The sequence below is a fragment of the Psychrobacter sp. 5A.1 genome (assembly GCF_030407455.1).
Classification (GTDB): domain Bacteria; phylum Pseudomonadota; class Gammaproteobacteria; order Pseudomonadales; family Moraxellaceae; genus Psychrobacter.
Genome location: NZ_JASDDJ010000021.1, coordinates 1 through 51,348 on the forward strand (window position 1 = coordinate 1; position 51,348 = coordinate 51,348).

The window sequence follows — 51,348 nt, forward strand, 5'->3', positions numbered from 1 at the left end:
TAACCTCAAATATATCATCTTGCTTCGGCTGTCACCCCTCCTTTAATTCCTCAGCATACTTTTTGATACACCACCAAATAATTTATAAGCGTTATCAAGTAAATGCTTATTTGAAAGCTACTCTACTCAATGACTGTTTATAATTTTTCCCGATACTATCTATCGAAATGTAGTAACAATAGGAGATGAATAGTGAATAGCATAAAGTATTAAATAATCAGAAAACAGAAACATTGTTCACCAAAAAACTACGTTACTTTTGCCCATTAATCTCGATTAAAAAATTGCTGAAAATAAATCATAAAAAAACCGTATCTCAATGATGAGATACGGTCGTAAAAACATTAAGTCTTTGTCATCATTCGATAGACTAACTGTCCATCACTTCAAAGCTAAGACCAGAATGCGCTTCTAAACGTGTTATTAGTTTATCGCCCATCGCTGAAGCAGGTGTCCAAAACCCTCCGCCAACGTCTTCTTTATTGATATCTTGCGCTAGACATAATGCTGCCTGCGAAATCATACGAGATGTACTGCCATAACCAGGATCTCTATCTCCTGTTACTTTGATGATGATAGTGTCATTTTTTGCCGTTTGTCCAAAGTGACGAATATCAAAGTAGCCGTTTTCTTGCTCATCCTTAGAGGGGCCTGAACCGGCTTTTGGTAAGACGTGTTTGGCCAGTAACTCACGACTTGGTTTAATCATCATTGCAGTGGCAAAGCCCAATAAGCCTGCGCTCATAGCATAGCTAGACAGTTTTCCTTTGGTACCATCTTTCATCCACATTGCTTCGTCATACTTAAAGTCGCGGCCGTATTCATAGCTGAGCAATTGGTTGGTGCGATGGACGATACGCGTATTGATGGTCGCCATGACAAAAGGTGCTAGCCAGCGCTTATGATTGCTGTCGTATTCTGGTTTTTTGACATTGTCTTGACGTACGTTTGGTGCATCAGCGTCATCATTTAACAAGTAAGGATTGGCCACTTGCTTGCGGCGTGATTTGTCCTCGCCAGCTTCTTCAAAGATAGACGCCATTGACGCAATTGTGCCGCCTGAAATGCCACCTTTCGCTGCTTTTACACGCATATGAATCACATTGCACGTTTCACCAAACTGCTCTTCTGCCTTGGCTTGAGTAAAGTACACACCCAAATCTGAAGGAATCGAGTCAAAACCACAAGAGTTGACGATACGGGCGCCACTTTGTTTGGCGGTGTCTTGGTATTTGTCCATCATGTCTTTGATGAAAATCGCCTCACCAGTCAAATCAACATAATCAGTACCATTTTCCGCACAGGATTTAATCAATGGCTCACCGTATTTGAGATAAGGACCAACGGTTGAGATGATGACTTGCGTTTGCTTGGTCATCTCATCAAGGCTTGCGGCATCATTACTGTTGGCAATAATAATATCTACCTTGCTCCCAAGTTTGGACTGTAGCTTATTCAGTTTTTCCTCATCACGACCTGCAATCGCCCATGTCACAGTAGAGCCATCTTTGTTTTTATTATTCGTCAAAAAATTGGTCAAATAGTGAGCAGTGATTTGTCCAACAAAGCTTGTCGCACCATACAGAACCACTGCATAAGGGCGTTTTTCTTCACTGTTTTTTTGTATAGGGTTTTCGATGTCCGTGTTGGTATCCATACGTATTATCCTTAATAGGTTTGATAATGAGGTGATATTCAACTATAAACCAAGTTGTTTGAATAGGTTAGGGGTTTGTGAAGTCGCTACAGTTTATAGTTTGATGTCTATATCACATGCATTCTATTCTAATGCTGAACTGGTATAAATTTTTCTGGCTTGCTGTACCTGTGCAGACAGAGGCTACAAAAAGTTGATGCCAGTCCCGCGGTATCGTTTTTATACTAAACTCACTATATTAGGGCGTGTCTTCAATTCACTCGATAGTCATCTAAATGGGCTAAAAATGGCTAAATCTTGCCAAACATCGTCAAATAGCGCAGATAATATCCCGATATTATCTGCGCTATTTTTCTTGCTTGACGGCAATTTATCTCATTTTTATCACCATTTTTGAAAGGAAGACACGCCCTAGAAGAATGACGATAAGTAAGAGAACGCAAAATCCAAAAATATACTTCCATATTGAAACTATCATCTATTAAAGAAAAAGAGGTATAAGACACTAATACTTACTACAGAATTTACATAACCTACCGATATCATTACTAAAATGAACGTTTTTTAGAAATGAACATTGCTAATCTATAGGCGTAAATAGGGATAACTGGCATCAGAAAAAAATAAGTTAAATTAATGCCATATAAATTCTAATATTTTTTTATAATTATTTGAGGAGAGGATTATGTTTCGTTGGGCTATTATTTTTGCAGTGGTCGCATTGCTAGCGAGTTTCTTAGGGTTTGGCGGTGTTGCTGGACTGTCTGCTAATTTGGCATACATTTTCTTAGCAGTCGCTGTTATCTTATTTATCGTCGCATTCGTCAGTCGTAAGATGTAAACACAGATTTTTCAGATAAAAAAGACCCTCAATTGAGGGTCTTTTTTTGTCTGTCTCACCGAAGAGGCCTCGGTCATACAGCAGTCATTATAAATATCCTATAAGCGTTTGGGCTGAATGATGTATTCCATGCGTTTAGCCAGACGGATGTCGTGGCTAGTGATACCGCCTGTATCATCAGTGGTAAGACGTACTTCTACTATATTGTACGTGTTGCGCCATTCAGGATGATGCTCGAGCGCTTCTGCATAAAATGCCGCTTGATTCATAAAGCTCATGGCTTCGATAAAATCACTAAAGTGATACGTTTTCACAATAGCATTGCCATCACGCTGCCAGCCAGCCAGCTCTTCTAGCTGCAAATCTACTTGTTCGTCAGATAAACTACTCATATTAATAACCTTTATTGTTATGTTAAATTGGTTTATTAAAAGTGGTGCTTGGATATGTCTCCTATGCTAAATAAATATTCAAACACTTCGTCTTATTAAGGCTTTAACGGATCACAGTCAGCTAAATTAAATCTTGATACTCAGGGTGTCGGCTGATGTATGACGCGACAAATGAGCATTGTGGCACCACTTTTTTGCCTTGCTCACGTGCATAGTTCAATGCATGTTTGACTAACGCTGAACCAACCCCACGTCCACCTAGCTGCTGCGGCACGATCGTGTGATCGTAGACCAGTTTTTCACCACTTTCTTGATAGCTAATATAACCCGTCTGACTGTCGATAGATGTCTCGAATCGTTTGGTTTTTTTATCGTGGATGATGTCTAATTCTTTTACCGTATTGTCTTTTACAGCGTTTTGGTTACTCATAGATATTCTCCATTATTAGCTATTATTAGGGTCTGTTGAACATTCAAATATTAGGGCTGCTGATTGCTAAAATTGCACCAAATTAGGCGCAAGCCGACGATAATGTCGAGACCTTAACTAGGATTTCAACAACGTTTGGGGTGATTTTAGCATCAGCCTTTTAGGGCAGTACTATTTTCTGCCAATATATGGCGAAATTGTTTAACCTAGAATGACTAGGCGTCAAAAATTTCACTGCATATTGTCTAAAAAATAGTGACGGCCAGCACCACATTTGAATGTTCAACAGACCCTAATGATTGAATGGTATTTTATTTTTCTAGTTGTTAGGGCGTGTCCTCAATTCAAACGAGTGTCCTCTAAATGGGCTAAAAACAGCTAAATTTTGCCAAACATCGTCAAATAGTTGGTCAATATCTCGATATTATCTGCGCTATTTTCCTCGTTTGACGGCAATTTATCTCATTTTTATCGCCATTTTTAAAATGAGGACACGCCCTAGTGTTTAAAATAATTAGCGGAATAAAAGGAATGTTCAACACGCCCTAAATAAACGACGTCGCTGATTCGCTATTTATCTATTATGAAGGCATTGCTGTTATATTTATAGTCCTTTACCGTAATAGGTAATGAGGCAAACGTTAATATAGTGAGCCTATAGTCTGCCCGCGATAAAACCGCTACGGCGTCAGACTCGCTCTGTCTACTATCAGTATTACTTTCATCCAAACAGCCCATTTATCCTGCAATCGCCCCGCTATTTCACCTTTTAATCCAACGCGTTAGGTTAAAAGGTGCTAAAGCCATCTACCAGCTTGCAGGGTATGCGCCACAATGCGATAATGGCTTATAATTTGTAACCCTGATTTTGAGGTACAGCACGCTTGGCATCGTTGCGAAGTATGAGTTGCTTGCCTCTTCTATGCAGTCTATCGGAGTGTTAATGGCTCAATATATCTACACGATGAACAACGTGTCAAAACTTGTTCCACCTAAGCGTGAAATATTAAAAAATATCAATCTGTCGTTTTTCCCAGGCGCCAAAATTGGTGTTTTGGGTATCAATGGTTCAGGTAAATCAACCTTGCTACGTATCATGGCAGGCGTTGATACTGAGTTTAGTGGTGAAGCACGCGCGCAAGCGGGCACCAAAGTGGGCTATTTGCCACAGGAGCCACAGCTTGACGACAGCAAAGATGTCCGTGGTAATGTCGAAGACGGTATGCGCGAAGCCTTAGATGCACTAGCCCGTCTAGATGCTATCTATGCTGAATACGCTGAGCCTGATGCTGATTTTGATAAGCTTGCTGAAGAGCAAGGCAAAATGGAAGACATCATCCAAGCGTGGGATGCTCATAACTTAAACAATCAGCTAGAAAAAGCGGCCGATGCGCTACGTCTGCCACCATGGGATGCGGATGTTAGCAAACTGTCTGGTGGTGAAAAACGCCGTGTGGCACTATGCCGTCTGCTATTGTCACGCCCTGATATGCTATTACTTGACGAACCGACCAACCATTTGGACGCCGAGTCTGTCGCATGGCTAGAGCAATTCTTGCAGAACTACAGCGGTACTATCGTTGCCATTACCCATGATCGCTATTTCTTGGATAATGTCGCTCAGTGGATCTTGGAGCTTGACCGTGGCCATGGCTATCCGTATGAAGGTAACTATACCGAGTGGTTAGAGCAAAAGAACACGCGTCTAGAGCAGCAGAACAAGCAAGAAGAATCGTTTGCTAAAGCGCTGAAAAAAGAGCTTGAGTGGATTCGTAAAAATCAAAAAGGCCAACAAGCCAAGTCTAAATCTCGTGTACAGCGTTTTGAAGAGTTGAACTCAACAGAGTTCCAACAGCGTAATGAGACGGCTGAAATTTATATTCCACCTGGTCCACGTTTGGGTAACAAGGTTATTGAGATTAATGACATCTCTAAATCATTTGGCGATCGTTTGCTTTATGAAAACCTAAGTTTTAACGTACCAGCTGGTGCGATCGTTGGTATCATCGGTCCAAATGGTGCGGGTAAAACCACGCTATTTAATATGATTACCGAGCGTGATACGCCAGATACGGGTTCAGTTGACTTGGGTGAAAGTGTCAAAGTTGCCTATGTCGGTCAGGTACGTGATCACTTGGATGATAGCAAAACCGTTTGGGAAGAAGTATCTGACGGCCTTGATATCATCACCGTTGGCGATTACACCACGCCAAGTCGTGCTTATATCGGCCGCTTTAACTTTAAAGGCTCAGATCAGCAAAAACGCGTTGGTCAGCTATCAGGTGGTGAGCGTAACCGTCTGCAACTGGCGAAGACGCTAAAGCAAGGCGCAAACGTACTATTACTCGATGAACCATCAAACGATTTGGATATCGAAACCTTACGTGCACTAGAGGATGCGATTCAAGTATTCCCAGGTACAGTAATGGTCGTATCGCATGATCGCTGGTTCCTTGATCGTATCGCTACCCATATCTTGGCATTCGAAGAAGAAGGCCCAGTTTGGTTCGACGGTAACTACTCTGAGTTTGAGACTTATCGCAAAAAGACAATGGGTGATGATGCCAGTCCTAAGCGTGCGAAGTATAAGAAGATTACGAACTAGAGTGAATTCAATAAAAAACCATAGATAGTCCATTATGGTTGCACAAAAAAGGCATAACTTAGGTTATGCCTTTTTTCATTGTTTAAGAGATAAGTTATGGAAAAAACACTCGAAACACTAAGATTGTTGTCTATATTTGCAACGATAGTGTTACCTATTGTGATGGTCTATAAACATCAGTTTTCAAAAAAATCTCGTCTGGCTTCTTGGCAAATATTTTTTATTGGCATAGTTGTGGTTTGGTTGTTGGTTCAAATAGGTGTTTATTTTACCGATGCTTATCTACAAGCCAAGCTTGATGTTTTTGATTTAGATGGCAATGGTTTCTTTACGTCGGATGAAAGAAGTGAGGCACAGCATCAGGCTATGATGAGAGTGACGTCAGACACAGGTAGGGCATTTGCTCCTATTACTGGTGCCATATTTGCCTTTGGCTACATGTCGATACTTATCATATTTTTTAAGCTGGTAGGTTTTTTCACAAAAAAAGAGCCGAGCTCAAAAGCCTGACTCTTTTATGATAATCGCTAAACCCATTTACAATGCTTAACTGTTGCAGTTACAGCAAAAAAGAAGTGGCAAACAAAAAAGGGACTGAATGCAGTCCCTTACTATTATTAAAACTTCTATTTGATGAATGAGCTTTATCTTGTCATCAAAATCTAACGCTTACGCCCAAATTTACGCTGTTTTTTATTATTGATTTCAGTCATGGCGTGAGTGATTTCTTCTTCATCTAAACTGGCAACTTGCTGCAAAATTTGCATCATATCAGGCGTCAGCACGTATTTAGCATGATGAGCGATGTCATTGATACGATGGTCAAAAGTGAGTATGCCTGTTTCGCTATCTTTTTGTAGGTAGTCAAGACGGGTCAGGGCGCTAATGAAGCTGGTGAATAAGGCGCGATCAAAGAAGTCAGGAATGTCGTCTGCATATAGTACAGACAAGCGCTGGCCAAGTAGATGACACAGATCAACGACTTCATTTTCGGTCAAATTGCCAGACCCTTGCTGAGCAAGTAGGGCAAGCGTCATAAAGTAACGCTCTAAGCTCTGTCCAACGGGAGTTGCTAGCACTTGTAGCTGTTGATAGCATTTGCTGTTAGATTCAGGCACGCTGAGTATGCCATCGCTCAGCTCAACAATCAGCCCGTGAGACAGCAGGCTATCGACTTTTTTGTTGAGGGTATCGGCTAAGCCGTGTGCGGGATAGTATAAGAATAACTCAGTCTGTAAGAACGGATATAATTGCTTGGCAATACTGTCCAAACGACTGCGTTCAATACGGCCATTACGCGCGACCAATGCTGATAGGAAAGACAGTAGAATAAAGACATGCAAGATATTATTGCGGAAATAGCTGAGCAATGCTGCCTGCTTACCTGCAATCTGAATGATATCGCCCAAGATATGCGGCGTACGCTCAATAAGTTTGAGCTTGATGCCATAATCAATGATTTGCTGCGGTGTCATATCCGTGATAACGGTATCATCTGAGTAGACCAGCTGCTGAGCAAGACCTTGGTACAGAGCGATTTGCTCACGGCAGATGTTTTCATCCAACGCCGCTTTCGGTGCTGATAGCAAAACCAATGACAGCAGTGACACAGGTGTGACCACGGCTGCTTTATTGATATGTTGCATGATTTTCACACCGATGTTGTCGACCATGGCGCTGGTTTTATCATCAAGTGGTGTGTCCGTACGGTCGGAAGGTAAGCTGTCTGCTGGCACATCAAACTTTTTCATAAATTCGGTGAGATGCAGCGGCGTACCAAAGCTCAAGTGTACATTACCGAAGATACGCTCGATTTTACGGCCAACTTTGAGCAGTCCGATTAAAGACTCCGACTCTTTTGGCTTGCCTTTTAGCTCACCAACATACGTGCCGCCTTCCATAATACGCTCATAACCAATATAAGTCGGAATGAACACCACAGGCTTATTGGTTTTACGCAATTGACTGTGTACCGTCATCGCCAGCATGCCCATTTTTGGTGGTAGCAGGCGACCTGAGCGTGAACGACCCCCTTCGATAAAGTATTCAATCGGGGTATTCCGCGTGATAAGGGTATGCATATATTCGCGCAGTACGGCAGTATAAAGCGCGTTACCACGGAAGCTGCGACGAATATAAAAAGCGACAGCACCGCGTAATAGTGGACCTAATACCGGCACATCTAAGTTATCACCCGCAGCGATATAAGGAATACTCAAACCGCGTTTGTAAATAACATACGACAGTAATAGATAGTCGACGTGGCTACGATGGCACGGCACATAGATGATTTCGTAGTCGGTTGCTAGCTCTCGTACTCGCTCAAAATGGTGTACTTCTACGCCATCATACAACTGCGTCCACAACCATGTTAAAAAGCGGTCGAATACTCGAATAATAGGATAAGAGTAGTCGTTGACCATCTCATTGGCATAGCCTTTTGCTACGCTTCGGGCCTCACGGGTAGTCGTGCCTTGTCCAGCAGCTTCTGCCTCTATTGCATGCTTGATCGCTGGCGAGTACACCAGTTTGTCTACCAAATTGCGTCTGTCTGACAAATCAGGGCCAAGCATGCTGGCGCGCTGCTTGTCTAAATAAATCGACAATTTCTGCTGTAACATACGAATCAGTTCACGATTGCTATCGGCAGTCGCTACCAACGCGTAACTTGGTGCGTTGTCAGTGTCTTTCACATCACTGTTATCGTCTACGTGGCTATCTTTTGCAGGATTTTCTTCTATAGAAGCACTCTTTATAGAGGTCTCTTTGACAGAGCTATCTTGTAAATCAGTGGCTAGAGATTCAAAAATAGAAGGCCCTTCTACATCGCCCTTGAGGCTATTATCGATAATGGTACGCAAATCTTGTGGTGGGTGGAACTGTACAAAAGTATCGCGGCCCATCACCCCAATATTAAATAACTGCTTAGTGATGCTAGGATCTTGCCAGTTGTCAGCGGTTAATAGCTTAAATAGCGAATCTTCCTTTTCAGGCGCGCGTCCCCACAGAATCGATACTGGTACTAGGCGTACCTTTAGCTCTGGATACTGCAAAACAGCCGAAACCAAGCGTGACAGGCGCGGTGACAATTGACTGTCTTTGGCATGTGGATGGTTCAAAAAGATGATGGCCGCTTTTTCTTTAATATTGTGAGCGGTATCTTGAACCCCAACCAATGCTGGTGGCAAATTGTGCTCTTGCGTCTGCAAGTCAATCAAAATACTGTTGGAGCGTGAGTAATCCTGTAACACATAAAATCTTAGTGTCTGATCATCTTGGTCAAATTCAGGCAATTCACCCAATAGCTTAGGTTTGACAGCGACGTCGAGCAGCTGCCCCGACATCTTACGATACAGCTGATTGATCGGTGCATTAGAGTAAGGCTTGGCAGCGATTGCATTGACGTCAGTTTCAGCAGTGCTATTAGTCACGACTGGCGCTTTAAAAATCCGTTTTTTTAGGAACTTCGGTATCATAATCAGTATCAGAAATAGTCAAATATGTTGCGCTTATGATGCCATAAAAGCCATCAAAGCGATATATAGTGTCTGTATATACTGCCAATATTAATACGGTTTGGTGACGCTATAGAGAGTGACAGATGATATAAAACGTTCAAACAATTGAAAGTTAACAGGTTTAGCGTAATAATATATTGGCATCACAGACGACTAATGAATGTAGCATTCACTTCTCAACTTCATTTTATTAAGCCAAAATCTTATGACTCCAGCTATCGATCTTGCCAAAAAGTGCGGTCTCGATTACCGATTGCACGAATATACTCATGACAGTCAGGCAGCCTCGTTTGGCTTAGAAGCTGCAGAAAAGCTCGGCGTGACTGTGACCCAAGTGTTCAAAACCTTGGTCGTATCGACTGATACAGGTGTGCTCGCTGTAGCGATATTACCAGTAGACAAAACGCTCAATTTTAAAAAAATGGCCAAAGCCTTATCCTCTAATAAGCTGCTATCCTGCAAAAAAGTGCAAATGGCTGACCCCAAACAAGTAGAGCGTAGCACGGGCTATGTGCTGGGCGGTGTCAGTCCATTGGGTCAAAAAAAGCGACTAAAAACCGTGATAGATAGCACAGCTCAAGACCAGTCCACTGTCTATGTGAGTGGTGGTCGCCGTGGTCTAGAGATTGAACTGCCGCCTGTACAATTGGCCACAGCGCTCGATGCTTGCTTTAGTGATATTACAGATGACTAAAAAGTACTGTCACTGATATCAAATAAGTTTGTCTTTTTGAAGGTTCAACAGACCCTAATCGTTTAAATCCTATTTTCACTCATATTTTATAAAGGTATATTTATGCCACATTTAACCATTCAAGTGACCCCTAATGTCAGTATTGCTCACGAAGAGTCATTGCTCAAATCGCTAAACCAAGTATTATGGGATAGCGGTCAGTTCAAGCAGCCTGCTGATATCAAAGCACGTATTGTGCCGATTGAGACGTTTTTGGTAGGGGTGGAAGATGATGAACAGGCGTATGGCTTTATTTACGCCCATCTAAAGCTCATGAGCGGTCGTGATATGGCCGTTCGGAACCAGCTGGCTGAGCTATTGATCGCTACCATTGAAGAGAAAATAGGTGCAGAGCAGTCAGGGCGTGCGGCATTACAGATATGCGTCGAAGTCGAAGAAATCAGTGCGGTCTATCATAAAAAGATGCTCGGTAGTTAGGAATTGGCTATTGGTGAATGGCTTTTAGTTCGAGAGTACAGTTTTCCGTCAGCCACAAAAAAGCGCCTAAAGGATAGGCGCTTTTTCATGAATCATCTCTTAACTTTTTAACCTTAGTCTAGGAACGCGAAGTTATCGATGTCCATTGACGTCATGCTTTCGCTTGGTGCAACCATCGCTTCGGCGTGACCTGAGGTACGTGGTAATAGCTTATCAAAGTAGAATTCAGCCGTTTGAATTTTTGCTTTGTAGAATTCTGGTGATTCAGTACCGCCATTCTCAAGCTTGTCATACGCCACTGCCGCCATACGCGCCCAATGATAACCCATCATGATATAGCCTGAGTACATCAAGAAATCGTCTGATGCGGCAGAGATGATTTCACGATCTTTACGTGCCATTAGCATCAAACGTACGGTCAGTGTGTTCCACTCGGCACATAGTTTGGTGAGTGCCCAAACGAATTTGCGCATGTCTTTGTCAAGCGCATACTCGCCACACCATTTCATGATGCTTGACGTGTAATCGCGGATGATTTTGCCTTTAGATTGCAAGATTACTTTACGACCTAATAAATCCAATGCTTGAATGCCAGTCGTACCTTCGTACATGGTGGCGATACGAGCATCACGAGCGATGAGTTCCATGCCCCATTCTTTGATATAGCCATGACCGCCATAGATTTGCTGACCATGTTTGGCCGCTTCAATACCTAGCTCAGTCAAGAAGCCTTTTAGGATTGGCGTGTAGAATCCGAGCTTATCATCCCATTTTTCAAACTCTTCATCATTACCATTGGCGATGCCTTGTGACATTTTGTCAGCATAGCGGGCTGAGTGATAAATCATCGAGCGACCCCCTTCAGCAAAGGCTTTTTGGGTCAACAGCATACGCCGTACGTCAGCATGATTGATGATGGCGTCGGCGACTTTTTCAGGCTCTTTAGTCCCTGATAGCGTACGCATAGAACGACGATCTTTTGCATACGGAAGCGCGTTTTGGAATGACAGTTCGGTGTGTGCCAACCCTTGGATACCAGTACCGATACGAGCGGTGTTCATAAAGGTGAACATGGCTTTAAGCCCTTTATGCGGTTCGCCGATTAGGTAGCCGACTGCATCATCAAAGTTCAGTACACAAGTTGCTGATGAGTTGATGCCCATTTTGTGCTCAATCGAACCACAAGTCACGCCATTGCGTTCGCCAAGGTCACCTTCCGCATTTGGCAAGAATTTTGGTACGATAAACAATGAGATACCGCGCGTGCCTTCTGGGGCGTTTGGCAGGCGAGCCAACACGATATGCACGATGTTTTCAGTTAAGTCATGCTCACCGCTTGAGATAAAGATTTTGGTACCGCTCAGTTTATAAGAGCCGTCATCTTGAGGAATGGCTTTTGATTTAACTTGACCCAAATCCGTACCACATTGTGGCTCAGTCAAACACATGGTGCCGGCCCAAGAGCCTTCGACCAATTTATGTAGATAGGTTTCTTTTTGCTCATCTGTACCATATTGCAAAATCGTATTGATACAGCCGGTTGATAGACCAGGATACATTGCCCAAGGCCAGTTGGCCGTACCGATGATTTCCGCTTTAATCAGGTTGATGGACATAGGCAGGTTCATACCACCAAACTTCTCAGGGTACGAAATACCTTGCCAGCCGCCTTCGACAAACTGATCGTAAGCTTCTTTAAAACCTTTAGGCGTGGTCACTTCGCCGTTATCAAAATGACAGCCTTCTGCATCCGCTGGCTGATAGAGGGGGGCAAGGACGTTTTCGGCAAAATCTGCCATGCCTTGCAAGATCATATCAATCGTTTCAGAATCGGCGTTTTCGCCATTATCCAAGTCTTTATAATGGGTTTGAAAGTCAAAAACGTCATTTATCAAAAACTTGATATCACGCAAAGGTGCTTTGTAAGTTAACATAGTGGCTCTCTTTATTTATTCGCTATCATAAGTGGTTGGCTCAATATTTGAGCCGCGATTTACGTAAACGGTTGTTTAATTATTTTAGCTCACATCGCTGATTATAGGCAGGGTTTAGGGCATGCGTTAGCAAAGGTAGACCATGTCACTGGTCGTCGTTCAAATGTATCAAAACAGCTCATCCATTTTGATTACCGTTAAGGTGTCCCTGATAAAAAACAGCTGTTGTGGCATTAATGTCAGTATAAATCTTCTATAGCGACAAATATATAACTAATAACTAATATTCATTGTTTTTATGTAAAATAAAAACATTAAGTTATGACTTTGTATGACAGTTTTACCAATATTTGTTATTGAGTGTGTGTTTATTTAACTGTCTATTACACATAGCATCGAAATAGAAAAATGTCATTCAGCACCTTTATGACATAAGGAAAACCCATTATGAGCGCATTGAAGCATGAGGAAAAGCGAGCATCATGGCTGCCAGCGTTGTTTGCTCGTATAAAGATTTTGTTGACTGGTGAATTGGATCATTTGCTGACGATCAATCGCAGTCAGCGACCATGGCACATGCCGATCATTGCGGCGATTGCCATTAGTTTTCCGGTATTTGTTGGGGCTTATTTTGATACGCTATCCTCAGGTATCAAAGCCTCATTGGGCGCGATGATTATTTTAAACTTGCCATTGGCAGGCACGTTGCCTTATCGGTTGGTGACCGTCATGGCTTGGGGGTTTGCGATGGTGCTCAGCTTTTCCTTGGGGCTCATCGCTCAGCAAGTGCCATGGATCAGATTACCAGTATTCGCGCTAATTGCTTTTTGTGTTGTGATATTGGGTCGTTATTATCGGCAGCCGCCACCAGCAGGGCTGTTTGTGATGATGGCAGGAGCGATAGCGTTATTCATACCAGTACCGCTCGCACAAGTGCTGTCTGCGACTGGGCTTGTGATGCTGGGTAGCGGGTTTTCGATGTTGTTAGCGCTGCTGTATACGCTGTTTTTATTAGTGACGCGTCCCGTTGTTCCTGCCCCTGTCTATCGCTATGAGTCAGATACCATTGGCGATAGCTTGATTGTGGCGGGTTTTGTCAGCGTGGCACTGGCCATCGCGGTGTTGCTTGAGATGCCTTATCCCTACTGGGCGGCGATGAGCTGTTTTATTATTATCCAAGGCATGCAGCTGCGGACGATGTGGATTAAGCAGTTGCATCGAATACTAGGGACAGTCGTTGGGATGGCGGTCGCTGGTTGGATGCTGTCATGGGGTCTGTCGATATGGGGCGTGGCGGTTTCTATACTATTAATGATGCTGTTGATTGAGTCGCTGGTCGATAGGCATTATGGCATGGCAGTCATCTTTATCACGCCCTTGACTATATTCATTGCAGAGTATGGCAGCATGACGGTCGTACCGCCCGTTGCCGATGCGATCATACGAGCCCGCATGCTTGATACAGCACTCGGCTGTGCGGTCGGATTGTGCGGCGGACTGGCCATGCATTCGGAGAGAGTGCGTGTCCCGCTGCGCCGTTTAGAAAACTGGCTGCTGTCACGTTTTAGTTAGAAAGACAGCAGTTTACCAGCCGCTGTCTTTTATTCATGAGCCTTGTTGAGTGCTTTTGTCGCTTGTGCTACATCGACAGTATGTCCAGTCCAGCGCTCAAAGCTCAAAGCCGCTTGTCCGATAAGCATGCCATAACCATCAGATGTCTGTGCGCCACGAGTGGCAAAATGCTGCAAAAATGGTAGCGGACGACCATACATCATGTCATAAGCGTAATCGCCGTTTAGGTCGCCATCCAGTGGCAAAGTATCGTCTGATAGCCCGACAGAGGTGGCATTGATAATAATATCAAACTGTCCTGTTAATTGACTGGTCGCGCAGGTTTCGATGCTATGTTTATCGATCGTTTCGCTGGCGGCGCGAAGCTCATCTACTAGATCCGCAGCCTTACTCACTGTACGATTGGCAATAGTCAGCGCCCCGATACCTGCTTCAATCAGCGGTAATATCACACCACGCGCCGCGCCTCCTGCTCCGATAAGCGCCACACGAGCACCTGCCAACGGCCAGCCCATACTTATGATGTGATTGACGAGCCCTTGACCATCGGTATTATCGCCGTATATGGCCTCCATGATGGGCACGCCACTTTCTAATAGTGACTTATCTAGCAATAACGTATTGACCGCACCTGCTGTTTTTGCGTGTTCTGATAGTCCACCACTCGCCGCGCAACAGTCATAGGCGGCTTGTTTAAAGGGAGCCGTTACGTTTGCACCCACACCCCTAACACTACAAAAAAACATCTCAACAATAGCCATAAAACTGGCATCGTCATCAGGGCAGTACTGGCGTTGGTAACTAATATCGATATCCGCTTGCACAGCAAACTGCTCATGAATCTCAGGAGATTTACTGTGGGCAATGGGATTGCCAATAACAATGTAATGTTGGGTCATAAATAGTCCGCTGGCTGTAGGAAATAAGCATTATCAGAAAATTAATAGGTAAGACCCAGTCATCATAAGGGATAATGCTATGATTGACAAACCAAGTGTTATCGTCAATCCACTACAAAAAAATGACAGCGTTGCCCTCGTATGAACCATGGCCTATGCATAAGAACTCGGCTGCCTGAACCTTTTTTTGAATTAAACCAACCATCTTCAAGACGCTTTCTATTAAAGGAAATATTAAAAGGGTTGTCAAAGCCGCTGTCAAAAAGGCTGTCTTAGCAGGATATATCTTTAACAAATCTGTACTCTCTAGGAGTGCTCCGCGTAACGTAAAAGGTAGTCAAGCGCTGAGCAGTTGGGTAAACTATAAAGTACGGAAACCTATATCAATATGCTGTAATGACTGCTAGATTATAATGTTTATTAGGGCGTATGGCGCATTCAAAAATACGTGCTTTATTAAAAACTATTCGTTATCGGCGGCGTTTCTGCCAGCTCGTTAGTACTATTTCGAGATCAATCTAAAAGTGTGAGTAAATTATCCATGTGGAATCCTAACCTACAGACCCTGCTAGTCGGTACGATAATGGCAGTTGGTGTATCGCTCAGTGGCTGTGATAGCACCAAAGACAATGCTCAAAATCCAGATGAAAACGCTGAAACCAGTGAGCAAGCAGTGAAGGATGCACCAGCGCAGGATAGCGCGGAAAACAATCCTGATCTGGAGGGCGCAACGGCTCAGCAAGCCACACCAGTGAGATATGCTGTCGCGGAGTGGGGCACTGGCAAGGTGGAATCACTCAGTGTGGATGAGCTGGATAATATAAAATCGGTGTTTGGCGAAGTGATGAGTACGGACGAAAACAGCTTAGACTATGCCAGTAATCCAGCGGCGAAATATCGCTTTATGAAAACGGATGCGCCTTATTTAGACGTGATTGATTCCGAAAAATACCTTGAGCTTGGTTGGTATTATGCCAATCCTACCGACACAGATAAAGAAAAAGAGCTGAGCCAGAATCATGCCAAAAAAGCCTATCAGCTATCGCGTCAATTGATGGGTGATGACGGCGGTAAAATAGTCGCTGACATGCTAAACAGTCAGATTATCAAAAATAGAATGGTTGGTGGACAAAAAATAGAACTGGCAAAATGTGAGTTTTATAGCTGCATGTTGGTCATTAATAAAGCCGCCGCTCAAACAGACAATAGCTAAATCATGATCGCGATGACGGCAGTGCCGAACCGTTGGGTACGTCTGTATCCACAAGACACTATGGCAAATACCGATGCCGTGACGGTGTCTCCGGACAATCGGGGACTGGCCTATGCTGATGGTTTTTTTACCACCATGGGTGTCATCGATGGGTTGATACTGTGGTCGGATTATCATTATCAGCGGCTCGTGTCTCATGCCGCCGCCTTGCAGCTGAATATAGACAGCGAATCACTATTAGTCATATTGCCACTGTATGCCCAGCAGTTAGAACAAGGTATGCTCAAGCTCGTGGTGACCCGCGCTGCACAAGAGGTGCGTGGTTATGGCTATACGCCAGTGGCAGGTGGAAGTGACTGCGAGGTATGGCTAAAGGCTACGGCAATGAGAGTCTCTACGGGTCTGCAATTGTCTCTGCCTGATGGAAACTTAGTACCCATACAGCCCAATGCCTCTGCAATATGTTTGTCTTCTCAGATTGCCTGTTTGCCGCCACCGCTGGCAGGACTCAAGAGCCTCAGCCGCTTAGACAATGTCCTCGCTAGTGGTGAGCTACAACGCATAAAGATTGAACCATTGGCCTCTGGCATCGCGTCAATACTCAGTGAAGGGCTGTTACGTGATATGAGTGGGCAGTGGGTCGAAGGTACGATGAGCAATGTGTTCTATCAATTAGCAGAAGCCCCATTGTCAAAATCTGAAACCATATCTAGCGCTCATAAAGGTAATGACCAAAAAAATAACGGTTATGAAAATCGTGACTGCGAAGAGGGTGAAAGCTATCTAACCACTGGCCAATGGTACACACCTTCTATGGCTCAATCGGGCGTTGCTGGTGTCATGCGGCAGGTGATTCTCGATGCTCTATCAAGTACGGAATATCCAGTCGTGATAAGACCGTTAACAGATGAGGATCTACCCAAGCTAACGCAGATTTTCTTTTGCAATGCATTACGTGGCATCATGCCAATGAGCCGTTTGACGTTGCTGTCAGGTGAGGTTGTGGGATTTAAATAACACTCACTTATAAGCCAAATAAAATAATCTATTCCTATCCAACAATATTAAATTTAGTGTCGATAAAATCATCTGGATATAAAACAACTTCTTCATTTCGATACATCTCTTGCGCTTTTATCGATGCATCTTGCTTATCTTCAGCAACCACTTCCACGATATTACTCAGCGTTTCAACAATTTCTATTTGAAATTTTTGCGCTGTTTTCTTATCTTTTTTCATCGTATTCACTTTCATTTCTCACAAATAACTTCAGTCATCAATGCCAACTAGATTAGCAAAAGTACTCAAAAGAAGTGATCGTCTTTTGTTACGCAGACTTGTGCTATCAAGCAAATCGATCAATGATCCTTTCTCAGTAGAAATCGTTAAAAGGACAGTATCGTATGCGCTCAGTCTATGAAGAAACTAGAATTCCACTACAAATTCGTCGATTAATGGTTTTTGATGAAATTTGCCAACTGGCTAAAAGTAAGCCTGATGAAATTGTGCATTTATCACCTTATACCCAATTATCATTTGGTGTGATGTATTTACTAGACTTTAAAAGATTTGTCGCCTTCGGTGGTATGTTCGAGTATGCGTACACGCGAGAGGAGGTTATTGAGCAGCGTATTTCTGTCATTCCTAATGATGAGTTAGTGATGTGTGCACTGACAGTCAATTTAAAAGCTTTTACCAAGCCTGCTCGCAATGCAGTTGGGCTTTTATTGCAGTGGAATGATTATGTAAAAAATAGAATGCACGCTTACGTTGATTATCATGAAGAGTATTTTTTCAAAATTAATGATGAGATTGATTGGAACTACCCAGCGCATAAGTTTCATCAGCGCCTTGTTGCTACTGCAAGATTACCGCTATGGGACGATAGAGATGAGTTAATTGCTGATGTGTACCGCGATAGAAAAGGGAAGCCGAGACCTGAGCGCTACAACGAGAAGCGGTTAGTATAATTTTCGATAGTGACCACGGCTTACAAATTCAATAATGCCTTTATCACGTAGTATCTGTAACTGCTGACGGATTTTATCTGGAATATAGTTATTTTCAGGGTGTTTAAGTTTTAACTCGTCAGCAAAAGCATAAACTTGCTTTAGCGAAAAATGAGTATCAAGTCTATCGATACACTGCCAAATATCTAGCGTCCAACCACGCGAAGCAGTAGATTGTTCACGCAAAAACAAGGTTTTTTGAAATTGTTGGGTAACGTTTTCGCGTGATATGACTTGCTGATCTTTGACCAAAAATACTTTGCCTGATTCTGGTACTTGCCGTAAGTCGATGTTGCATCCAACCCAACCCGCGCGTCTGGCAGTCGCTGATAACGGCTTACGCTTGATAATAATATCGGGTTTGAAAAACTGCTTAGGAATAATTAAAAAATTATTAACGGTGCATTCTTTTGAGTAGGTCAAAAAGAAAAAGCTGGGATTGTCTTCACTATTGATACGCTCAATCATGGTCTTATAAGCGCCATCATTGACAATGTTGCTTAGTTTGGCTTTTTTACTTTTTAGCTCATATTGCTCACGACAATGTGCGCAGTAAAAATCCGCAACGGGTTTGCCATTAACAAATTCGGTTAAAGGCTGGGCGCTACAATTGGGGCAGTAACCATTTTCTTTTACCCAAGCTTCACTAAGGACACGTATGATTTGTGCTTTGGAGGTATAATTTTTGGCAAGACTTCGATTGAAATGTAGGTTCATAAGATATTTTCATTATTAATAGATAAGCTGAGAATACTGAAAAAAGCGTCTGAGTATTAAGCCATATAAACTGCTATCAATAGCAAGATAATTCATAAGCTAAGCAAATACCATTGAAAATGGTACGGTTCAGTGCTAAATTCTAGCAAACATCTGCCCTGCGAGTTGCCATGAGCAAGCCTACCCCTGAAACACCTCCTGAACGTCCGAATGAAACGCCATCGAATCAACAAGATAGCAGCGTTGAGGCGCGTGTCGATACCACATTGCCGGATTCACAGCCAGTAGAGGATGGAGTAAAGGAGACGCCTGCGACCAATGTGTCACTGATCAGCGGAGAGAGTAAGCCGCGTCAGTATAAAGTGGACAACCCATCGTTTTTTATGCAGCGTGGCTATCAAGTATTGCTGGTATTGGGACTTATTGCGGCGTTTTTCTTAGTCATGGTCTATCAGACATTATTTGGACGTATCGAGCAGCCAGCCAAGATGGTTACGATTGGGCAGGGTCAGACTTATTATGGCTTACTGCCACAGTGGCAACAGCAGATTCCGCTGTTTTCTGCCAGTGTGGCCAAGCTTTATATCAAATCGCAAGTCGATGCGCCATTACATGCAGGTATTTACCAATTACCAGAAAACCCAACCATTGCTGAAGCGTTGCAAGTGCTAGCACAAGGTGCAAAAGCGGCGATGGTTAAGGTACAAATTATCGAAGGCAAAACGTCCAAAGACCTTTATCAGACACTGCGCGATAATAATGGTATCAAAAAAGAAATCCTGACCGATGCTAATGGCAGTGATAAAGACAATGCCAGTATTGCCCAAGCCTTGGATTTGGCGGGTATATTGCCAGACAGCGTGGTTAATAGTAGCGACCCGATTGTCAATTATAATCTCGAAGGGTGGTTTGCGCCTGATACTTATTATTATGGTGAAGACACCAGTGACAAAAAAGTGCTCACTGATTTGTACAAGCGTCAGCAGCAAGCATTGACCGAAGCATGGGAAAATCGTGCGCCCAACTTGCCTTATGATAGCCCCTATGAAGCGTTGGTGATGGCGTCTATTATCGAAAAAGAAACGAGTGTGGCAGAAGAGCGAGCGTTGGTGTCGGCGGTATTTAGAAACCGTCTGAATAAAGGCATGCGCATGCAAACCGATCCGACCATTATCTATGGTATGGGCAGTCGCTATGATGGCAATATTCGTCGCAAAGACATCAACGAAAAAACGTCTTATAATACGTATCAAATCGATGGCTTACCGCCAACGCCAATCGCACTGCCATCTGCGGCCTCTATCGAAGCGACTTTGCATCCTGCCGACAGTGATGCGCTATACTTTGTCGCGACTGGTACCGGTGGACACAAATTCACCAACAGCTTGGCTGCACACAATCAAGCGGTAAAAGACTATCTAAAAGTCATGCGCGAAAAGAAAGCACAAGCAGCATCACAGTAGCTTAGTATATATAGCAGCAGCACCTCTATATCTTCTTAAAAAACCTATCATTTACTGAGCGTTATGCAACTATCTACATAACGCTCATCAATGACATAAGGTCATATCATGTCAGCACCTATGCACACTGATGAACTATCATCGAATCTATCTGCCTCAAGCCCTATCCATACCGACACGACGCCTACTTTGGGGCGTTTTATCAGCTTTGAGGGAACGGAAGGCGTTGGAAAAACCACCGCGATTGAACAGCTTTGCGTGCGTCTCGAAGACAGCGGCATCCAGTATCTACGTACTCGCGAGCCGGGTGGTAGTCCATTCGCTGAGCGATTGCGCGATATATTATTAGACCCTGCCACTGATATTAATGATGATACAGAGCTGTTGCTGCTATTCGCCGCGCGCTGTGATCATATGCAGCAAGTGATTATACCTGCGCTACAAAGTGGTACATGGGTGATATGCGACAGGTTTACGGACTCTACCATTGCCTATCAAGGGTTTGGTCGTGCACATGGGGATGAGGCAGTACGAGCCAAGATTGATGCGCTGATTGAGCAATTTGTGCCGCAGCTGCCTGAGCTAACCTTATGGTTGGATTTGTCAGTATCAGAAGGCATGACACGTGCCAACAAGCGTAGTGCTGCCGATCGCTTTGAGCAGCAGGCGACCGAGTTTTTTACGTGGGTGCATGAAGGCTTTAGTCAATTGGCGAGCGAGTATCCTGAGCGCATACAGCGTATTGATGCATCAGGCAATGCCGATGAAGTGGGTGCGCGTATATGGTCAACGGTACAGGATAAGCTGGATATTGAATAGCTGGCTTCATAGTGAAGTTCTAGGGCGTGTCCTCATTTTAAAAATGGTGATAAAAATGAGATAAATTGCCGTCAAACGAGGAAAATAGTGCAGATAATATCGAGATATTGACCAACTATTTGACGATGTTTGGCAAAATTTAGCTGTTTTTAGCCCATTTAGAGGACACTCGATTGAATTGAGGGCACGCCCTAATAAGCCAGCATTTGATTGTTTTCCATGTTAGAGAGATTATCAAAATCGTTACCATAAAAAGCCCCAACATTACGTTGGGGCTTTTGTGTTTCTTAAACCATCAATATAGTAGATAAATAGTCACTCAAAGAGTGGGCGTCATTATTTATTTACTGGCTATTTACTAGCTATTTACTATTACTTATCTTTATTATCTACTTCATTATCTACCTTGCTTTCTAAGCTCGTCGGCTTGGTATCCTGAGCAATCTCGATGTCAGCACTTTTGGCATTGTCTTGACCAGAGTCAGGTAAGCGATTTGGATCAAGCGCGCCTTTTTTATTTTTAGGCGCACTGCCATTGCCATTGGTATTACTCGTAGAGGCTTTCGTTTTTGAAGTCGCTGTCGAGTTTGCAGACATGACGCCTTTATTGTCTGTGCTCGTAGCAGTGGGTTTTGATTCTTCTTTTTGCTCAGACTTCGCGACTGGCGATGACTTGGACTCTGCGCTATTGTTTGGGCCGTTTGGTGATTGATGGGCAGTATTTTGCTCATCCTTTTTATCATTATCGGCCGAAGATTCTGGCGCTGCTGTCGAGCTATCCTCAGGGCTAAGCTCCTTCTCTTTGCGTTTTTCAGGCGCTTTTGAGCTAGATTCAAAGTTGGCATCTGCCGCCATGCGAGCTTGTTCTTGCTTGGGCGTCACATCTACTGGCTTTGGTTGTACTTCATCTTCTACTACTAGCGAGATGAGCTTGCGATCACGAGGGACATTACCATCAAAATGATCGGTGATGACATGCAATTTGCCCTCTTTGTCTATGGTATAGAGCGGGACAAATTGTTTGTTATCGGCTTTGTACTGCTCAAAACTATAGCTGTCAGTGATGTTGGTTATTTTGATTCGGGCTTTTTTGGACAGCATACTGGCAAGCTTGGTATACGTCGCATCTTTGCCAAACAACCATTGTGAGTGGAAATTTGATTGCTTGTCGTCACGCTCGCTTCTGGCCTTTTCATCGCTGAATTTTAGGCGGTATAATTTGCGTTCACCAAATTCATGACGATAATGAATCTCGGACAAGGTATTCATTTCCTTGTCCATACTCATGGCAAACAAACGCCCAATACCGATAAGGTCAAGGTGATGATCGGCATGATCAGAGATGGGATTACCAAAATAAGTACGCAGGCCACTCATGCGTGCGCGCGCGATGTTGGTATAGTTATTATGCGCAACGATGACATCAAAGCCTTGATCTTTGAGAGAGGTGGCTATCAGTAGTGCGATGGGGTTTGAACCGACGATAAGAATACCGTTGGTCTCAGGCTCACGGACGCCAAGCAAGTTGCCGACCACTTTTGAGCCTAAGCCCTGAATCATAACCGTACCAATAATGACCATAAATACTAATGGTACGAGCAGCTCAACGCCTTGAATATCATACTCTTGCAAGCGAATAGCAAACAGTGATGAAATAGCTGCCGCGACGATACCACGCGGCCCAATCCAACTAATCATCAGCTTTTCATTGGTCTTGAGGTTTGAGCCGATAGCCGATGCCCAAACAGATAGCGGACGCGCCACAAACATCACGATAGCAAGTAATACGAGCCCTGCAAAGCCAACACTCATTAAGCTTGCCAGTTCTACACGTGCCGCCAAAATAATAAAGAGCACAGAAATCAGTAGAATGGTTAAGGATTCGTTGAACTCTAGAATCGTCTCACGTGGGAATTTTGGCCAGTTCGCCAATGCCACACCCAATACTGTAACGGTCAATAGACCAGACTCGTGCTCTAAATGGTTCGATATTGAGAACAGAACCAAGACAAACGCAAGGGTAAAGACATTGCGTAAAAACTCAGGAATCATATGACGGCGCATAAGGAACGCCAGTACCCAAGCGCCTGCCATACCCATTGCAGTCGCCAACACAACGATTTTAGCAAACAATAAAATACTACTGGCTTCGCCGCCCGAGATAATATATTCATAGACCAATACCACCGCAATAGCGCCGATTGGATCGATGATGATACCTTCCCATTTTAGGATGTTAGATATCGTCTTATTCGGGCGCACACTGCGCAGTAACGGCATAATGACCGTTGGGCCAGTCACGCAAACCAGCGCACCGAATAGTAAGGCGATTAGTGGATCGACATTAAATAATAGATAGGTCGATAACGCGACGATAGCGATGGTGATGAGAACGCCTACCGATACCAGCATTTGTACGACAGTTCCATGCTGCTTAATCTCATCGAACTCTAAGGTCAGCGAGCCTTCAAAGAGAATAATCGCTACACCCAAAGAGATGAAAGGGAACATCAGCTCCCCCAATACCAAGTCGGGATCGAAGATACCCAGTACAGGACCGACGATAATACCAATCAGTAATAAAAATAAAATGGACGGTTGCTTTAAGTACCAAGCCAACCATTGGGCGGCGATGCCAATCCCAACCACGCCAGATAATAATAGGGCGGTATCCATAAATTGATCCTTTTATAATCTTGTCATATTTTATATCTATCAATCAATCGCTCTTTAGCACCTATCTATAGAGGCACATTTTACAAAAGCTGAACGACAACAATGGCCAAGTGACAATAATGGTTAAGTGACAACAATGACAACCATCATGGATCATAACGTGAGCCAGATATGATATATATACTATAAAGTAATAGAGACAAACGCATTCCTAGACAAATAATGCCCATCTCAAGAAATACAATTAGCAGTGTCAACCTTGCTTGTGCTACTGGCTTGGCTTACGAGCGGTAGTACCTGCACTTGTTTTACTGTTATTCAAATTTTTAGAAATGGTATAAGCGTCTCTAGACATGCAAAAGATGAAAAATAAGGGTGATGATAGCCAATTCTATAAATATATAGTCCGTAATAATAATGGCTATTAACCTACATTTTTTATAAAGTTATTAGGCTTGCCATCATAACATGATTTTATTTCATACCTACTAAGGCTGAGCTTACCACGACACAGTTTATCCACTATGACACTGCCACATCGTCAACTATATAAAGGTATTGCTTGTACTCGGCTGTCTTGTATCGATATTATAGTGGGTTGATTATAGTATTGAGCAACCACAACAGGGTATAGAACCATTATGAAATAACCAATCCTTGGGTTATCCTGAATTACTGAAATGATAGCAAAATAACGTGATGGTTTATCATACAGTAGCGGCATTTATCGTGCATGCAGCTTGTATCGTGAATTCACTATGAAAGAGTTGCAGCAACGGTTGCCATGCAAAGGCAATAAAATATAGATATAGATATAGCATGCAGACAAGCTAAAAAATATTAAGATGGCTTAAGCTAAAGTCACATTTTTTACCTGTCTTATAATGGCTCTAGAGAATAACCAGAACCAATTTATTAACATTGACAATAATAACAATCATGATCACTCATATGGAGGATGGTATGCGTACAGATATGTTTACAGCACAATCTAAATTGAATATGCAGCATTGGTTACAGCGTAGTGCGTTGGCGCTTGCTGTCAGTACATCGATGGTCGTTGGTATGACCGCCACGACTATGACCAGTGCTCAAGCTGCAGTCAGCACGGCAGACTTCTCTGACTTGGTGCAACAAGTGACCCCAGCAGTCGCCCGTGTGAACGTCACAAAAACGATTAGTGAAGCTGAGCTTGCCAAGGCGCAGACAGCTGAGCTGCTACGTCAGTTTTTTGGCGATCGTCTAAGTATTCCTGAACAGGCTACCATGCCAGCGATTGAGCATGCTTATGGCACAGCTTTCTTTGTCAGCTCTGATGGCTACATGCTGACCAACCATCATGTGGTGGAAGGTGCGGATAAAATCACGGTCACACTCAATGATAGAACCGAGCTAGATGCAGTTTTAGTCGGTAGTGATGAGCGCTCAGATGTGGCAGTGTTGAAAGTCGTGGGTAATAAATTCCCACCTCTACCTATCGGTGACTCGAATGCGCTGAGAGTAGGAGAGCCTGTACTAGCGATTGGTTCACCATTTGGTTTTGATTACTCGGCATCCGCGGGTATTGTCAGTGCCAAATCGCGCAGTTTTTCGCGTGAGACCAGTGTGCCATTTATTCAAACAGATGTGGCACTGAACCCAGGTAATTCAGGTGGGCCACTCTTTAACCAGCGCGGTGAAGTTATTGGTATTAACTCGCGTATCTTTAGTGGTACCGGTGGTTATATGGGGCTATCATTCTCGATACCGATTGACGCGGCAATGGATATCTATCAGCAGCTAAAAACAGATGGCGAAGTGGTGCGTGCTTATCTAGGTATTTATCCACAAGATATCGATCGTAATCTAGCTGAGGCTTATAAGCTGGCTCGCCCTCAAGGTGCGCTATTGACACGTGTGTCACCAGACTCACCAGCACAAAAGGCTGGTCTAAAACCTGGTGATATTATTTTGCAATATAACAATGTGCAGATTATGCAGGCCTCAGATTTGTTGAATCTGCTAAATCGAGCTAAGCCAAGTGATGCATTCCGTGCGCAGATTCAGCGTAATGGTAAGCAAATGATGGTCAGTGGCCAGCTTGCGTATGCACCTGATGACGTGAGAGCACAAGGCGGTGATCAACAGAATGACGATGTACAGTTGGGCTTACGTCTACGTAATTTGACTGTCGATGAGCAAGCCGAAATCGCCGTAGATCATAAAACAGGCATTTTGGTGACGACAGTTGACCCCACTGGGCTTGCTGCACGTTCGGGTATATTGGCAGGGGATGTCATTACCAATTTCCATCAAAAACCGATTAAGGAAGTAACTGACTTTTCAGATGCGATTTCATCATTACCTGAAAAAGGCGTGGTGACGATGGAAGTTATCCGTCAAGGTATCCCTGCGATTATCGGGTTACGGATTGAGTAGAGGCCATTCTTCGAGCTTTACTAAATGTCATTAAAAGCGTCAAAGCAGTGTGTACATCAATGATTGTGCTTTCGTCAGCTTGGTAATAACATATAATATATTCGTCAGTAGTGGTATTGGGACACGAGGACTGCCCTTTCGACTTTACCGTCCCACTATTGATGTGTTGACGATTCGTTAATATTACAGAAGAGACTTATCAGCGTTTATTTATTCAGCTAAACTGATTTACCGTGATATGAGCATGTAACAGTAAGGTTTTGAGCCAAATTTGATGATTGTCAGTGAATGATAGAACGTATTTTTTGGCATTAAATTTATGGGCGTATGGCCAATTGATTGATAGCGGTTAAACCAAAATATGCTACACTAACCAGCGCTCTTATTATTATAATTCTATCGTTTAGCAAGTGCTTCGTATACATAAGAATCTCTGCTGCAAACGCTATTATAGTAAATAGAGACGCCGAATTAACATCAAGCAAGTCATGCCATCAGCGTCTATCAACGCATATACCGCTTTGGCCACTTGCAAACGACCTATCATGTGACAGCTTTGATAAAAGCTAGGATAATACAGTAAGGCACGGTTATGAGCACAGCATACGACGAGATCAAAACCCGACTACAAGGCTCAATGGTAGCCTTGGTAACGCCCATGCATCCTGACGGCACGGTCGATTATAAACGTCTGGCAGACCTCATAGATTGGCAGATAGAGCAGGGCACGCATTGCCTTGTGGCTGTTGGTACTACTGGTGAATCAGCGACCCTATCTATGCAAGAGCATAGCGATGTCATTCGCTATTTTGTCCAGCATGTCAAAGGTCGTGTACCGGTCATCGCGGGTACTGGTGCCAACAACACGATGGAAGCGATCAAACTGACTCAAGATGCAGCAGATGCAGGCGCAGACTGTGCTTTGCTAGTCGCTCCTTATTATAATAAGCCACCGCAAGAAGGCTTGTTCCAACATTACAAAGCCATTGCCAACGCTGTCAATATACCGCAAATGCTGTATAACGTGCCAGGGCGTACGGTCGTTGATATCGCGCAAGAAACAGTCGAGCGTTTGTGTGATATTGATAATATCGTTGCTATCAAAGATGCCACAGGCTCTGTCGGTCGCGGTGAGCAACTGATTAAAGTCGTTGGTGATAGAATGGTCGTACTATCTGGTGACGATGGTACGGCGCTTGATTTGATGAAAGTAGGTGGCAAAGGCAATATCTCGGTCACTGCGAACGTAGCGCCAAAAGCCATGAGCGAAACTTTTGCTGCTGGCTTACGTGGTGATTTTGATGCGGCTGGTAAAATCCATGACGTGGTCAAGCATCTACATCGTGACTTGTTTATCGAATCAAGCCCTATCCCAGCGAAATATGCACTACATAAAATGGGAATGATAGATAAAGGTATTCGTCTACCCTTGGTTTGGCTGGCTGACGCACATCACGACACTATCGATCAAGCGTTGGTTCGGGCAAATATACTATAAATGGATACTCAGTGATTTAAGGCTTGTGGCCAACTCGATTGTTCACTTTCGAGTTGGCGGTGAGCCAGCTTATAATGATAAGCCAGTCGCCTAAATGAGTCACAACTGCTAACTCAGAGAGACAACATGATGACAGTGACATCAAAGACAGCATCATCAACGACAAAATTATTTCCAGCAATGCTGACCCTAGTTTTGGGTAGCACCTTAGTATTAAGTGGCTGCCAGAGTACCAAAGATTTGCTAGGCAAACGCGACAATGGCAGCTTAGATTATCAACAAAGCAAAAAACTTGCGCCGATAGAGCTACCAGCTGCCCAAGAAACGGCGCCTTTTGTGCCTTTATACCCAACGCCTAATGTAGGCGCGAACACGCTCAAACTAAAGAATGAATCAGGCAATCAGTATCAGCTGCCAAAACCACAGCGCGCTGTCAGTAACGCCTCGAATTAAACCAAATTGACTCCCTTATTTATATCGCTGACTTTGGCGGTTTTTTTATTATAATCGTCTTTAACTTGTAACATATAAGTCAGCGATAGCTGCGCGTTTTTACCACATAAGCTTGAACGAACAGGAACCCCCATAATGCAAAAGCAACAACTGTTGTATAAAGGTAAAGCCAAATCTGTCTATGAAACAGAAGACAATGATCTTCTGATTTTGCACTTCCGTGATGATACCTCAGCGCTTGATGGTAAACGTATCGAACAATTGGCACGTAAAGGCGTGGTGAATAACCGCTTTAATGCTTTTATCATGCAAAAATTGTCTGATGCGGGTATCGAAACGCATTTCGAGAAGCAATTGTCTGATGATGAAGTGTTGGTTAAACGCTTGGACATGATTCCTGTAGAGTGCGTGGTTCGTAACTTTGCAGCTGGTAGCTTGGTACGTCGTTTGGGCTTAGAAGAAGGTCAAGCATTGACGCCGCCTACTTATGAGCTGTTTTATAAAGACGATGCGCTTGGTGATCCAATGGTTAATGAGTCACTCTCTGTCTCTCTTAGCTGGGCGACCAAAGAGCAATTGGCTAAGATGGAAGAGTTGACCTATCAAGTCAACGATGTATTAAAGGCATTGTTTGATGCGGGTGATTTAATCTTAGTTGATTTTAAACTAGAGTTTGGCGTATTCCATGACCGTATCGTGTTAGGTGATGAGTTCTCACCAGATGGCTGCCGTATCTGGGACAAGAACACTAAGAAGAAACTTGATAAAGACCGTTTCCGTCAGTCACTAGGTGATGTGATTGAAGCTTATGAAGAAGTGGCTGACCGTATTGGTGTGCCATTAAAATAAGTATCTGATACTTAGCATAAAATAAAAAACTGAGCCATGTGCTCAGTTTTTTTATGTCATTATATTAATATTGGTTCCCTAGTGAGGACTTGAATACTCGGCTGCGTGCTAATGTTATCAATGGTTTTGCTCAGTGAAATAGTCGCAGTGTACTTCGTGGTGTACCTAACATACATATTCTATCTGTGATCGGTGCGCTATACAGGCATCGAACTGCTAGTATTGGACAGGAACTTAATCACTATCAAACCCACAGCACAGGATTATCGAGCTGTGTGATTAAAATCTCCCAAGTTAATTTCTATCAGATTAACTGCAGGGATCAGTATTTAGATACAAAGTAATCCACTAATCATTAAAATAACTATAGCGAGTGAATATGACGGACGATACTAATTTACCTAGCCCAACCTTGCAAACAATGCTTGAAAAAAGCCGTGTTGAAATGGTGCGAATGATACTAAAAAATAGCAATGGAAAGTTACCTTTAACTGCCAGTAAAGTGGGTGGTATGGGTTATTTGCCGATGGGCGAAACCTATCCCAGTCAGGCGGACGGCAAACCATTGGCGTTACTCGTGCAGATAAATTTTTCAGAGTTAAGTAATGCTGTGGATTTAACGCAACTACCGCAACCATTGCCTGATAATGGTATCTTACAGATATATATTGGCAATACTGACTTATACGGTGCTGATTTTGATAAACCTTATCCCAGTGATACTTATCAAGTGCGTTATTGGGCAGATACAAACTTACCTGTTAATCAAGCCGACTTAGACGAGGCTATGGCTAGTGTCAAAACCATTTTTCTAGAAGAGGATTACGTATTACCTTTTGGTGTGAATGACGAATTTGCCCTAACATTTGAGCAGGCGGTGCAGTCTTCTAATCTCTATGCTTACGACCCTTATGAAGTCACAGGAAAAACACCATCTGAAACGAGCGAACTTTATGATGAAGATGCTATAGAAGCAGAGCTCAAAGCGAAAGGGTTGGATGATGTTGACCCTTACGATGTTATTGACAAATACCTCGAACTGGCAGGCGTTGGTGGTCATCAAATCCTAGGCTATCCTTATTTCACCCAAACTGACCCTCGTGAATATGAGAAATCATTAAGACAATATATTCTGTTATTCCAACTTGATAGCGATGATGACGTGGATATCATGTGGGGTGATATGGGTGTAGCGAATTTCTTTATTACGCCTGAAGCACTTTTAGCACGAGATTTTAACCAGTTAGTATACAACTGGGATTGCGGTTGATTTATTACATATAAGTGTTGTTAAGACAGAGTTAATCAATTGTGATGGTACACCTAATAAAAATTTCTTAAAATTTTGGAGTCTAAAAAAACGGTGGTTTTAGACTCCTTTATTTTGCCTTTTTTATGTATAAATACTTGTCTATTAAACAGCGTATAACGAACCATTTAATTATTCGCTTTAGACAAATAAGCCATATAGAGTAATTTGATTAGATTTTAGGGTATACCCCAAAGGAACCAGTTATTTTGCCCCTCAAACCTATTAACAGACTACTTAAAACAGACTGGCATAATGGAACTACTCAAAACAGACTGCGATTTTTATCTATTTATCAATAACAATTAATGGCGAAACCTTCTTTATCCATAAATATTGATGCTTACCACGCACTATCAATATTAGTCTTTTGGACACAGATATGTAGCCTAACTCGTATAGAAAATCAAACATAGCGTAAACATTGTCCTTAATATCTTATCTTAATTTTGTGCTAATTTACTAGGGCGTGTCCTCATTTTAAAAATGGTGATAAACATGAGATAAATCGCAGTCAAACAAGAAAAATAGCGCAGATAATATCGAGATATTAGTCAGCTATTTGACGCCATTTGGCAAGATTTAGCCATTTTTGACCCATTTAGATAACTATCGATTGAATTGAGGACACGCCCTAATACTTGTTTATTAGTATTTGGTCATGTCAATTAGATGATAAAAATAAGAAAAGGTTTCGCTGATGTCTACTGCTTCCTCAACTGTTTTAGAGCCTAGTTGGTTTACGCGTCCAACCTGTGTAGTTGCTGCTGACTTGGTTGGCAAAGTGCTCTGTAGAAAATTGATAGATACCGATGGTACGGTGAAAGTACTGCGAATGCGTATCTCAGAGACCGAAGCCTATATTGGTCAAGATGATCCTGCCTGCCATTCACATGCAGGTACTCGAACGGCGCGCACAGAGATTATGTATGAGCAAGGTGGTGTGTTCTATGTCTATTTGACCTATGGTGTACATCATATGCTTAACTTAATCAGTGGTGCTGCAGAGTCGCCTGAATCTGTACTGATACGCGCTGGATTTTTGACAGAGGATAGCGATCGTCTAGTTGACGAGCAACTACTTAACTCAGACAAACAGCTTAGCCATCCCAAACAGTTTGCAGGCCCTGGTAAATTGACGAAACGCTTGCAAATTGATCGTGATTTATATGGCAAACCTATCTCGCCATCATCAGAAGTTTGGATAGAAGATGATGGCTGCCATCCACCTGTATCACTACGCCCACGCATTGGTATCGATTATGCAGGCGACGCTAAAGATTGGCTGCTACGTTATATATGGACCGATCATCCTTCCTTGTCTAAGAAATAGCAGATTGATACTTAAATATATTTTATGAGGTAAATCTATGTATAAATTGACCGTTTTTATTCCTGATGAAGCGTTAGACAAAGTAAAGTCAGCTCTGTTTACTGCTGGCGCTGGGAAGATTGGAAACTATGAGCAATGCTGTTGGCAGGTACGAGGAGCTGGTCAGTTTATGCCACTATCAGGCAGTGAGCCGCATATTGGCACACAGGATAGTTTAGAAATGGTCGATGAATGGCGAGTTGAAATGGTGGTAGATGAAGCATTTATCGATGCTACCATTGCCGCATTAAAAGAGGCGCACCCGTATGAAACACCAGCCTATGATGTGATAAAAGTCTTGGATTTTTAATTTTATAAAGCAAGAATCTCAGCTTATAAAGTATAAGATTTCTTATAAAAAAACCAAATAAGCCACTGAATGACTTATTTGGTTCCAAAGGTTAAAAGGCTTCAATTGCCTATAGAAAAAGGGTGTGAACGCCTCAAAAGTAATCAGTGTTTTTTGAGCTTAATCACGTTGTAGCTTGGATAGCCCAGCTCGATTTTATAATCGTCGCGACCACGTTCGGCTTTGACCTTAATTTTACGATCGCCTTTCTTATATTTGACATCTTTGACACGGTATCCCATGCTGCGGACTTTATTGGTGGCTCGCTGCTCGACAGCAGAATCGTAATTGTGTTTATCATGTTTATCGTTTTTGCTGTGCTTGCCTTTGTGTTTTTTATGCTCGTGACTGTCTTTATAAACATCTTCGTAAATATCGTCATATATATTGTAGCCACCAGGCGTAGTGACACAGCCAGTGGTTGCCGCTAGTAAGGCTGCGAACATACCAACAGATGCCACAGTTTTGAATGTTGAAAATGATAAATTTTTCATAAGGTTATCCTAATATGAATACGTTTTTAATATTTCGAGTAGGTGGCTAAAAAGATCAAAACAATCAGTTTTGCTCATTTGAAGACCACTAAATGTATAAATGCGCTAATGGGTGACGCGGCTTTATACAGTCTTCAATATCACCAGTTTTTATGATGCTTACCGTTATGATGTTTGCCATTATTTTTGTTCTTATGTTTATTTTTTTTATAGCGACCATTGTTTTTTTGATGCTTTTGACCTTCCCAATTATTGGACCAAGACTCCTTGCTTGAGCTGATAAGCCTTAGAGAGGGATAGGTATACTTAAGCTCGTAGGCTTGATTGTTCTTCTTAGCATAAGCCGTGATGGCACGATCACCGCGGTAGTTATCAGATTTAATATCCATGACCTGATAGCCTTTACGACGTAGGTCCTGTCTTAACTGCTGGCTGACATGATTAAAACTATTGTTTTGACGACTACGATCACCGCGATAGATGGATTGATTGTCATAGCCTGGACCTACCACTGCACAACCGACAGTCGTACCTAGTAATGCCACCACAAAGCCAGCAGATACTACCGCCTTAAATGAGAATGGCTTTAGAATTTTCATAATGCAGTATCCTATAATGTTTTCAGAGAGATAGAAGGTTGGCGACCCTGATTTTATAGTAACCAACAGCAGGGCTTATTTTTTGATACTTTGGTATGACAACGTTAAAATAGCATTAGACGGGTGAGTTTTTAGCGCTATATTTTTTGAAATATTTTCTTACATTATCTATGATAAAACACAAAACTTGATGTTAAGTGTCATTTGCGTTAATAAGTTGTAATGATTATGACAAGTAAAATAGGCTTTTGTAAGCATATGCTTACAAGCAATGACGTTTACGCGACTTAACATGAGAGTCAGAATTAGGCATTATAGTCACACGGCATTAGGAAATGTGACTCAAGGATTGAGTTGACCGCATTAAGGATAATGATTCAATGACCAGCATCAGGATGATAATGGTCATTGAAGTAAGGACACATAACCTGTGCTGATAGCAGCAGTTAATACTGAAGCTGTAATGTAGTAAAAAGGGCAGGATGCCCAGTATCACAATATACTGAATATTTGTGCAAGGATGCATAGAAAGCAGTCGTGATAGGTAACATGGATAGTTAACAATAAAACCGCATAACAATTGATTGCTATGCGGTTTTATCGTGTCTGGATGATGCTGATTGATATTTCTGAATAAACATATCGATGACCATTGATATAAAAAAACCGCATATATTTTTATGCGGTTTTTTTTGATTTACTCAAAACAAGATTGCTTACCAAAGCTCATTAGTATTTATTTTCGAGACGCCAGCTGTCTACTTCGCGCTCCGCATCTTCTTTGGCGTGGCCATAACGCTCTTGTACACGGCCAACCAACTTATCACGACTACCTTCGATATGGGTGAGATCGTCATCAGTGAGCTCTGCCCATTTCTGTTTGACTGACCCTTTCATCTGGTTCCATTCACCTTTTAGCGTATGTTCGTTCATTGTTATATTCCTTTTTATTATTTGGTTGTTTATCGAGATTATTATTCCATCTGTTTTTATTTCACACTTCACTCAGCTGCTTTGGGTAAAACTTAAGCCAACTGGTGATATTTAATATAAGCGTTCAAAATCCCGTTGTCTGTATACGCAATGTTTAGAGTGTTGCTTCATTATGGGAATCTGCGCATCTGTGTTATGAGTCATCCATTTGTGTAATAAATAGCGTACTTTATCAGTGATATACGTAAAGCTACTCAGTAATTTTGGCCGTAAATTATAAAACTGACAGCATAAATATTTTTAAGTTGATAGATAAAAAACACTAAAAATTGGCAGTCGTTATCAACAGACCCTAGAGAGTGAATGCCGTGTAACATTTAATGATAGACTTCTTGTTAAAATGACTATAGCCTTATAGTTAAGATGAAATCCTATGAATTATTTTTGATAAGCGAGTGTATATTGATAGCGAATGCACCTAACAAAATGAGCGTTGAAAAAGTGCAAACGAAACGTGAGCTGGCGAAAGCCAAGACGCGGCGTGCGTTATTAAAAAGTGCCTTGAGACTGTATAGCTTGGAGGGCGCTCAGGGCATGAGCATGAATAAAGTGGCCAAAGGTGCTGGTATCGCACAGCCAAGCTTTTATAACCATTTTGACAGCCTAGACACGCTGCAAAATGAATTGAGCACCCAGCTAAAAGACAATTATTTATCGCCCATGCGACTGGCGTGGGTCGATATGCTCAAAGATTATGATGTATTAAGTAAAGCGCAGTTTAATGAGCGCTGTCAGCAATGTTTGGTGATGATTTTTGATTCGGCATTTCAAAACATTGCACTGTTTCAACATTTGTTAGAGGATCGCCCACGGTTTACTGCCAATATAGAAAATCAATCTTCGTTAAACAACGGATTGGGCAATTTAGTCACCGAGGTACAAGAAGAGTGGACAGAGATATTTATTCAGGGATTGCAGTTATCTAATCGCACTTGCGAGCGCAGTGCTGTCAATCTATGCGTCGATATGGCGGCGGCACAAGTACATGAGCTCATATTAGGCTGTCATCAGCAGCGTTATTCAAGGCAGCAAGCGATTGCCACGTTGAGTATCAGCTTTGATGCACTGTTTGCCAATTTTTTGCACGGAAGCAATACTAGTCAGTAGTGATAATAAGCAAAAATTATTGTCATGAAATCTAGAACAAAAAAACACAACAGGGAGAGTGACTATGGCCACAACCACGGCTGCACCAACGTTAGGCGAAATGCAAACGCATTTTAGAACTTGTACATTGTGCGAGGCGATGTGCGGTGTCGAAATAAAACATGATGGCGAAAAAGTTTTGTCGATTAAAGGGGACAAAAACGATCCTTTTTCGCAAGGCTATATTTGTCCGAAAGCCACCGCTTTGCAAGATTTGCATGAAGATCCTGACCGTTTGCGTCAGCCGGTAGAAAGAACGGCAGACGGTTGGAAATCTATTAGTTGGCCAGAAGCGTTGGATAAAGTCGCCGCAGGTATTCAATCCATACAGCAAAAGTATGGTCAAAATGCGTTGGGTGTTTATCTAGGTAATCCTAACGTACATAACATGGGTGGTATGTTGACCATCAAACAACTACTTACCAGTTTAAAGACGCGCAGTCGTTTTTCTGCCACTTCTATCGACCAGCTGCCACATCATATTATTAGCATGCATCTATTTGGTCACATGCTGCGTATTCCAGTTCCTGATGTCAATCACACCCAATACATGCTCATCATCGGTGGCAATCCGCTGGCCTCTAACGGCAGTATCATGACCGCACCAAACATGCGCCAAAAGCTAAAAGACATCAAAGCCCGCGCGGGCAAGGTGGTGGTGATTGATCCAAGACGCACAGAAACTGCCGATATCGCTAGTGAGCACCATTTTATTCGCCCCGCGACAGACGTGTTGCTATTACTTGCCATGCTGAATGAAATCTATGCGCAAGGCTATGCTAAGTTAGATGGCAAGGTCGCCGATTTAGCACCAGAGATTGACCGACTTGCTTTGTTTGCTAAAGAATACACGCCTGAATCAGTGGCAGATATTACGGGTATCACTGCACCTGAAATCAAACGTATCGTCAAAGAGTTTTGTGAAGCAGAAAGCTCGGTTTGTTATGGCCGTATGGGCATCTCAGTGCAAGAGTTTGGATTGCTGAGCCAGTACTTATCCATGGTCATTAATATCGTCACGGGTCGTTTAGATGAAGTGGGCGGATTGATGTTCCCGAATCCTGCCGTCGATGTTGTGAACAGTTCGGGTCCAGGCTATCTGGGTAAACGTCATAGCCGCGTGAGCAACTTGCCAGATTTTAATGGTGAGTATCCAGTGGTTGCGATGGCAGATGAGATGTTGGTAGAAGGGGAAGGTCAGTTAAAAGGATTCGTCATGATCGCTGGCAACCCTGTTCTAAGTACCCCAAACGGTGAAAAGTTGGATGAAGCGCTGTCAAAACTAGAGTTTATGGTGTCACTTGATTACTTTGTGACCGAGACCAGTCGCCATTCCAATATTATTTTACCGCCCGTATCACCGTTAGAGCGTGACCATTACGACGTTACATTTAACGGTTTTGCTGTCCATAATGTCGCCAAATACTCGCCTGCTTTGTTTGAGAGATCAGAAGAGACGAGACATGATTGGGAGATTTATTTAGAGCTAGCAGCACGCTTGGATAAAGATGCGCCCGAAGCAACGCAAAAAGAACGTGCAGCGATAAAGGCATTTGGACCGAAATTTCTGTTAGAGCAGGGTTTAAAGTACGGACCTCATAAAGAAGTCACGTTAGAGGCGTTGATGGAAAATCCACACGGCATTGATTTAGGGCCATTGCATAGCATGTTGCCAGACGCTATCAAGCATGCAGACAAGCAGATTCATCTTCATGTAGATTTTTATCAAGCAGATTTGGCACGGGTGAGAGAGATGGTACAGCAGTATAATGATGATGAGATTTTACTCATTGGCCGTCGTCATGTGCGTAGTAACAACTCATGGTTGCACAATAGCCATCGATTGGTAAAAGGCAAATCTCGTTGTACATTAATGCTGCATCCGCAAACGGCAGAGCAGCATGGGATTACCGACGGTCAAGATGTCAGAGTAACTTCTCGCGTAGGGAGCGTGATTATCGTGGCAGAAGTGACCGACGAGCTGATGCCAGGCGTGGTCAGTATCCCGCATGGCTTTGGTCACGGACGCAAAGGGGTGAAGCAGAAAATTGCGCAAGCGCATGCAGGTGTCAGCGTTAATGATTTGACTGATGAGACGTTGATTGATCAGTTGAGTGGTAATGCCGCCGTTAATGGTGTGCCTGTGCAATTAGAAGCATTGGATATGGGTGTAGATAGTTTATTTACTGCTACGGAAACTGTAGCAGAAGGCGCACTAGCATAAAGTTAATTATAGATTTGTAGAAATACAAAAAAGGCGTTCACGTAAAGTGAGCGCCTTTTTTGTTTGTAATCTGCATATATCACTGATCTGATTAAACGCTCATGCCGATAAAATCAAAATCGACGTTGGGCGTTTCACCTTGTATTAACAAACTAAGGGCCTTTGCAGAGCCGCAAGAGTGTGTCCATCCCAATGTGCCATGCCCAGTGTTAAGCCATAAATTATCAAAAGTGGCTGAAGCGTTATGACTACCATGTTTGACTTGACCACAGTGTGCGCGACCCATCAAAGGTACGTTCGATGGGGTCATCGGGCGCAGTCCTGTCCAATATTGTACCGAGTTTGCGATGATGCCTTTTGGAAATAATTGCTGCACGCGCCGAGTAATGGCTTCACAGCGCGTGGCATTTAAGTCTAAGTTATAGCCATTAAATTCAGCGGTACCAGCGACTCGCAATTTGTCACCCAATCGTGAAGTAACCAGTTTAAACTCATCATCAATCAAACTAACAAAAGGCGCTAAATGCGGCGCACGTGGATTCACCGTATAAGTAGCCGAATAACCCTTTGCTGGAAATATTGGCGCGTGTATCCCCAAAGGTTTTAGCAGAGGTACGCTATAGCTGCCAAGCGCGACCACATAAGTATCAGCCGTGAAAGTCTGCGCATTTTCGCCTGTTGGACGGATAGTAATACTGTGCACATGCGGACGAGAAGAGTCAGCATCAGCATTGAGTGCCAAAATCTCGGTATCATATAAAAACTGTACGCCAGCATTGATGCAGCGCTGCGCCAAGCGCTGGGTAAATAGATGCGCATTGCCAGACTCATCACGACTAGTATAGGTCGCCCCAGTCAGCTTATGCGCAATTGGGTAAAGCGCTGGTTCTAAGTTGACAGCATTGTTAATATCAATCACGTAACGCTCACAACCAAGCGCTTGCATGCGTTCAGTTGGTTCTATTGCCGCATCAAACTCAGCCTGATTGGTATAAAAATGCATAATACCGCGTGTCTGTTGCTCGTAGTCAATACTGATATCTGCTCGCAGCTGTTGTAAAGTATCTCTTGAATATAGACCTAAGCGCACCATTTGCACGAGATTGGCATCGGCTCTATCGGCGCGGCACTCTTGCAAAAACTGCATGGCCCATTTGAGCTGCGCTTTATCAGCGCGCAAACGATACAGTAGTGGTGCATCTTCCTTAAACAGCCACTTGAGCGCTTTCATCGGAGTCGCAGGATTGGCCCAAGGCGTGGCATGTGAGACCGATATTTGACCGCCATTGGCAAATGACGTTTGCATGCCTGCTGCTGATTCGCGCTCAATCACAGTCACATCATAGCCTGCCTGACGTAGATACCATGCGGTGGTCACGCCCACCACGCCTGCTCCGAGTACCGCAATATGTGTCATAGGATTCTCTATGCTCATGTTAGTCATGACGGGCGCGCTGTATTAAACTACCGTCACCTTTGCTGCGTCGCTTGCCTGATCCGATTTCTATTTTGGACGCGCAACATCTACTTGTAGTGCAGCTGGCAAGTCCAATATGCTCAAATCACTCTCTGCCAACTGTTCAGGGCGTGCCACGACCAAAGCGGTAAAGCCATCATCATTTTTCATTGCATTGACCACTTGGATTTTACCGATTTTATCACCTGCAGATGGTAGCTCACCAACGCCTTTTACATAGTGCAAAAATGCTTTGGGTGCTGATTTGAAATAAATACGAGCGATGACTTCTTGACCCAGATAGCAGCCTTTGTCGTAATCCATACCGCCGCGCTGATGCAGACGCAGCTCTTGCGGTTGGAATTCACCTTGAGTGGTAGCTACGATCCAATAGTTACCAGTGGCAATACTGCATTGCATCCAAGCTTGTGTATCCTCAGTCGTATTATGGTCATCTTTATGGCTAAAAGTTGGTACATTATCAAGGACACAAGGATAAATTGGCGTCGGCGCGCTGGTTTCAAATTTAGAAAATGCACCATATTTTTTAAGGTGGGCTTGTAGAGCATCCGCACAGTCGCTACTGATGACCACATCATACTGCTTTTCTGCTTGCTTCTTAATCCAAATACCAAATTCAATACGACCTTTTAGGTTACCGATGGCGGCTGCCTGATAGCTAAGCCCAAGTTTGGTGACGTCACAAGTCAACTGTCCTTGCAAGAATTTTTCGGCGTCCTCGCCTTGGATAGTTAATTGCGAAAACTGCGGTACGACTGATAGATTTGAAGACTGAGTCATTGTTATCATCCTTCTGATGAGAGCTTACTTATTAGGGCATGTCCCTAATTCAAATGTTTATGACTAAATGGGCTAAAAATGGATATATCTTTAGCAAACGGCGTCAAATAGCTGGCCAATAGCTCGATATTACCTACGCTATTTTCCTTGTTTACCTGCGATTTATCTCATTTTTATCGCCATTTTTAAAATAGGGACACGCCCTAATATAGAGGGTAAATCGAAGTGATAAAAAATTATATGGGCGCTTTTATCATTGACAGTGTTTGTGCATATAAATTTAAATGAGGCTAAGAAGAGTACCACAAAAAACCCTGTCATAAAAAACGTCATCAGTAAGCGATGAGTTAAGTGTTAAATTGGGCATAGCGTTTGATTTTCAAGCGTACAAATTGGTGAAAGATGACGAGTTACGATACAATATCAGCTCTACAATTAACCTAATGTACGATGGCTGTCGAGGAAATAATGAGCTTACCAAATTGCCCGAAATGTGATGCTGAATATACGTATGAAGATGGTGCGTTACTGGTATGTCCAATGTGTGCTCATGAGTGGACGGCGGCTGAGACTGATGCTGCGCAAGCTGAAGAGCAAGATGCAGTGATTCGTGATGCTGTCGGCAACGAGCTACAAGACGGTGATGCGGTGACTGTGATCAAAGACCTAAAAGTCAAAGGCTCTTCAATCGTGATTAAAGTCGGGACGAAAGCGAAAAGCATTCGCCTGTTGCCAGATGCTACTGACGGTCATGATATCGACTGCAAACTTGATGGCTACGGGCCAATGAAGCTTAAGTCATCTGTCGTGAAAAAAGCCTAGCGCTCCAAACGTGCTTGAAAAATTGGATAATAAACAAATATAAAATAGACGTTTAGTCAAAAAATACAGAAGTTATAAAACATAGAACCTATGAGTAGAGAATAACTATGAGTACTAAAAACGAACAGCTCTTTGCACAAGCTAGCAAACATATCCCAGGTGGCGTTAACTCGCCAGTCCGCGCCTTTGCTGGAGTCGGTGGTACGCCTATCTTTATGCACCGTGCCAATGGTAGCAAAATTTATGACACCGAAGACAATGCTTATATCGATTATGTTGGCTCTTGGGGCCCAATGATTTTGGGTCATGCGCATCCAAAAGTCATCGATGCGGTTAAAAAAGCCGCTGATGATGGTCTAAGCTTTGGTACACCAACGCCGTTTGAAACCACGGTCGCTGACAAGATTTGTGATATCGTGCCTAGCGTTGAAATGATTCGTATGACCAGCTCTGGTACAGAAGCGACCATGAGTGCCATTCGCTTGGCACGTGGTTATACCCAGCGTGACAAAATCGTGAAGTTTGAGGGCTGCTACCATGGGCATTCAGATAGCCTGTTAGTAAAAGCAGGTTCTGGCATGCTTGATATTGGTGAGCCAACCTCTAAAGGCGTGCCTGCTGATTTTGCTAAGCATACGATTACGATTCCTTATAATGATCCGCAAGCGATTAAAGATTGTTTTGAGAAATGGGGCGAAGAAATCGCCTGCGTAATCTTGGAGCCTATCGCTGGTAACATGAACATGATCATTCCGACACAAGAATTCCATGACACGTTGCGTGCAGAGTGTACAGCCAATGGCGCGGTATTAATCTTTGATGAAGTCATGACGGGCTTTCGCGTCGGACTTGGCGGTGCGCAAGCACATTTCGGTATTGACCCTGATCTGACTTGCTTTGGCAAAATCATCGGTGCAGGTTTACCTGTTGGTGCTTTCGGCGGTAAAAAAGAAGTCATGTCTTGCATCGCGCCACTTGGCGGTGTCTATCAAGCTGGCACGTTATCAGGCAACCCGCTAGCAATGCGTGCTGGTATTGCGATGTTTGAAGACTTAACGGTAGAGGGCTTCTATGATGAGTTGGCAATGAAAGTCGATCGTCTGATTGATGGTTTCCAAGCAGCGGCTGACAAGCATGGCATTAACCTTCGTACCAATAAGCTTGGCGGCATGTTTGGCATGTTCTTCGTCAGAGACAATGAGACTGCTGTGCCTCAGAACTTTGATGACGTGACAGAGTGCGATATGGACGTATTTAATACTTTCTTCCACGGTATGCTAGATCGCGGTATTTACTTGGCACCGTCAGCTTATGAAGCAGGCTTTATGTCTATCAAGCATAGCGATGAAGATATTGATGTGTCAATCAAAGCGGCTGATGAGATATTTGCAGAAATGGCAAAGGCATAGTTTAGTAAGTTATAGCCTGTCATGTGTCACAAAAAAACCAGCATGCTCGCTGGTTTTTTTGTGATCAAATTTTAGGGTCTGTTGAACATTCAAATGTGGTGCTGGCAGTCACTATTTTTTAGACAATATGCAGTGAAATTTTTGACGCCTAGTTATTCTAGGTTAGACAATTTCGCCATATATTGGCAAAAAAGAGTACTGCCCTGAAAGGCTGATGCTAAAATCCCCCCAAACGTTGTTACAAACCTAGCTAAGGTCTCGACATTATCGTCGGCTTACGCCTAGTTTGGTGCAATTTTAGCAATCAGCAGCTCTAATATTTGAATGTTCAACAGACCCTAGTCGTTTTAAGCCCCACAATCTCAATAATGACACGCCCTAGTTAATATATTTATTTATAGGCATTCCGTTCATTTAAAGTCATAAATGCCAGACTTGGCGAACAGTACAAACACCTTGTTTATGCTTTATCAAACTTACGATCCTTCAAGCTCAGATTACCTCGTAGGACATCGCTATACATACGAAAATCGCTGACGAAGCTTTTTAATGGAAATTTAAAAGAAGCTGGCTTGTTTTTTTCAAAGAAAAAATGACCGACCCACGCGCAGGCATATCCTGCGGCGATGCCTTTTACCAAAGGTTTTGCTGAGCCAGTTGTAACAGATTTTGCCAATCCTAATAAGCCAAAGCTGCTGCCTGCGAAATGTAGGCGGCGACAGGCCATGTTTTGATGCTCGTCTAAGTAAAAGTCATAAAATGATTGTGTAGGTGATGTCTCAATTTTTACCATGTCTTTTTTAATGCTGCGGGCCTGAGTATCAGCGGTTTTGGTAGCGTCTTTTGTGGTGGCTTGGTTCATGTGGCTAGCTTCCTTGCTGGTGTGTTTATTGACTATCAATCGCAGACGATTTTTAGGCGAATTTTTAATGATTTTTAATCTGATTTGTACGGGTAGATAGCTCGTAAAGCACGGTTTTTTATCATGATATTGACCGCTTTCAATGTAGCAAACCGCTATGAGTAACACAAGCACCCGATACTGAGCAGATAGCTGTCATTTCATGTATGGGTTTTTTACACGCTCGCTATGATTTTGCGTTGCTTGCGAGTGTTTGGTATAAATGCTTTAATGGCAAAATTGCTCTGATTTGTGTAGAGGTTGATTTTTTCTACACATGTGATTTTATACCTATGTAGCACATGATTTTGGTAAACTACCCACTCTCTCTAACACGGTGACGACTTGTCCTATGCTTATTGACTACCTTACGAATCCGCCTATCGGCGATGATGAAATGATGGCAGCCATCGATATTGGTTCCAACAGTTTTCATTTAGCCATTGCTCGTCTTGATCATGGGGAAGTGCGAAAAGTAGTCTCTATGTCTGAAAAGGTACAGCTCGCTGCTGGTTTGGACGAGAATAATATTCTAAGTGCGGCAGCTGAACAGCGGGGTCTGGACTGTTTGAGCCGATTCGTGGCGCGCTTGGACTCCGTACCTCCAGAGCGTATTCGTGTGGTTGCCACCAACGCCCTTCGGCAAGCCAAAAATGCCAACGTTTTTATTTCCCGTGCCAATAAGATTTTGCCAAAACCCATCGAGATTATCGCTGGCCGCGAAGAGGCGCGATTGATTTATTTGGGCGTCTCACATACCAATGAGAGTAGTGATAAACGTTTGGTCATGGATATTGGCGGTGGTTCGACAGAGTTCATCATCGGCCAAGAGTTCGATCCCATATTGACTGAAAGCTTACAAATGGGCTGTGTGTCCTTTACGCAAAAATTCTTTGCTGATGGGCTGATTACCAAAGAAGCCTTCAACGATGCGATTTCAGGCGCGCGTAAAGAAGTCTTGGCGATCAATGGTCGTTACCAAAAAACGGGCTGGAGCAGTGTGGTCGGCTCAAGCGGCACGATCAAAGCGGTGCGCAATGTCCTTGTGTCCAAAGGCTGGGCCGATGAGCAAGAACGCATCACTTATAGAGGCGTCAAAAAATTAGAGAAATTGCTGATTAAGATTGGCAATATTGATGATATCGAGTTAGAAGGTGTCAAAGACCATCGTAAAGCGGTATTCCCTGCTGGTGTGGCAGTGCTGCGTGCGGTGATGAAAGTGTTGGGCGTTGAGACCATTACCTACTCAGATGGTGCCTTGCGTGAAGGCGTGATGTACGACATGCTTGGACGCTTTGCTAGCGAAGATGTACGTGATCGCAGTGTGTTGGCGTTGATTAAGCGTTATTCAGGGGACAAAAAGCAAGCCAAACAAGTGGTAAAAACCAGCCGCCATTTATTTGAGCAAGTAAAAGGTAAGCTCGCTCTGACCAATGATGATTGTGATTTACTCAGACGAGCTGCTTTCCTACATGAAATAGGGCTGGCGATCAGTCACAGCAGTTATCACAAGCACAGTGCCTATTTGCTTGAATACTCTGACATTCCAGGATTTTCGCAAGTCGATCAAAAGCGTATGGCACAGCTAATGCTCAACCATCGTCGCAAGCTCAAAGCTGATATGTTGGAGCAGACTTGTCAGATTGGTGGTGATCAGCTGGTCTATCTCTGCTTATTGTTGCGCCTTGCCGTACTGGCACATCATAGCCGCAGTGATTATGAGCTACCAGAGCTACAACTGAAGGTAGTCGCTGAAAATAGCTGGCAAATCACTGTGGCGGATAGCAGTGAGCATTACGCATTCTTGCTGGCTGATTTGCGTACGGAGATTGATCATTTCGCTAAGTGGGGTGTACAGCTTAGCGTCATTGAGACTCAAGAGGTTGAGACTCAAGAGATTGAACAGTTACCATTGTGAGTATCGAGCTAAAGAGTCACGTAACAAAAGCGGCGTTGTCGATAATGTCATGCTATTTAAGATGTGCTACTATAGCTTCTATTGAGTTTACAACTGTACTTTCATTATCTGAATACGGATAACGATATTATTCTTAAACATAAATACATTAAGTATAAATATTAAAGGGAAGCGTCTATGAGCACTGTCTGGGATAGTGTGCAGCTTGCACGACACGCCAAGCGTCCATTATTTATGGACTATGTTAATCAGCTTTTTACCGAATTTGACGAGTTGCACGGCGATCGTGCTTTTGCCGACGACAAAGCCATACTTGGTGGTCTTGCGCGTTTTGACGGTCAGCCTGTGATGGTAATCGGTCAGCATCGTGGTCGCAGTACCCGTGAGCGTATTGCTCATAACTTCGGTATGGCCAATCCTGAAGGCTATCGCAAAGTCATTCGTTTGGTCAAAATGGCTGAGCGCTTTAATATCCCTGTGATGACTTTTGTGGATACCCAAGGTGCCTATCCTGGTATCGGTGCAGAAGAGCGCGGACAAGCGCAAGCGATTGCAGAAAGCATCGCTGTGTTCTCTAGCCTAAAAGTACCTATCATTGTCACCATTATCGGTGAAGGCGGCTCAGGCGGAGCATTAGCGATTGGCGTTGGTGACAAAGTAAACATGCTACAAAACAGTATTTACTCAGTCATCTCTCCTGAAGGTTGTGCATCCATCTTATGGAAAACCGCTGAAAAAGCACAAGATGCTAGTGAAGCATTAAAATTAAACGCCATTAACCTCTATCAAATGGGCTTGATTGACGCTGTTATCGAAGAAGGTGAGGGTGCGCATATTCAGCCACAGCCTGTGATGATTGCCTTAAAAGCATTAATCACTGAACAGCTCGATGAAATTAAAGACTTAGATCCTCAAGAGCGTTGTGAGCTACGTTATGAAAAGCTAAAAACGTTTAACTCTGAAGTGATGTTGCCTGCTTAATTGGTTGCTATGACGCCTCTGTTGTTAAGCCACTATTATTTAATAATAGGCTTTTCATATTAGCGACTGAGTCTTAATGCTAAAATAAAAACGTGTCATTTAATGGCGCGTTTTTTTATGGCTGTTACTATATGAAGCATATAACGTAACTAAAAATAAGGCTGAATATGACCAGCAGCGCAATCCTCTCACATCCTATTAAACCAATTGCCGACTTGCCGATTGATAATACGCTGGCAACTGCATTATTGAGCAGTTTGGCCGAGTATGGTGAACAGCTGCATGGTCGTCGTCTTTGGCTGGCATGTAGTGGTGGGCGCGATTCACTGGCACTTGCGGCGCTGTGTGTGCAGCTCTATCGACAAGATAAATTGCCATTTTTGCCGCAATTGCTGCATGTTAATCATGGTTTGCAAACAGATAGTCAGCACTGGGCCAATCATGTTGCTGATTGGGCAGAGGCTCAAAAAATCCCTTGTCGTGTCTTACAAGCTCAAGTGACAGGGCATGATGAGCAAGCAGCACGGCAAGCTCGCTATAACATCATGCGTGCTCATATTAACCAAGACGATGTATTACTATTAGCACATCATGCTGACGACCAAGCTGAAACCGTATTGATGCGATTGATTCAAGGCGCTGGCGTGAATGGCCTCTCAGGCATGCAGCCATGGCGAGTGCAAACGCAGGGCTCGCAGCGCAATATACTGTGGCGACCTTGGCTCACGGTACGACGTGCAAACATTAGCGCCTATGCCAAGCGCTTAGAGTTGCCTTATATAGATGATCCTACTAATGACAGCGGCGACAACGTACGTAGTGGGCTGCGCCGTGACATCATGCCAGCACTGGCTACGTACAACCCCAACGTCATTGATAATATTGCTCGCAGTGCGCAGCTATTGAGTGAAGCACAGTCAAGTGTGAGTGCACAAGCTGCTACAGATTTGCAGCAGACAGCGGATGCTTCATTACAGTTACCATCTGCTCAGCAAGTCCTAAATATTGATGATCTGCACAAACTACCACTGTATCGCCAACGTCAATTATTACATTACTGGCTAGGTCAAGATGAGCCATTACCACCAGCTAAGCAGCTCGTCGATGATGTACTAACGCTAAGCCAACGTGATGACCAAGATCATCAGACAGAACTGTTTTGGCAGGGTCGCAGGCAATCCTATACCGTTCGTCGCTACCGTCAGCAGCTCTATCGTTTCAGTAGTGAGTGGCTGTCTTGGCTCAATCTACCACTGACGGCGCAGGTGCTGCCATTATCTAACCTGACTTTATCGAATCATTCAGCTGATAATACTCTGACATCACTCACCGTACGCAGCAGTGATCGTTATGCTTGGCAGTTGCAAGTAAAAGCAGATACGCTGGTACGATTATTAGATAATAGTGTGGACGGTATAGCACAGCAAGCAGTATTCAAAACAGCGCCATTAAATCGTCAGCAACGGTTGAAAACTGAAAGGGCTACGCGCCCACAAGCAGGCAAAAAGCTGTATCAAACCCTTGGCATTCCACTATGGCTACGAGAAAGCTTAATAGTAGTTAGCATTACCTTTATAAAAGAATCCGAGGATGGAAGTGGTATACAAACTGATATTCCTCTATTACTCACATCACCGTTTGAGAGTTGGATATTAGGCACAAATGAATCACCACTAGAGTCACGACAGATAGGCACTACGGAAAAAACGGATTTTTTAGACAGTGCTATTCGAAGTATTTTAAGCGTAGATGGTTTTCTGCCAAACACCTTTTAAACGATATGGGCCGTTAGATCGTTAGGTTTTTTACCAACTTGATATCTATTATGCGAGTATTTTCGTAGCATTCTTCACTATTTTCTCCATTATGTACAAAGCCGAATTTTTTATAGAAGTTAATAGCAGGCGTGTTATTTTCTAGTACCCATAAGCAAACATAGATATTGATATGAGAATCTAGAAGGGTTTGCAATGAAGTTTGCATTAATTTAGTGCCTATACCTAGGCCATGATAGTCGGGTAACACATACATCGTTGTGATTTCATAATGTGTGTTGTCAGCAAAGTACCCAATAAACCCGACGATATTATTAGCATTAGTATCATATGCCACCCAGACAATAACATCAGGATGTGTCATCAAACCCTGCCACATTTTTGTCTTTTTACATAAGTTGTTTTTATCATTAACATAAGATTCTGGTAGTAAATCTAAGTAGGTGGTATGCCAACTTTTGAAGTGAATGTTAGCGATATCTTGAAAATCTGCTGGCGTAGCTTTACGAATCAAAAACATATTTTTCTTCACAGTCCATTTTATATAAATTCCTTTCTAATCTAACAGTTTAGTCGTGTAATAGTCGATGTTAATTCAGTGTTATAACGAAGTTTACAGTGGTGTTGGATGCCGTCAATTTATCAAACGGCTCTAGTAGCAGTATGATAAACTTAACGTCATTTTACATAAGCTTATGTTAGTTTGAGTATTTTTAAGTTTCGGCAAAAAGGAATAGCAATGTCTGTATTAGATAATAAAAAAATAAGTTTTATCGGCGGCGGCAACATGGCAAAAGCGCTTATCAGCGGTCTTATTGGCTGCGGTGTCAAGCCCGAGCTGATTACGGTATCAGCACCCAGCGCAGAGACACGCGAGCAGTATGATAATCAGCAAATGAACACGGTTGATGCCAGCGAAAATCCCAAAGCTGCTGTGATTGGCGCAGACGTCGTAATATTGGCGGTCAAGCCACAAGTAATGAGACAGGTCGTTGGTGAATTTGCGGATGCTTTAGACAATCAATTGGTGATTTCGGTAGCAGCAGGTTTGTCGACAGCCCTTTTATCTGACATGTTGGGTGGTTATGACAACATTGTGCGTGCGATGCCAAACACGCCTTCGATGATTCAAATGGGTGCGACAGGGTTGTATGGTACTGACGATATTTCTGCGGAACAAAAGCAGCTAGCAACCGCAGTGTTAGAAGCTTCGGGATTGGTCATTTGGGTCAATGACGAAGCGCAAATGCATGCGGTAACTGCCGTATCAGGTTCAGCGCCAGCTTATATGTTCTACTTTCTTGAGTCCATGGTCGATGGCGCAGTTGCATTAGGTTTAGACAAAGAGCAAGCGTCAGCATTGGCAATGCAAACCATGCTAGGTGCTGCAAAAATGGCAATGAACAGTGACGACACACCTGCTGAATTACGCCGTCAGGTTACCTCGCCTAAGGGTACGACTCAAGCCGCAGTTGAGTCGATGCAAGCCAACGAGATTGGCCGTCAAATTGGCGAAGCCATGAAAGCTTGCTCTGACCGTAGCCAAGCGCTTAGTGAAGAAATGAGTAAATAGTTTTCCCTATCTCAGGTGTACCATTTTTTAACATCCAATGACACACCTGAGTAGTAATATCGCGCATCTGATCATGACATTTGTCATCCTAAAATCTATTAATAATGCCACATTGAGTCGTACTTCATGAACAACATGTTATTTCAAGTCTTTGATTTGGTCACTACCTTCGCTATGATGTTGGTGTTTATTCGTTTCATGCTGCAGTTTGCAGGTATGGATGCGAGCAATCCAATGATAGCCCCTGCTTATAAAGCGACCCATATTGTTGATATCTTTGGACGTATTTTTCCAACGGTGGCACAGGGGCGTATCAGTATTGCTGCTATCGTGCTGATGTTTTTGATTCGCCTGATCGATATCTCTGGAAAAGCGGCATTGACGCATAAAGGTATTGCGCCTGTACCGTTATTTTTCACCGGTACAACCAGCTTACTATTAGACTTTTTACGCATGTGTCGCTACTTGGTGATTGGTTCAATTATTGTCAGCTGGATTGTTGTGTTCACTCAATCTCAGCATCCGATTATTGGTATCATTACAAATCTTGCAGAGCCAATCTTGGAACCGTTTCGCCGTATCACGCCAAACTTAGGTATGTTTGATTTGTCACCAATGATTGCTTTTTTTGCTTTTATTCTGCTAGAAATGCTTATCAGCGGGTTGACAGCGAGTCTTCTGCCGATGTTGGGCTAAGCCAAATTTATTAAGCCAAAAGTTACATTGTCGAAAATACAAGATATAAAAAAGGCGTTCTATAAAAGTATAGAGCGCCTTTTTTTTGTCGCTGATAAACACTATCCGTATATAAAGACATCAATCAGTTGGAATCAAATGAAACGATTGGGTATCAACTGGGCTTGAGCGTCATCAGGATGAGGGGCATCCGCTGCACGCAATGTCCTAGTAATCCAGCTGTCTGCTGCTTTTACCGCATCGATAAGGGCATCGCCCATTGCCAAGCGTCCAGCGATAAAGCTGGCCAGTGAGCATCCTGAGCCGTGAAATTCGCCCTCTAGACGCGGCAAGATGCTTTTGTATACCATCTTACCCTCTATATATAAGTACTGCTCGATATCACCGCTCTCAAAGTCATGTGACGTTTTTACCAGTACAGCATGAGCGCCTTGGGCACATAGGTTTTGTGCACCGAAATGCAGGTCTTGCTCACCGCTTAATGCACGTAGCTCATGAGTGTTTGGGGTGATTAAAGTAGCGTAAGGCAACAGCTGTCTAAATGCGCCAACCAGCGTCTTTTCATCGCCTAGGCTGCCACCGCTATTGGCGACCAATACAGGATCTAATACAAAAGGTGTGTCGTTATTGATAATTTTCTCAGCAAATAACTGGGTCAGCATCGCGATATTGTCAGTGGTGCCAAGCATGCCTGATTTGATGGCATTGATAGGTAAATCATCAAGTACGGCAGTGGCTTGAGCTTTTACCAAAGGTGCTGCGCAGGCTTCAAAGCCAAATACTTGCTGTGAGCTTTGGATAGTGACCGCTGTACATGCGATGGCAGCATGCGCACCTGATTGGCCAATGGCCTCGATATCCGCTTGTAATCCAGCACCACCTGAGGGATCCAATCCTGAAAAGCAAAGAACCACTGGTCGCATAACACTTCCTTTGATATATTTTAAAAATGAATAATAAATACTATAGCTATCCACTGTTGAAAAAGCCATAGTAGGTGAGAGATTGTATATAGAAAATTGGTGGTGTATCAAGTGTACCGATAAAGAGCAATTGAGTGTGTATTGAGTGGCTCAGACATTATTTTTGCTGATTTTTAGAGATGATTTGGTCGTTAAAAAGGGCATAAGATGATATAAAAAAATAAATATCATAAAAACTGCATTAAATAGCTAGACAATGCTTGCAATTATTTTTGGTTTTGCTATAATCATCGCCCACGGGATAAGACGTATTATCAGCAATAATACTATTTTTTAGAACTTAAAAAGTCTTACGTCGTTTGGTGAAGTGGGTGAGTGGCTGAAACCAGTTCCCTGCTAAGGAACCATACGTTTGCGCGTATCGAGGGTTCGAATCCCTCCTTCACCTCCATTTATAGTGTTGTTTTAGAGT

44 protein-coding genes and 1 tRNA gene are annotated in these 51,348 nt (G+C 43.2%); 28 read left to right on the top strand and 17 right to left on the bottom strand.

Translation table 11 applies throughout. The annotated features are described in order from the left end of the window. Positions 1-370: 370 nt before the first annotated feature. Entirely contained in the window at positions 371-1,657 is a 1,287-nt protein-coding gene (locus tag QL982_RS06430) for a saccharopine dehydrogenase NADP-binding domain-containing protein (RefSeq protein ID WP_290161903.1), read from the bottom strand. A gap of 685 nt (positions 1,658-2,342) precedes the next feature. On the opposite strand from QL982_RS06430, the gene QL982_RS06435 reads away from it, so the two are divergent. Next, complete coding sequence (locus QL982_RS06435; protein ID WP_194363453.1) at positions 2,343-2,498, top strand: DUF1328 domain-containing protein; 156 nt, start codon at positions 2,343-2,345, stop codon at positions 2,496-2,498. 98 nt (positions 2,499-2,596) lie between these two features. Here QL982_RS06435 and QL982_RS06440 read toward each other — a convergent pair whose 3' ends face one another. Further along, complete coding sequence (locus QL982_RS06440) at positions 2,597-2,890, bottom strand: 4a-hydroxytetrahydrobiopterin dehydratase (protein ID WP_290161898.1); 294 nt, start codon at positions 2,888-2,890, stop codon at positions 2,597-2,599. Between the two features lie 121 nt (positions 2,891-3,011). Then, positions 3,012-3,320: a GNAT family N-acetyltransferase gene (locus QL982_RS06445; RefSeq protein ID WP_290161896.1), complete on the bottom strand. Its 309-nt coding sequence runs from the start codon at positions 3,318-3,320 to the stop codon at positions 3,012-3,014. Between the two features lie 943 nt (positions 3,321-4,263). On the opposite strand from QL982_RS06445, the gene ettA reads away from it, so the two are divergent. Both ettA and QL982_RS06455 read left to right on the top strand, forming a co-directional pair. Further along, entirely contained in the window at positions 4,264-5,925 is a 1,662-nt protein-coding gene (ettA, locus tag QL982_RS06450; RefSeq protein ID WP_290161894.1) for an energy-dependent translational throttle protein EttA, read from the top strand. Positions 5,926-6,021: 96 nt separating this feature from the next. Continuing rightward, the gene (locus QL982_RS06455) at positions 6,022-6,435 is read left to right on the top strand and encodes a hypothetical protein (protein WP_290161892.1); all 414 of its coding nucleotides are present in this window, start codon (positions 6,022-6,024) and stop codon (positions 6,433-6,435) included. Positions 6,436-6,587: 152 nt separating this feature from the next. Here QL982_RS06455 and plsB read toward each other — a convergent pair whose 3' ends face one another. Then, positions 6,588-9,401, bottom strand: a complete 2,814-nt coding sequence (gene plsB / locus QL982_RS06460) for a glycerol-3-phosphate 1-O-acyltransferase PlsB (protein ID WP_290161890.1) — start codon at positions 9,399-9,401, stop codon at positions 6,588-6,590. 247 nt (positions 9,402-9,648) lie between these two features. Between plsB and ybaK the strand changes: the two genes are divergently transcribed. Next, positions 9,649-10,137 (top strand): Cys-tRNA(Pro) deacylase, encoded by a 489-nt coding sequence (gene ybaK, locus QL982_RS06465; protein WP_290161887.1) that lies wholly within the window; start codon positions 9,649-9,651, stop codon positions 10,135-10,137. Between the two features lie 102 nt (positions 10,138-10,239). Beyond that, positions 10,240-10,614, top strand: coding sequence for a 5-carboxymethyl-2-hydroxymuconate Delta-isomerase (locus QL982_RS06470; protein WP_290161885.1), 375 nt, complete (start codon positions 10,240-10,242; stop codon positions 10,612-10,614). A 113-nt stretch (positions 10,615-10,727) separates the two neighbouring features. Here QL982_RS06470 and QL982_RS06475 read toward each other — a convergent pair whose 3' ends face one another. After that, complete coding sequence (locus QL982_RS06475; RefSeq protein WP_290161884.1) at positions 10,728-12,548, bottom strand: acyl-CoA dehydrogenase C-terminal domain-containing protein; 1,821 nt, start codon at positions 12,546-12,548, stop codon at positions 10,728-10,730. 447 nt (positions 12,549-12,995) lie between these two features. On the opposite strand from QL982_RS06475, the gene QL982_RS06480 reads away from it, so the two are divergent. Continuing rightward, positions 12,996-14,120 carry an FUSC family protein gene (locus tag QL982_RS06480; protein ID WP_290161883.1) on the top strand — a complete coding sequence of 375 codons (1,125 nt, stop codon included), beginning with the start codon at positions 12,996-12,998 and terminating at the stop codon, positions 14,118-14,120. A 29-nt stretch (positions 14,121-14,149) separates the two neighbouring features. Here the strand turns inward: QL982_RS06480 and aroE are convergent, their stop codons facing one another. Further along, positions 14,150-15,019, bottom strand: coding sequence for a shikimate dehydrogenase (aroE, locus tag QL982_RS06485; RefSeq protein ID WP_290161881.1), 870 nt, complete (start codon positions 15,017-15,019; stop codon positions 14,150-14,152). 541 nt (positions 15,020-15,560) lie between these two features. Between aroE and QL982_RS06490 the strand changes: the two genes are divergently transcribed. Together QL982_RS06490 and QL982_RS06495 are read left to right on the top strand one after the other, a co-directional pair. Next, positions 15,561-16,232: a hypothetical protein gene (locus QL982_RS06490; protein WP_290161879.1), complete on the top strand. Its 672-nt coding sequence runs from the start codon at positions 15,561-15,563 to the stop codon at positions 16,230-16,232. A 3-nt stretch (positions 16,233-16,235) separates the two neighbouring features. After that, entirely contained in the window at positions 16,236-17,249 is a 1,014-nt protein-coding gene (locus QL982_RS06495) for an aminotransferase class IV (protein WP_290161877.1), read from the top strand. A gap of 34 nt (positions 17,250-17,283) precedes the next feature. Here QL982_RS06495 and QL982_RS06500 read toward each other — a convergent pair whose 3' ends face one another. Continuing rightward, a complete protein-coding gene (locus tag QL982_RS06500) occupies positions 17,284-17,472 on the bottom strand; it encodes a DpnD/PcfM family protein (RefSeq protein WP_290161874.1) in 189 nt (62 codons plus the stop codon). A gap of 164 nt (positions 17,473-17,636) precedes the next feature. Between QL982_RS06500 and QL982_RS06505 the strand changes: the two genes are divergently transcribed. Continuing rightward, a complete protein-coding gene (locus tag QL982_RS06505; RefSeq protein ID WP_290161873.1) occupies positions 17,637-18,203 on the top strand; it encodes a hypothetical protein in 567 nt (188 codons plus the stop codon). Here the strand turns inward: QL982_RS06505 and QL982_RS06510 are convergent. Next, on the bottom strand, positions 18,195-18,959 hold the full coding sequence (locus QL982_RS06510; protein ID WP_290161872.1) for a DpnI domain-containing protein: 765 nt from the start codon (positions 18,957-18,959) through the stop codon (positions 18,195-18,197). The genes QL982_RS06505 and QL982_RS06510 overlap by 9 nt on opposite strands. 170 nt (positions 18,960-19,129) lie before the next feature. Between QL982_RS06510 and mltG the strand changes: the two genes are divergently transcribed. Both mltG and tmk read left to right on the top strand, forming a co-directional pair. Beyond that, the gene (mltG, locus tag QL982_RS06515) at positions 19,130-20,422 is read left to right on the top strand and encodes an endolytic transglycosylase MltG (protein ID WP_290161870.1); all 1,293 of its coding nucleotides are present in this window, start codon (positions 19,130-19,132) and stop codon (positions 20,420-20,422) included. 120 nt (positions 20,423-20,542) lie between these two features. Next, the gene (gene tmk, locus QL982_RS06520) at positions 20,543-21,241 is read left to right on the top strand and encodes a dTMP kinase (RefSeq protein WP_290161906.1); all 699 of its coding nucleotides are present in this window, start codon (positions 20,543-20,545) and stop codon (positions 21,239-21,241) included. 372 nt (positions 21,242-21,613) lie between these two features. Here the strand turns inward: tmk and QL982_RS06525 are convergent, their stop codons facing one another. Next, positions 21,614-23,917 (bottom strand): cation:proton antiporter, encoded by a 2,304-nt coding sequence (locus QL982_RS06525; protein ID WP_290161868.1) that lies wholly within the window; start codon positions 23,915-23,917, stop codon positions 21,614-21,616. Between the two features lie 963 nt (positions 23,918-24,880). Between QL982_RS06525 and QL982_RS06530 the strand changes: the two genes are divergently transcribed. The 7 genes from QL982_RS06530 (at position 24,881) to QL982_RS06560 (ending at position 32,126) form a co-directional block, all read left to right on the top strand. After that, positions 24,881-26,335 carry a Do family serine endopeptidase gene (locus tag QL982_RS06530; protein WP_290161866.1) on the top strand — a complete coding sequence of 485 codons (1,455 nt, stop codon included), beginning with the start codon at positions 24,881-24,883 and terminating at the stop codon, positions 26,333-26,335. A 592-nt stretch (positions 26,336-26,927) separates the two neighbouring features. Next, on the top strand, positions 26,928-27,833 hold the full coding sequence (dapA, locus tag QL982_RS06535) for a 4-hydroxy-tetrahydrodipicolinate synthase (RefSeq protein WP_290161864.1): 906 nt from the start codon (positions 26,928-26,930) through the stop codon (positions 27,831-27,833). Between the two features lie 105 nt (positions 27,834-27,938). Further along, positions 27,939-28,286 (top strand): hypothetical protein, encoded by a 348-nt coding sequence (locus QL982_RS06540; RefSeq protein WP_356645147.1) that lies wholly within the window; start codon positions 27,939-27,941, stop codon positions 28,284-28,286. A 135-nt stretch (positions 28,287-28,421) separates the two neighbouring features. After that, on the top strand, positions 28,422-29,135 hold the full coding sequence (purC, locus tag QL982_RS06545; RefSeq protein ID WP_290161862.1) for a phosphoribosylaminoimidazolesuccinocarboxamide synthase: 714 nt from the start codon (positions 28,422-28,424) through the stop codon (positions 29,133-29,135). A 379-nt stretch (positions 29,136-29,514) separates the two neighbouring features. After that, positions 29,515-30,405 (top strand): DUF1963 domain-containing protein, encoded by an 891-nt coding sequence (locus tag QL982_RS06550; protein WP_290161861.1) that lies wholly within the window; start codon positions 29,515-29,517, stop codon positions 30,403-30,405. Between the two features lie 739 nt (positions 30,406-31,144). Next, positions 31,145-31,777, top strand: coding sequence for a DNA-3-methyladenine glycosylase (locus tag QL982_RS06555; RefSeq protein ID WP_290161859.1), 633 nt, complete (start codon positions 31,145-31,147; stop codon positions 31,775-31,777). A gap of 37 nt (positions 31,778-31,814) precedes the next feature. Next, entirely contained in the window at positions 31,815-32,126 is a 312-nt protein-coding gene (locus tag QL982_RS06560; protein WP_290161857.1) for an NGG1p interacting factor NIF3, read from the top strand. A 143-nt stretch (positions 32,127-32,269) separates the two neighbouring features. Here QL982_RS06560 and QL982_RS06565 read toward each other — a convergent pair whose 3' ends face one another. The 3 genes from QL982_RS06565 to QL982_RS06575 all read right to left on the bottom strand — a co-directional run bounded on the left by QL982_RS06565 (position 32,270) and on the right by QL982_RS06575 (position 34,191). Further along, a complete protein-coding gene (locus QL982_RS06565; RefSeq protein ID WP_290161855.1) occupies positions 32,270-32,659 on the bottom strand; it encodes a hypothetical protein in 390 nt (129 codons plus the stop codon). A 140-nt stretch (positions 32,660-32,799) separates the two neighbouring features. After that, positions 32,800-33,258 (bottom strand): hypothetical protein, encoded by a 459-nt coding sequence (locus QL982_RS06570; RefSeq protein WP_290161853.1) that lies wholly within the window; start codon positions 33,256-33,258, stop codon positions 32,800-32,802. Positions 33,259-33,987: 729 nt separating this feature from the next. Next, the gene (locus QL982_RS06575; protein ID WP_290161851.1) at positions 33,988-34,191 is read right to left on the bottom strand and encodes a CsbD family protein; all 204 of its coding nucleotides are present in this window, start codon (positions 34,189-34,191) and stop codon (positions 33,988-33,990) included. A gap of 486 nt (positions 34,192-34,677) precedes the next feature. On the opposite strand from QL982_RS06575, the gene QL982_RS06580 reads away from it, so the two are divergent. Together QL982_RS06580 and QL982_RS06585 are read left to right on the top strand one after the other, a co-directional pair. After that, complete coding sequence (locus tag QL982_RS06580; protein ID WP_290161848.1) at positions 34,678-35,358, top strand: TetR/AcrR family transcriptional regulator; 681 nt, start codon at positions 34,678-34,680, stop codon at positions 35,356-35,358. A 64-nt stretch (positions 35,359-35,422) separates the two neighbouring features. Next, positions 35,423-37,621, top strand: a complete 2,199-nt coding sequence (locus tag QL982_RS06585; protein WP_290161846.1) for a molybdopterin oxidoreductase family protein — start codon at positions 35,423-35,425, stop codon at positions 37,619-37,621. 91 nt (positions 37,622-37,712) lie between these two features. On the opposite strand, the gene QL982_RS06590 is transcribed toward QL982_RS06585, so the two are convergent. Beyond that, positions 37,713-39,038, bottom strand: coding sequence for a D-amino acid dehydrogenase (locus tag QL982_RS06590; protein ID WP_290161844.1), 1,326 nt, complete (start codon positions 39,036-39,038; stop codon positions 37,713-37,715). A gap of 87 nt (positions 39,039-39,125) precedes the next feature. Further along, positions 39,126-39,878, bottom strand: a complete 753-nt coding sequence (locus QL982_RS06595; RefSeq protein ID WP_290161842.1) for a folate-binding Fe/S cluster repair protein — start codon at positions 39,876-39,878, stop codon at positions 39,126-39,128. A gap of 468 nt (positions 39,879-40,346) precedes the next feature. On the opposite strand from QL982_RS06595, the gene QL982_RS06600 reads away from it, so the two are divergent. Beyond that, positions 40,347-40,700: a zinc ribbon domain-containing protein YjdM gene (locus tag QL982_RS06600; protein ID WP_110921964.1), complete on the top strand. Its 354-nt coding sequence runs from the start codon at positions 40,347-40,349 to the stop codon at positions 40,698-40,700. Positions 40,701-40,807: 107 nt separating this feature from the next. Next, complete coding sequence (gene hemL / locus QL982_RS06605; RefSeq protein WP_290161839.1) at positions 40,808-42,109, top strand: glutamate-1-semialdehyde 2,1-aminomutase; 1,302 nt, start codon at positions 40,808-40,810, stop codon at positions 42,107-42,109. A 460-nt stretch (positions 42,110-42,569) separates the two neighbouring features. Here hemL and QL982_RS06610 read toward each other — a convergent pair whose 3' ends face one another. Next, positions 42,570-42,902, bottom strand: a complete 333-nt coding sequence (locus QL982_RS06610) for a DUF962 domain-containing protein (RefSeq protein ID WP_290161904.1) — start codon at positions 42,900-42,902, stop codon at positions 42,570-42,572. A 460-nt stretch (positions 42,903-43,362) separates the two neighbouring features. Between QL982_RS06610 and ppx the strand changes: the two genes are divergently transcribed. From ppx to tilS, 3 genes are all read left to right on the top strand, one after another. Then, the gene (gene ppx, locus QL982_RS06615) at positions 43,363-44,928 is read left to right on the top strand and encodes an exopolyphosphatase (RefSeq protein ID WP_290161837.1); all 1,566 of its coding nucleotides are present in this window, start codon (positions 43,363-43,365) and stop codon (positions 44,926-44,928) included. A gap of 177 nt (positions 44,929-45,105) precedes the next feature. Then, the gene (locus QL982_RS06620; RefSeq protein ID WP_290161835.1) at positions 45,106-45,909 is read left to right on the top strand and encodes an acetyl-CoA carboxylase carboxyltransferase subunit alpha; all 804 of its coding nucleotides are present in this window, start codon (positions 45,106-45,108) and stop codon (positions 45,907-45,909) included. A 167-nt stretch (positions 45,910-46,076) separates the two neighbouring features. Beyond that, the gene (tilS, locus tag QL982_RS06625) at positions 46,077-47,684 is read left to right on the top strand and encodes a tRNA lysidine(34) synthetase TilS (protein WP_290190237.1); all 1,608 of its coding nucleotides are present in this window, start codon (positions 46,077-46,079) and stop codon (positions 47,682-47,684) included. A gap of 13 nt (positions 47,685-47,697) precedes the next feature. Here the strand turns inward: tilS and QL982_RS06630 are convergent, their stop codons facing one another. After that, positions 47,698-48,204, bottom strand: coding sequence for a GNAT family N-acetyltransferase (locus QL982_RS06630; protein WP_290161832.1), 507 nt, complete (start codon positions 48,202-48,204; stop codon positions 47,698-47,700). Positions 48,205-48,423: 219 nt separating this feature from the next. Here QL982_RS06630 and proC point away from each other — a divergent pair, with 219 nt between their 5' ends. Together proC and QL982_RS06640 are read left to right on the top strand one after the other, a co-directional pair. Further along, on the top strand, positions 48,424-49,257 hold the full coding sequence (gene proC, locus QL982_RS06635) for a pyrroline-5-carboxylate reductase (RefSeq protein ID WP_290161830.1): 834 nt from the start codon (positions 48,424-48,426) through the stop codon (positions 49,255-49,257). Between the two features lie 126 nt (positions 49,258-49,383). After that, on the top strand, positions 49,384-49,953 hold the full coding sequence (locus QL982_RS06640; protein WP_290161828.1) for a YggT family protein: 570 nt from the start codon (positions 49,384-49,386) through the stop codon (positions 49,951-49,953). A gap of 134 nt (positions 49,954-50,087) precedes the next feature. On the opposite strand, the gene QL982_RS06645 is transcribed toward QL982_RS06640, so the two are convergent. Then, entirely contained in the window at positions 50,088-50,876 is a 789-nt protein-coding gene (locus tag QL982_RS06645; protein WP_290161826.1) for a hydroxymethylpyrimidine/phosphomethylpyrimidine kinase, read from the bottom strand. A gap of 361 nt (positions 50,877-51,237) precedes the next feature. Between QL982_RS06645 and QL982_RS06650 the strand changes: the two genes are divergently transcribed. Then, a tRNA-Ser gene (locus QL982_RS06650) sits at positions 51,238-51,327 on the top strand. Positions 51,328-51,348 lie beyond the last annotated feature (21 nt).

What these genes read in the sequence shown, in the direction of transcription:
- tilS (WP_290190237.1), top strand. Translation starts at nt 46,077, where the DNA reads ATGACCAGCAGCGCAATCCTCTCACATCCTATTAAACCAATTGCCGAC.
- QL982_RS06550 (WP_290161861.1), top strand. Translation starts at nt 29,515, where the DNA reads ATGACGGACGATACTAATTTACCTAGCCCAACCTTGCAAACAATGCTT.
- QL982_RS06570 (WP_290161853.1), bottom strand. Translation starts at nt 33,258, where the DNA reads ATGAAAATTCTAAAGCCATTCTCATTTAAGGCGGTAGTATCTGCTGGC.
- QL982_RS06585 (WP_290161846.1), top strand. Translation starts at nt 35,423, where the DNA reads ATGGCCACAACCACGGCTGCACCAACGTTAGGCGAAATGCAAACGCAT.
- QL982_RS06510 (WP_290161872.1), bottom strand. Translation starts at nt 18,959, where the DNA reads ATGAACCTACATTTCAATCGAAGTCTTGCCAAAAATTATACCTCCAAA.
- QL982_RS06445 (WP_290161896.1), bottom strand. Translation starts at nt 3,320, where the DNA reads ATGAGTAACCAAAACGCTGTAAAAGACAATACGGTAAAAGAATTAGAC.
- QL982_RS06475 (WP_290161884.1), bottom strand. Translation starts at nt 12,548, where the DNA reads ATGTTAACTTACAAAGCACCTTTGCGTGATATCAAGTTTTTGATAAAT.
- QL982_RS06435 (WP_194363453.1), top strand. Translation starts at nt 2,343, where the DNA reads ATGTTTCGTTGGGCTATTATTTTTGCAGTGGTCGCATTGCTAGCGAGT.
- QL982_RS06575 (WP_290161851.1), bottom strand. Translation starts at nt 34,191, where the DNA reads ATGAACGAACATACGCTAAAAGGTGAATGGAACCAGATGAAAGGGTCA.
- QL982_RS06470 (WP_290161885.1), top strand. Translation starts at nt 10,240, where the DNA reads ATGCCACATTTAACCATTCAAGTGACCCCTAATGTCAGTATTGCTCAC.
- QL982_RS06595 (WP_290161842.1), bottom strand. Translation starts at nt 39,878, where the DNA reads ATGACTCAGTCTTCAAATCTATCAGTCGTACCGCAGTTTTCGCAATTA.
- QL982_RS06555 (WP_290161859.1), top strand. Translation starts at nt 31,145, where the DNA reads ATGTCTACTGCTTCCTCAACTGTTTTAGAGCCTAGTTGGTTTACGCGT.
- mltG (WP_290161870.1), top strand. Translation starts at nt 19,130, where the DNA reads ATGAGCAAGCCTACCCCTGAAACACCTCCTGAACGTCCGAATGAAACG.
- QL982_RS06645 (WP_290161826.1), bottom strand. Translation starts at nt 50,876, where the DNA reads ATGCGACCAGTGGTTCTTTGCTTTTCAGGATTGGATCCCTCAGGTGGT.
- dapA (WP_290161864.1), top strand. Translation starts at nt 26,928, where the DNA reads ATGAGCACAGCATACGACGAGATCAAAACCCGACTACAAGGCTCAATG.
- QL982_RS06580 (WP_290161848.1), top strand. Translation starts at nt 34,678, where the DNA reads ATGAGCGTTGAAAAAGTGCAAACGAAACGTGAGCTGGCGAAAGCCAAG.
- QL982_RS06590 (WP_290161844.1), bottom strand. Translation starts at nt 39,038, where the DNA reads ATGACACATATTGCGGTACTCGGAGCAGGCGTGGTGGGCGTGACCACC.
- QL982_RS06505 (WP_290161873.1), top strand. Translation starts at nt 17,637, where the DNA reads ATGCGCTCAGTCTATGAAGAAACTAGAATTCCACTACAAATTCGTCGA.
- QL982_RS06565 (WP_290161855.1), bottom strand. Translation starts at nt 32,659, where the DNA reads ATGAAAAATTTATCATTTTCAACATTCAAAACTGTGGCATCTGTTGGT.
- aroE (WP_290161881.1), bottom strand. Translation starts at nt 15,019, where the DNA reads ATGACCCAACATTACATTGTTATTGGCAATCCCATTGCCCACAGTAAA.
- ybaK (WP_290161887.1), top strand. Translation starts at nt 9,649, where the DNA reads ATGACTCCAGCTATCGATCTTGCCAAAAAGTGCGGTCTCGATTACCGA.
- ettA (WP_290161894.1), top strand. Translation starts at nt 4,264, where the DNA reads ATGGCTCAATATATCTACACGATGAACAACGTGTCAAAACTTGTTCCA.
- QL982_RS06455 (WP_290161892.1), top strand. Translation starts at nt 6,022, where the DNA reads ATGGAAAAAACACTCGAAACACTAAGATTGTTGTCTATATTTGCAACG.
- QL982_RS06610 (WP_290161904.1), bottom strand. Translation starts at nt 42,902, where the DNA reads ATGGTAAAAATTGAGACATCACCTACACAATCATTTTATGACTTTTAC.
- plsB (WP_290161890.1), bottom strand. Translation starts at nt 9,401, where the DNA reads ATGATACCGAAGTTCCTAAAAAAACGGATTTTTAAAGCGCCAGTCGTG.
- QL982_RS06530 (WP_290161866.1), top strand. Translation starts at nt 24,881, where the DNA reads ATGCGTACAGATATGTTTACAGCACAATCTAAATTGAATATGCAGCAT.
- purC (WP_290161862.1), top strand. Translation starts at nt 28,422, where the DNA reads ATGCAAAAGCAACAACTGTTGTATAAAGGTAAAGCCAAATCTGTCTAT.
- ppx (WP_290161837.1), top strand. Translation starts at nt 43,363, where the DNA reads ATGCTTATTGACTACCTTACGAATCCGCCTATCGGCGATGATGAAATG.
- QL982_RS06495 (WP_290161877.1), top strand. Translation starts at nt 16,236, where the DNA reads ATGATCGCGATGACGGCAGTGCCGAACCGTTGGGTACGTCTGTATCCA.
- QL982_RS06620 (WP_290161835.1), top strand. Translation starts at nt 45,106, where the DNA reads ATGAGCACTGTCTGGGATAGTGTGCAGCTTGCACGACACGCCAAGCGT.
- QL982_RS06440 (WP_290161898.1), bottom strand. Translation starts at nt 2,890, where the DNA reads ATGAGTAGTTTATCTGACGAACAAGTAGATTTGCAGCTAGAAGAGCTG.
- QL982_RS06600 (WP_110921964.1), top strand. Translation starts at nt 40,347, where the DNA reads ATGAGCTTACCAAATTGCCCGAAATGTGATGCTGAATATACGTATGAA.
- QL982_RS06490 (WP_290161879.1), top strand. Translation starts at nt 15,561, where the DNA reads ATGTGGAATCCTAACCTACAGACCCTGCTAGTCGGTACGATAATGGCA.
- QL982_RS06480 (WP_290161883.1), top strand. Translation starts at nt 12,996, where the DNA reads ATGAGCGCATTGAAGCATGAGGAAAAGCGAGCATCATGGCTGCCAGCG.
- QL982_RS06560 (WP_290161857.1), top strand. Translation starts at nt 31,815, where the DNA reads ATGTATAAATTGACCGTTTTTATTCCTGATGAAGCGTTAGACAAAGTA.
- proC (WP_290161830.1), top strand. Translation starts at nt 48,424, where the DNA reads ATGTCTGTATTAGATAATAAAAAAATAAGTTTTATCGGCGGCGGCAAC.
- QL982_RS06430 (WP_290161903.1), bottom strand. Translation starts at nt 1,657, where the DNA reads ATGGATACCAACACGGACATCGAAAACCCTATACAAAAAAACAGTGAA.
- tmk (WP_290161906.1), top strand. Translation starts at nt 20,543, where the DNA reads ATGCACACTGATGAACTATCATCGAATCTATCTGCCTCAAGCCCTATC.
- QL982_RS06640 (WP_290161828.1), top strand. Translation starts at nt 49,384, where the DNA reads ATGAACAACATGTTATTTCAAGTCTTTGATTTGGTCACTACCTTCGCT.
- hemL (WP_290161839.1), top strand. Translation starts at nt 40,808, where the DNA reads ATGAGTACTAAAAACGAACAGCTCTTTGCACAAGCTAGCAAACATATC.
- QL982_RS06500 (WP_290161874.1), bottom strand. Translation starts at nt 17,472, where the DNA reads ATGAAAAAAGATAAGAAAACAGCGCAAAAATTTCAAATAGAAATTGTT.
- QL982_RS06630 (WP_290161832.1), bottom strand. Translation starts at nt 48,204, where the DNA reads ATGTTTTTGATTCGTAAAGCTACGCCAGCAGATTTTCAAGATATCGCT.
- QL982_RS06525 (WP_290161868.1), bottom strand. Translation starts at nt 23,917, where the DNA reads ATGGATACCGCCCTATTATTATCTGGCGTGGTTGGGATTGGCATCGCC.